Raw genomic sequence first — 54,120 nt, 5'->3', positions numbered from 1 at the left:
GGTGGTCACGCCCGTCAGGCCGGCCTTGTCGCCGGCGCTGGCGGCCACGCCGGCGTCGAACAGCATGCTGAGCTGGATCTGCGGCGTCTCGTGGCGCTCGGCCAGGATCACCTTGATCCCGTTCGACAGGGTGGCGCGCTCGAGCTTGACGAAGGCCGGGGCCTTGGTCGGGCCGACCTCGGGCATGGTCTTGCGGTCGACGCCGGCGGTGGTCGTGTAGGTCGGGAACGGCGTCACGGTCAGGGTGAAGTCGCCGTCGGTCAGCCAGGCCTTGCCGGCCGCCTGCAACTGGGCCGCGGTGGCCCCGCGGATGCGCTCCAGGCTCGTCTTGTAGGCGTCGGGCGAGCCCAGATAGACTTGGCTCTCGGCCAGGATGTCGGACTTGCCGCCGAAGCCGCCGATGCGCTCGACCCCGCGCACGAAGTTCGACAGGCTCAGCGTGCGGACCTTGGCCACTTCCTCGGGCGTGGGCCCGTCGCGCAGCAGGCGCTGGAATTCTTCGTCGAAGGCCTTTTCCACCGCCGCCGGGTCGCCGCCCGGCTTGACGGTGATGGTGACCATGAACTGGCTGCCGATCTCGCTCTCGTTGACGCCGGCCCCGACATTGACCGCGGTCTGGTCGGTATAGACCAGGCGCTGGTAGAGCCGCGAGGTCTTGTCCGAGACCAGCACGTCGCCCAGCAGGGCCAGGTAGTCGGACTCGGCCGTGCCGTAGCCCGGCACGTTCCAGATCTTGTAGATCCGGGTCTGCGGCACGCGGTCCTGCATCTCGGCGCGCTGGCTGCCGGTGCGCTTGGCCGTCCAGGCCTTCTGGCGGGCGATCGGCGGACCCGAGGGGATGTCGCCGAAGTACTTCTCGACCTTGGCCTTGGCTTCGGCGGGGGTGATGTCGCCGGCCAGGACCAGGGTGGCGTTGGCCGGGCCGTAATAGGTCTTGAACCAGGTCTTGACGTCGTCCAGCGAGGCCGCGTCCAGATCGGCCATCTCGCCGATCACCGTGTGGCCGTAGGGGTGGTCGGCGTCGTAGGTGCTGGCGGTGATCACGTCCCAGACCTTGCCGTAGGGCTGGTTCTCGCCCTGGCGCTTCTCGTTCTGGACGACGCCGCGCTGCTCGTCGAGCTTGGCCTTGTCGATGGCGCCGACGAGGTGGCCCATGCGGTCGCTCTCGAGCCACAGCACCTGGTCCAGCGCCGCGGTCGGCACGTTCTGGAAGTAGTTGGTGCGGTCTTCGCTGGTGGTGCCGTTCATGTCGGTGGCGCCCAGCTTCTCCAGCGCCTTGAACCAGTCGTCGTTGAAGTTCTCCGAGCCGTTGAACATCAGGTGTTCGAACAGGTGGGCAAAGCCCGTGCGGCCCTTGGGCTCGTTCTTCGAACCGACATGGTACCAGATGTTGACCGCCACGATCGGGGCCTTGTGGTCCTCGTGGACGATCACGGTCAGGCCGTTGGCCAGGGTGAACTTCGTATAGGGAATGTCGACGCTGGGCAGCTGGGCCAGCTGGCCGGTGACTTTCGCGGCAGGCTTGGGTGCGGCTTGCGCGAGCACCGGGTTGGCGAGGAGCAACGCCGCGACGGCGGCGGAGGCGAACAGCTTCATGAAGAGCCCCGAATAGGTTTTCGCGTAAAAGCGAAGATGCCCCGCACCATAGGTTGCGGGGCATCCGGGACAAGCGAGCGCCGGGCCCGCCTTCATTAAATTTCGTCCAGAAAGATGAGGGCTTGATCGCACATCCCGCCCAATCCCCGCGAAAGCGGGGACCCAGGCTTTTTCTGCAACCCACGGCGCTCGACGACAAAACACCTGGGTCCCCGATTTCGCGGGGATTTTACGGAAGAAGAGAGCCGCAGGCCTATTCCGCCGGCACCGCTTCGGGAGCCGCCACCTCGGCCTTCACCATGACCATCGGCTTGAGGTCGAGGTCGTGGAACAGGCGGCTGTCGTCGTCCATGTCGGGCAGCGGCGTGGTCAGCAGCTTGCCGCCGACGAAGATCGAGTTGGCGCCGGCCAGGAAGCACAGGGCCTGCAGCTCGCGGTTCATGCCCTCGCGGCCGGCCGACAGGCGGACCATGGCCTTGGGGCAGACGATGCGGGCGACCGCGATGGTGCGGACGAACTCGATGGAGTCGATCGCTTTTTCGCCCTCGGCCAGGATCTGGTCGCCCAGCGGGGTGCCGCTGATCGGCACCAGGCCGTTGATCGGCAGGCTGTCGGGGTGGGCCGGCAGGGTGGCCAGCTGGTGCAGCAGGCCGGCGCGGTCGCGACGGGTCTCGCCCATGCCGACGATGCCGCCGCAGCAGGTGCTCATGCCCGCGTCGCGCACATAGGCCAGGGTGTCGAGGCGCTCCTGGTAGGTGCGGGTCGTCACCACGTCCTTGTAGTAGTCGGGGCCGGTGTCGAGGTTGTGGTTGTAGTAGTCGAGGCCGGCGTCCTTCAGCTGCTTGGCCTGCTGCGCGGTCAGCATCCCCAGGGTCGCGCAGGTCTCCAGGCCCAGGGCCTTCACCCCGCCGATCATTTCGGCCAGCTTGGGCAGGTCGCGGTCCTTCAGCTCGCGCCAGGCCGCGCCCATGCAGAAGCGTTGGGCGCCGCCGTCGCGGGCGGCCTTGGCCTTGGCGATGACCACGGCCGGCTCCATCAGCTTCTCGGCCTTCAGGCCGGTCTTGAAGTGGGCGCTCTGGCTGCAATAGCCGCAGTTCTCGGCGCAGCCGCCGGTCTTGACCGACAGCAGCTGCGACAGCTGCATCTCGGAGGGGTCGAACCAGGCGCGGTGCACGCGCGCGGCCTCGAACACCAGCTCCATGAACGGCAGGGCGAACAGCGCCTCGACCTGCTCGAGGGTCCAGTCGTGGCGGGGCTGTGCGGAGATGTTGATCGGCGTCATGGCGCGCAGGTTTGAACTTGGGCGATCAGAATGGCAAGACGGCCCGCGCATCCGCACGATGTTGCGTTGCGGAAGCCAAACGCCTGCAGGGTGGTTATAGTCGGATCATGGACCGCGAAATCGAACTGAAGTTCCTGATCGCCCCGGAGGCTTCCGACGCGATCCTGGCCCGGCTGGGCGCTGACGGCGCGGTGCGCCGGCTCGACGCCACCTATTACGACACCGCCGACCACGCCCTGCGCCGGGCGGGCTTCGGCCTGCGGGTGCGCGACGGCGACGGCGGCCGCAAGCAGACCCTGAAATCGGCCTCGGCCGGCGGCGTCTTCGCTCGCGGCGAGTGGGAGGCGCCCGTTTCGGGTCCCGGTCCCGACCGCGACCTGCTGGACCAGACCCCGGCCGGCCGCATCGTCAACGGCGACGTCCTGGCCCCAGTCTTCGCCGCCAAGGTCGAGCGCACCCTGCGCCTGGTGGAGCACGCCGGCGCGGTGATCGAGGCGGCGCTGGATCGCGGCGAGCTGCAGGCCGGGACCGACCGCGCCGCCGTCAACGAACTCGAACTGGAACTCAAGACCGGCGAGCCCGCCGCCCTGTTCGACCTGGCCCGCGACCTGATGGCCCACGCGCCGCTGCGCCTGTCCCTGGTCAGCAAGGCCGAGCGCGGCTACGCCCTGGCCCTGGGCGAAGCGCCCGGCGCCCGCCGCGAAGCCGCCGTCCTGACCCGCGGCATGACCGCCGCCGAGGCCTTCCAGGCCCTGGGCAACACCGCGCTGGGCCGCCTGTGCGTCGCCGCCGAGGCCCTGGTCGACCTGCCCGGTCCCGAGGCGCTGCACGAACTGCGCGTCGCCGCCCGCCGTCTGCGGGCGCTCTTCAAGCTGTTCCGTCCCGTCACCGGCAGGCTGGCGGCGACGCCGGCATCGGACGCGCTGAAGGTCATGGCCGACGCGCTTGGGCCGGCCCGCGACCTCGACGTCTACATCGCCGGGACCTGGCGTCCGGCCGTCGAGGCCGACCCGCAGCCCGTCGAGGGTCTGGCCGCGCTGGGCAAGGCCCTGGTCGAGGCCCAGCAGGCGGCCTACGCCCGCGCCCTGGACGCCGCCGCGCCTGGCCGCTTCGGCCCGCTGGCGCTGGATATCGCCGCCTGGCTGGAGGCCGGCGACTGGCTGGCCGATCCCGAGCGGGCCGAGACGCGGGGAACCCCCGCCAAGGCCTTCGCGGCCGACCGGCTCAGGGCGCTGTCGAAGGACGTGCTCAAGCGCGGCGAACACCTGGAGACGCTCGACGCCGAGGACCGCCATCGCCTGCGCATCCGCGGCAAGGGTCTGCGCTACGCCATCGACGCCCTGGCCCCGCTGTTCCCCGACCATCCCAAGCGGCTGGAGCGGTGGTCGGCCGCCGCCCGCGACCTGCAGGATACGCTGGGCGGGCTCAACGACCAGACGCTGGGCGCGAGCCTGGCCCGCGACGCGGCCCTGGCCGACGGCGACCCCCAGGCCGCCTACGCCGCCGGGGCCCTGTCGACGGCGCCCGAAGCGACCCACAAGCTGATGCGCGAGGCCAAGGCCGCGCTGTCGGAGATGAAGGACCTCAAGCCGTTCTGGTGAGGCGCCGGGCTACTCGCCCTTCTTCGGCTTGGCCTGTGTCGTCTGGGTGGTGCGCACCGCCACGCCGTCGCCGCGGGCCTCGGCCACCAGGGACGCGCAGTCGGCGTCCTTTTCCAGGCCGGGGGTGACGAACGGCAGGATGGCCGCCAGGGGGCTGAGCAGCGAGCCCAGCGCCGCGGCCACGCCGCCCTGGGCGATGGCGCCGCCGGGCTGAAGATCGATATCGGGCTTGCCCAGCGGACCCTTGATCTCGATCGGGATGAACAGGCGCACCAGGCGCGGCTTCTTGCTGTCGCCCTCGATGCGCAGGTCCAGGCGCTCGGTCTTCAGGTTGATCGTGCCCTCGCCCTTGGCCACCACGACGCCGGTGTCGGCGATGATCTTGTCGGCCCGCATGACGCCGTCCCTGACGTCGAAGCTGGCCACGGCGCAGCGCAGGCTGGTCTCCTTGGTGTCCTTTGACAGCAGCATCAGCAGGCCCTTGGACGCGTTGACGCCCAGCAGCTCGGCGAAGGCCTGGCGCACCTGGCCCTTGGGCGCGACCAGGGTCACCGTTCCGTTCGACGAGGCCGCCGCCCGGTGCACCGAATTGCCGACCCCGCGCAGCTTGGCCCGCGCCACGATGCCGCCCTCGATGGCCGGCTTTCCGGCGGTCTTCAGTGGAATGAAGTCCTCCAGCTTGGCGTTGGTCAGGCGCAGATCAAGGTCGGTGACGGGCGTGTTGGGCCGCGCGTCCAGCCGCACCTTGCCGGCCAGGTCGCCGCGCGAGAAGGTGAAGGCGATGGGGTCCATGTTCAGCACGCCCTTGTCCAGCGTCAGGTCCAGCCGGACCTTCTGCAGCGGCAGGTTGGGGGCGTTCACCGCCAGGGCGCGGTAGGTGACCTTGGCGTCCATGGCCCGCACGCGGTCGGTCTGCAAGGTGGCGTCGGGCAGGATGCGGCCGGTGGCCTCGCGCTGGCCGGCCTCGACCTTCTGGCCGGCCGAGGCGGTCTCGCCGCGACCGGTGGCCGGGGCGGCGCCGACCAGGCTGCCCAGGTCGTCGAAGTCCAGGCGCTTGGAGCGGAGGTCGGCCTCCAAGTAGGGCCGCTCGCGGTCGACCAGCACGAAGAGGTCGCCGTTGACGTCGCTGTCGCCGATGCGGCCGGAGAACTTCTGGAAGTCGAACCGGCCGCCCTTGCGGGTCAGGTGGCCGCTGATCTTGTAGGGCGGGGTATTGGGCAGGGTCAGGCCCGTGAGGCCATAGAGGCGGTTGAGGTCGCTGCCCGCCACGGTCAGGTTGCTTTCGAACCGGCCCAGATCGAACGGCTTGGTGATCGAGCCCTCGGCCGACACCCGCGTCGCGCCGGCGCTGACCTCGGCGTCGAACGGGTAGGGCCGGTTGGGCGAGATGTTCAGCAGCGGCCCGCCCGTCACCCGCGCCAGGAACGGCGAGCGATTGTATGTGCCCTTGCCCTCCAGCACGAAGCGGCCCTTGCCGTCGCCGCTGGCGTGTTCGTTGGAGCTGACCGTGCCGGTGAACAGCACGTCGCGCTGGCGATCCTCGACCCGCAGGGCGCCCTCGTTGATCACGAAGTGCTGGATGGCCGGCAGCTTCAGCGGCTTGGCGCGCTTCTTGTTCGGATCGCCGAAGGTCCAGTTGGCGCGGCCCGAGGCCTCGCGCAGCAGCCGCACGTCGGGGCGGTCGACCGCCACCAGCGGCAGGATGACGTCGCCCTTCAGCAGCGGCAGCAGCTTGATCTGCACCGCCACCCGGTCGACGCGGGCCATGTGGCCGGCCTGGGGACCGGTCTTGGGCGCCCAGTCCGGCTGGCCCAGGAACAGGCCATAGGCCTCGGCCTTGGGCGAGAACGACCAGGGGTGGACGCGCAGGTCGCCGTCGATCCGCACCTCGCGCTTCAACTGGGCCGAGGCGAAGCGGCCGACCGGCCCGCGCAGCATGTTCCAGTCGAACCAGACGAAGAAGGCGACGACCGCCGCCAGGATCAGCAGGGCGCCGCCGATGCCCCAGCGGGCCGATCGCGGCAGGGCGCGCCAGCGGGCGCCGGGCTTGCGCCCGGGGCTGGTCGGCGGCGGCGGTGTCGAAACGGAACCTTCCGGCATCCGTCTACAACGCGCGGCGAACGGCGTTCCGTTCCCTGGACGGTCCGTCCGGCTGGTTTCAGTAGACCAGTTTCAGGCTGCCGACGACGGCGGCCACGATCACGAAGGCCACGATGGCCACGACTTCATAGGCCTTGAAGAAAGGCCGGCTCGGCGAGCGCATGATTGATAGTCCCCCACATCCCACATTGGCACTAGAGCCGCCCCGGTCCGCAAGGGTCACGCCAGTTCTCCCGTCACGCGTATTGCGTCTGCCCATTTCGCGAGCTCGCGGACATAAGGAAATCTTTATGTCAATTTGCCACTGTCCGCCGCCCGCGCTATACAGCGGTCAAGACATTCCCCCGATCCAGGAGCCGCCCGTGGCCGACTACATCGTCAAGGACATCTCGCTCGCCGATTTCGGCCGCAAGGAACTCGCCATCGCCGAGACCGAAATGCCGGGCCTGATGGCCACGCGCGCCGAATACGGCCCCGCGCAGGTCCTCAAGGGCGCCCGCATCGCCGGCAGCCTGCACATGACGATCCAGACCGGCGTGCTGATCGAGACCCTGACGGCCCTGGGCGCCGAGGTCCGCTGGGCTTCGTGCAACATCTTCTCGACCCAGGACCACGCCGCCGCCGCCATCGCCGCCGCCGGCATCCCGGTCTTCGCCTTCAAGGGCGAGAACCTGGTCGAGTACTGGGAATACGCCCACAAGATCTTCGAGTGGCACGACGGCGGCTACCCGAACCTGATCCTCGACGACGGCGGCGACGCCACCCTGCTGTGCGTGTTGGGCCCGAAGGCCGAGAAGGATCCGTCGATCCTCAACAACCCGCAGAACGAAGAAGAAGAAGCGCTCTTCACGGTCATGAAGCGCTACCTGGCCGAAAAGCCGGGCTTCTACACCGCCATCCGCGACGCCATCGGCGGCGTGTCGGAAGAGACCACCACGGGCGTGCACCGCCTGTACCAGATGGCTCAGAAGGGCGACCTGCCGTTCCCGGCCATCAACGTCAACGACAGTGTCACGAAGTCGAAGTTCGACAACCTGTACGGCTGCCGTGAATCGCTGGTCGACGCCATCCGTCGCGGCACCGACGTCATGCTGTCGGGCAAGGTCGCGGTGGTTTGCGGCTACGGCGACGTGGGCAAGGGCTCGGCCGCCAGCTTGCGTCAAGGCGGCGCCCGCGTGATCGTCACCGAGATCGACCCGATCTGCGCCCTGCAGGCGGCGATGGAAGGCTACGAAGTCCAGACCCTCGACGACGTCGCCGACAAGGCCGACATCTACGTGACGGCGACCGGCAACAAGGACGTCATCACCGTCGACCACATGCGCCGGATGAAGAACAACGCCATCGTCTGCAACATCGGCCACTTCGACTCGGAAATTCAGGTCGCCGGCCTGAAGAACTTCAAGTGGGACGAGATCAAGCCGCAGGTCCACCACGTGGAATTCCCGGACGGCAAGAAGATCATCCTGCTGTCGGAAGGCCGCCTGGTGAACCTGGGCAACGCCACGGGCCACCCCTCGTTCGTGATGTCGGCCAGCTTCACCAACCAGACCCTGGCCCAGATCGAACTGTGGACCAACAAGGCCGCGTACAAGAACGAGGTCTACACCCTGCCCAAGCACCTCGACGAGAAGGTCGCCTTCCTGCACCTCGAAAAGCTCGGCGCGAAGCTGTCGAAGCTGAACAAGGAACAGGCCGACTACATCGGCGTGCCGGAAGCCGGTCCGTTCAAGCCGGACCACTACCGCTACTAAGCGATCGGCCGACAGGCAGATCCAAGGAAAGCCCGCTCTTCGGAGCGGGCTTTTTCGTGCCGGTTTCGACCAGGGGACGAGCGGCCTCGGATTTGCCGTCGTGACGCCCTGTTCAAGTTCCGCGTGCTCGGCTAATCGCTTTGGCCATGCCGCTCGCGCTCCTCATTTCCAGCCATGTCGCCGGCAGCCAGGTGGGCGCCACCGCCCAGGCCGCGGCCCTGACCCAGTTCCGCATCGACACCATGGTCGTGCCGACCGTGCTGTTCGGCCGCCATCCCGGCTGGGGCGTTCCCGGCGGCGCGCCGGTGCCGATCGAGGTGGTCGAGGGCATGCTCGACGGGCTGGAGGCTAATGGCCTGTTCGGCCTGACGGACATCGTCATCACCGGCTATTTCGCCAGCGCCGCCCAGGTGCGCGCCGCGGCCCGGGCCATCGACGCCGTACGGGCCGCGCCGCGCGACGGGTCCTCGGGCCGCAAGCCGACCATCATCGTCGATCCGACCATGGGCGACGCCGGCAAGGGCCTCTACGTGCCGACCGAGGTCGCCGACGCCATCGCCGCCGACCTGATCCCGCGCGCCGACATCGTCGCCCCCAACGCCTGGGAGCTGCAACGCCTGACCGGCGCCGAGGTCCGCGATCCGGTCGGGGCCGTGCGCGCCGCCCGCCTGCTGAACAAGCCGGTGATCGTCTCGTCGGTGCAGCGCGGAAACGAGATCGGCGTCGTCTACGCCGACCGCAAGGAAGCGTGGCTCGCCGCCCACGCCAAGGCCGAGCGCTCGCCCAGCGGCACCGGCGACCTGCTGACCGCCCTGTTCGCCGCCTCGATCCTCGAAGGCCAGACCCTGTCCTACGGCCTGGCCCGCGCCGTCGGCGGCGTGGCCGAGACCGTCACCGCCGCCAACATCTGGAACGCCCCCGAACTGCCGATCGTGGCCATGGCCGCCCGCATCAAGCAGACCTCGCCGACCGTGCGGATCGAGCGGTTGGCGTAAGCCCCCAACCTCCCGTCATTCCCGCCCTTGTGGCGGGAACCTCTGGTTCCGCTGACACGCGAGACGCAAGCGGCGTGCCGAGCACGCCGCCCCTCCTGCCCTTGCGGCCGACAGAGGGGTTCCCGCCACAAGGGCGGGAATGACGGGAGTGAATGGGGGGGCGGGCGTTCACCTCCCGAAATGCCGACCCAAATTCTCCAGCACCAGCGCCGCCATCGCCGCGCGCGCCTCTTCCGTGGCGCTGCCGCGGTGGGGTTGCAGCACCACGTTGTCCATCGCCAGCAGCGCCTGTGGAACGTTCGGCTCGTCCTCGAACACGTCCAGGCCCGCGCCGGCGATCGTACCGTTCGTCAGCGCCGCCACGAGGGCGGCCTCGTCGACCACCGAGCCGCGCGCCACATTGATCAGCAGGCCATCCGGTCCCAGCGCCGCCAGCACGTCCGCATCGACCAGCGGGCCGGCGTCGCCCGGGGTGACCAGGAACAGCACGTCGACCGCCCTGGCCAGCTCCAGCGGGCTGGCGTGGTAGGCGTAGGGAACGCCCTGGACCGGCCGGCGGCTGTGATAGGCGATCCGCCCCGCGAACGGCGCGGCCATGTCGGCGATGGCCCGGCCGATCTGGCCCAGGCCCAGGATCCCCACCGTGCGCCCCGTCGCCCGCCGCGCCAGGGCCAAGCGCTCTGCCTTCGGCCAGCGGCCTTCGCGCACATAGCGGTCGGCGCTCACCATCCGGCGCGACAGCGACAGCCACAGGCCGATCGCCAGCTCGGCGACGTCCTGCGTCAGCACGCCGGGCGTGGTGGTCACGGTGATCCCCCGCGCGGCGGCGAGGTCGAGATCGACCTTGTCGAGGCCGACGCCGTGCACGGCGACGATCTCCAGGGCTGGGAGGCGATCCCACAGCTCGGCGGGCACGCCCAGGTCGCCGCCGGTGACCACGGCGCGCACCTTGCCCGCCACCTCGCCGATCAGGGCGTCCGGATCGGCGGCGCGATAGGGCCGGTGGACCGTGTAGGCCGCCTCCAGCCCGGCTTCGAGCTGCGGGGACAGGGCCTTGAGCTGCAGGACGTCGGGCTTCATCGGCGGGCTCCGGTTACGCATCGTACTGTCCTTCGGATGACAAACCCCGGCCCGGCGGGCTAGACGAAACTTCATGAGCCTCGACATCACCGGCGTCTGCCCCGCCCCGTTCGCCCAGGTCTATGACGCCTTCGAGGCCAATTTCGATCCGGCCTCGCCGGGCGGCGGCGAACTGGGCGCGCGCTTTACCCTGGCCGTCGACGGCGAGGTGGTGGTCGACCTGATGGCCGGCTATGCGGACCGCAAGCATCAGGTCGCCTTCGGACCCGACACCCTGACGCCGCTGTTCTCGACCACCAAGGCGATCGCCGCCCTGCTGGTCGCGCGCCTCGTCGACCAGGGCAAGCTGTCCTACGACCAGACCGTCGCGTCCGTGTGGCCGGAGTTCGCGCAGGCCGGCAAGGACGCCGTCACCGTCGGCCAGGTGATGTCGCACCAGGACGGCCTGTCGGGCTTCCTCGACGAGGTCGATCCGGCCATCTGGTTCGACTGGCAGGCGACGACCGCCAAGCTCGCCGCCATGGCCCCGCTGTGGCCGATCGGCTCGGCCAGCGGCTACCACCCGGTGACCTTCGGCTTCACGGCCGGCGAGATCTTCCGCCGCGTCGACGGCCGCACCATGGGGACGGCCCTGCGCGAGGACCTGGCCCAGCCGCTGGGCCTCGATATCTGGATCGGCCTGCCCGACAGCGAGCATCACCGCTGCGCCGACCTGATGCGGCCGACCGCGTTTCCGAAGTTCGGCGAGATCAACGACGCGGTGAAGGCCGCCTTCATGACCAAGTGGGCCGCGCCCGGCGGCCGTGGCACGGGCGAATGGCGCCGCGCCGAGATCCCCTCGGCCAACGGCCACGCCACCGCCCATTCCCTGGCCCGCCTGATGGGCGCCCTGGCCAGCGGCGGCACGCTGGACGGCGTGCAGATCCTGTCGCCGCAGACGATGGAGAAGGCCCGGGCCGAGCGCATCGCCGGCCAGGACCTCGTGCTGCCCTACCAGATCAGCTGGGGCGCGGGCTTCATGCGCAACACGCCCAATTTCTTCTACGGCCCCACGGCCGACGCCTTCGGTCATTCCGGCTGGGGCGGATCGTGCGCCTTCGCCGATCCGAAGACCGGGGTCTCGGGCTCGTACGTGATGAACCGCCAGGGCAACGAACTGATCGGCGACCCGCGCGCGGTCAGCCTGATCAAGGCGGCCTACGCGAGTTTGTGAGGCCGTGCGTCCTTCGAGGCCCGCTGCGCGGGCGCCTCAGGATGAGGATCTCATTGCACTGAATTCCTCATCCTGAGGTGCGAGCCGGCAGGCGAGCCTCGAAGGACGCAGGGCTGATCAGACCCCCAGCCGCCCCCGCAGCCGCTCGGCCACCGCCCCCAGGGTGATGGTCGACAGGGCCTCCTGCACCGGCAGCGGCACGCCGCCCGGAGCGGCCTGCACCAGCTTGGCGGTGAAGTCGGTGATGGCGGTGATGTGCTGGGCCAGGTGGTCGACCGTGTGCAGCTCCTGCATCACGGCCATGCGCGATTCCGGCGGGGTGTTCTCGAGGATCTTGCCCAGGGCGCTGTCGAGGTGGCCGCAGGCCTCGGCGGCCAGCGACATCTCGACCGACAGGGCCTCGAGCACGGCGGCCAGATCGGGCGTGGTGATGGTTTCCGTGGACATGGTTCCCCCAGCATTAAGTCTGTCGGCATACCTGACGCGGCGCGTCTTGCCGCCGGCTTAAGGGCCGGCGGCGGTGCGACAAATTGACCAACGTCTGTCGGCCGTGACGGTTCAGGCCGCGGCCGGCGCCGTGCGGGTGCGCTTCCAGGCGCCGTAGGCGAAGGCGGCCACGCCCAGCCAGATGAACACGAACGACAGCGCCCGCAGCGGCGTGAAGGCCTCGCCCAGGAACACGCCGAGCAGGAACTGCAAAGTCGGGGCGATGAACTGCAGGAAGCCCATGGCGCTCAGCGGCAGGCGGCGGGCCGACCAGGCGAACAGGGCCAGCGGCACGACCGTGGCCGGACCGGCGGCCAGCAGCAGGATCGCCGTGCGGGCGTCCTGGGTGAAGTGGCCCGCGCCCGAGGCCTGGAGGTGCCAGACATAGAGCAATCCCGGGATCGCCAGGTAGGCGCACTCGATGAACAGGCCCGTCTGGGCGTCGGCCTTCACCTGCTTCTTGAGGATCGCATAGATGCAGAAGCTGAGCGCCAGGCCCAGCGACACCAGCGGCAGGTGGCCAAGGGCGATGGTCTGGATGGCCACGCCGACGGCGGCCAGGCCGATGGCGACCTTGCCCTCGGTGCTCATCCGCTCGCGGAACAGCAGGGCGCCGGCCGCCATGTTCATCAGCGGGTTGATGTAGTAGCCGAGGCTGGCCTCGATCACCCGCCCGGCGTTCACCGCCAGCACGTAGATCGTCCAGTTGCCGAAGATGGCCAGCGTCGAGAGCAGCAGGATCCCCAGCGTCTTGGGCTGGCGCAGCACCTGCGCCACCTGGCCGCCCTGGCGGGCCAGCAGCACGAGGCCCCCGGCCCAGATCACCGACCACAGCGTCCGGTGCGCGATCATCTCGAACGAGCTGACGCCCATGACCGACAGGGTATGGAAATAGAGGGGCAGGAAGCCCCAGAGCAGATAGCAGCCGACGCCGGCGAGATAGGCCGAACGCGCGTCGTTGTTCGCACTGCCGATGGTACTGGGAGGCATGGACCGCACCTTTCGCGGAGGGATCTGACAGATAGGGATCCCGGCGTCCGCCCACATCTTGCGGGCCCGCGTCGCTGAAGGGTGCGAAGTATCGCCGAAAGAGGCGGTTCCCGTCGTCCCTCCGCTGGCGGAAGGACGACGGGGGGGTCGTTCTTTAGGCCGGCGTCTTCTGCTTGATCAGGCCCTTGTCGTGCAGCAGCTGGGCGATCTGCACGGCGTTCAGGGCCGCGCCTTTGCGCAGGTTGTCGGCGACGCACCAGAGGGCGATGCCGTGCTCGACGGTCGGGTCCTTGCGGATGCGCGACACGTAGACCGGGAATTCGCCCTGGGCTTCCTTCGGCGTGATGTAGCCGCCGTTCTCGCGCTTATCGACCACGACGATCCCTTCGGCGTCGCGCAGGATCTCGCGGGCGTCGTCCTCGTCCAGCGGGCCGGTGAACTCGATGTTGACCGACTCCGAGTGGCCCACCATCACCGGCACGCGCACGCAGGTGGCGACCAGCTGGATGGCCGGATCCAGGATCTTCTGGGTCTCGACGGTCATCTTCCACTCTTCCTTGGTGAAGCCGTCGTCCATGAAGACGTCGATGTGGGGGATGACGTTGAAGGCGATCTGCTTGGTGAACTTCTTGGGCTCGGGCGCGCCCAGGACGAAGACGCCCTTGGTCTGGTCCCACAGCTCGTCCATGCCTTCCTTGCCCGCGCCGGAAACCGACTGGTAGGTCGACACCACCACGCGCTTGATCGGCACCTCGTCGTGCAGCGGCTTCAGCGCCACCACCAGCTGGGCGGTCGAGCAGTTGGGGTTGGCGATGATGTTCTTGGGGATGCTGTTGACGGCGTCCGGGTTCACTTCCGGCACCACCAGCGGCACATCCGGGTCCATCCGGAAGTGGCTGGAATTGTCGATGACGATCGGACCGGCCGCGCCGATCTTCTCGCCCCAGGCGGCCGAGATCGAACCGCCGGCGCTCATCAGCACGATGTCGACCTTCGAGAAGTCGAACTGCTCGAGATCCTCGCACTTGATGATCTGGCTGCCGAACGAGACCTCGGTGCCGATGGATTTGCGCGAGGCGATGGCGTGCATCTTCTCCACGGGGAATTTCACTTCCTCGAGGATGTTGAACATCTCGCGGCCCACGTTGCCCGTGGCGCCGACCACGGCGACCCGGTAACCCATCGCAGTCTCCAATCTTTCAGCCCCGACAAGGGGAAATGCGCCGTCCCGTTACGCCTGGTAACGCGGGTAGGCAAGGGCATGGTTTTTCAAAGTCGGCGGCGAATGGCCGCGTTTCGTGGGAAAATCTTGCAAAGGTGGCGGCTGGACGGCGCGGCGTCCATTTTAACTCCCGTCATTCCCGCCCTTGTGGCGGGAACCCCTGGTTCAGCTGACGCGTGAGGCGCCAGCGGATCGCCGGCGATCCGCCCCACCCGCTCTTGCGGCCGACAGAGAGGTTCCCGCCACAAGGGCGGGAATGACGGGAGAAGATGGGGACCCCGGACGCTTCGTCCAACTGGACAGCGAGCCCGGCGCGGGCGCATACCCACGCCATGCGCAAGCACGACGCCGACGTCATCATCGCCGGGGCCGGCATGGCCGGAACCACCCTGGCGCTCGCCCTCGCTTCCGGCGGCGTCAGGCCGCTGCTGGTCGACCCGCAGCCCTTCGACGCCCAGCTGGCGCCGACCTTCGACGGGCGCTCTTCAGCCATTGCGTACTCGTCGTTCCGCCAGTGGCGGGCGATCGGCGCCGGCGAGGCCCTGGCGCCTCACGCCCAGCGCATCGAGCAGATCCTGGTCACCGACGGCAAGGCCCCGGGCGCGGCCTCGGGCAAGCCGTCGCCCTTCTTCCTGCGCTTCGACAGCGGCGAGATCGCCGACCGTTCGGAAGGCGAGCCCCTGGGCTACCTGATCGAGAACCGCCAGATCCGCGCGGCCCTGTCGAAGACGGCGCTGGACAAGGGTCTGGAGGTCATCGCCCCGGCCGGCGCGGCGGGGCTTGAGGTCGACGCCTCGGGCGCCCGGGTGATCCTGACCGACGGCCGGGTGCTGAGCGCGCCGCTGGCCGTCAGCGCCGAAGGGCGTAATTCGGCCCTGCGCAAGGCCGCGGGCATCGGCGACATCGGCTGGGGCTATGGCCAGAGCGGCGTCGTCGCCACGGTGCAGATGCAGCACCCGCACGAGGGCGTGGCGCACGAATATTTCCTGCCCAGCGGCCCATTCGCCATCCTGCCGCTGACCGACAACCGCGCCAGCCTGGTCTGGACCGAAAGCACCGCGCGCGGCGAGGCCCTGCGCCACGCCAGCCCGGAAGCGTTCCACGCCCACCTGATGCGCCGGTTCGGCGATTTCCTCGGTGAAGTCGAGATGGCCGGGCCGGTGTTCGTCTATCCGCTGTCGCTGTCGCTGGCCGAACGGCTGGTCGCCCCGCGCCTGGCCTTGATCGGCGACGCCGCCCACGGCGTGCACCCGATCGCGGGGCAGGGCCTGAACCTGGGCCTCAAGGACGCCGCGGCCCTGGCCGAGGTGGTGGTCGAGGCGATCCGCAACGGCGAGGACATCGGCGCGGAGGCGACGCTGGAGCGCTACGCCCGCTGGCGGCGGTTCGACAATGTCACCAACGCCCTGGCCTTCGACGGCTTCGTGCGGCTGTTCTCGAACGACAACCCGCTGCTGCGCGTGGCGCGCGGCGTCGGCATGGCGGCGGTGAACCGCATCGCCCCGGCGCGCCGGTTCTTCATGCACGAGGCCGGCGGCGGGGTGGGGGATCTGCCGAAATTGTTACGCGGGGCGTCTCTGTAAGGCCGTACGTGGTCCTCGTCCTTCGACAAGCTCAGGATGAGGACCAGTTCAGGCGCGGCGCCTGACCGAAAACCTCATCCTGAGCCTGTCGAAGGATAAGGTTTTCGCCACGCCGTGAGAGGCGGGCTACTCCCCGTCAGCCAGGCTGCGGGCTTCTTCCGGCAGCATGATCGGCACGCCGTCGCGGATCGGGTAGGCCAGCTTGGCCGTGTGGCTGACCAGCTCGCCGCGGGCGCGGTCGTAGAACAGCGGCGCGCGGGTCACCGGACAGACCAGCACCTCCAGCAGGCGCGGATCGACGTCGACGGGCGGGGGCGGAGGAGCAGCGGTCATGGCGCTGTTCTAGAGCCGGCCGGCCGATTGGGAAAGCCCCGCCGCCGGAACCTCTCGCGCCGCCTCGCGGTTGTCGCAGAAGCGATAACAACGATCCCGGATAGCGACATGACCGTCATCGAACGGACCTTCCTGGCCGCCGCCGTGGCCACCAGCACCCTGACCCTGGCCGCCTGCGGCTCCATGGGAGGCGGAATGGGTGGCGAAAACGCCTACAGCCCGCGCCTGTCGACCCAGGCCAGCGACGAGAAGGCCTTCGCCAGCACCTTCGTCTCGTGCCGCGACGAGGTGCGGGCGGGCAAGACCAGCGGCTTCAAGGTGCATCCGGCCAGCGCCACGGCCCGCGACCTGCAACCGGGCCCCACCGGCCTGGTGCTCAAGGTCCCGTACGACAAGGCCAAGGGCTCCAAGGGTGTGCGGGCCGCGCTGGACGAGCGGCACAAGGCCGCCATGGGGCAGTGCCTGTCCGAAAACGGCTACCAGGTGGCCGCCTGGGATGCAGTGAAGCCCTAAGCGACGGCGTTCGCCCCCGGGGGCTTTTCACCGCGCTCCGTTTCGCTACCATGGGTGGTGTTCAACGGAGAGCTCGCGATGTCGATGTTCAAGGCGCTGATCCGGTTCGCTGACTTCAAGGGCCGGTCGGACCGGTCGGAGTTCCTGCAGTTCCTGCTGCTGTCCCTGACCCTGGCGCTGCTGCCCAGCTATGTCTGGAGCATGGCCTGGGGGCTGGCCGACGGCCTGCGGGGCCTGCCGCCCCACAAGCCGGCCTCGCTGCTGTCCTATGTCGGCCTGTTCCTGGCGATCCCGGCGTTGTCGGTGACCATCCGCCGCCTGCACGACATCGACCGCAGCGGCTGGTGGCTGCTGCTCAATCTCGTGCCGGGCGGGACCGCCGTGCTGATCGTCTTCGTCCTGCAGGACGGTACGGCCGGCGACAACCGCTTCGGGCCGCCGCAGCCCAAGGCCGACGGCGCGGCCGCCGCGGCCTGACGCCCTACTGCACCGAGGGCGGCTCGTCGTCGTCCTGGGCGGCGTCGATCTCCAGCAGCGCCACCAGGGTGCTGCGGCGGTCGGCGATGGTGCGGGCCTCCAGCAGGGCCTGCTTCTCCAGCGGGTCGAACGGCAGGGCCATGGCCAGGCTGTTGATCAGGGCGTCGGACGGCGCGGCCTGGGCCTCGCTCCAGTCGATGGCCAGGCCGCGGTGGTCGAGATAGCGGCGCAGGGCGTTGAGCAGCGGGGCTGCGTCGCCGACCGCCTCCTGCTGGTCCTCGCGCAGGTCGAGGTCGAAGGGCGTGAAGTCGGCCCGCACCTGGCGATAGGGCGTGCGCGCCGGCAGCTCCTCGCCCAGCCGGAACCGCGCCACGCCGGTCAGGGTGATCAGGTAGCGGCCGTCGCTGGTCTCGGCGAAGCTGGTCACCCGGCCCGCGCAGCCGATCGGGGCCAGGGCCGGCCGGGTGATGTCGCCGCCCGGCCGGGTCTGGACCATGCCGATCATCCGCTCGCCCGACATGGCGTCGTCGAGCATGTTGAGATAGCGCGGCTCGAAGATGTTCAGCGGCAGCTGGCCGCCGGGAAGCAACAGGGCCCCGTCCAGTGGGAACACGGGGATCACCAGCGGCAGGTCGAGGGTCTTCCGGTATACGCCCGGCATGGCGGCCTCCTTGACTGGGTGTTCTGAACGCTTGTCCCGGCGGAACGGGTCCTTGAAGTCCTAGCTGAACAGGATCGACGACAGGCGCTTGCGGCCCTGCTTGGCCACTTCCGAGGTCGGGCCGGCGGCCTCGAACACGGTCAGCAGCTGCTTGCGGGCGGCGTCGTCGTTCCAGGTCCGGTCGCGCTGGATGATGGTCAGCAGATGGTCGCAGGCCGCGTCCAGCTGGCCGGCGCCGGCCAAGGCCTTGGCCAGTTCCAGCCGGGCTTCGTGGTCGTCGGCGTCGGCGGCCAGGCGTTGTTCGAAGGCGGCGGTCTCGGACGGAGCCGCTTCGGCCAGCTTCAAGGCGGCGCGCACGCTTTCCAGGTCCGGGTCCTTGGCGTTGGCCGGCGCCATGTCGGCGATCTCGGCCGCGCGCTCCAGGTCGCCGCCGGCCAGGTAGACGCGGGCGAGGCCGCCCAGCGCCTTGATGTTGTCGGGCTCCATCTGCAGCACCTGGGCGAAGGCCTGGGCCGCGCCGCCCAGGTCCTCGACGTCCAGGCTCTCCTTGGCCATGGCCAGCAGCTCGTCCACGGCCCCGGCCTCGGGCGGACCCGAGATGCGGTCGACGAACTGCTGGATCTGGCTTTCGGGCAGGGCGCCCTGGAAGCCGTCCACCGGCTGGCCGTCGACGAAGGCGTAGACGGTGGGGATCGACTGCACGCGCAGCTGGCCGGCGAAGCCCGGGTTCTTGTCGACGTCGATCTTGACCAGCTTGACCGCGCCCTTGGCGGCGGCGACCACCTTCTCCAGCGCCGGGGTCAGCTGGCGGCAGGGGCCGCACCAGGTGGCCCAGAAGTCGACGATGACCGGCTGGGTCTTCGAGGCCTCGATGACGTCGGCCATGAAGCTGGCGTCGGTCCCGTCCTTGATGTGTTCGCTCTTGCCGCCATTCTGGCCGCCGGCCGGGATGGGGGCGGGCTTTTCACCGATCAGGGACATGACTGCTTCTTCTCTCGTGCGCGGACGCTCAGCGCCGCAAGATGGTCCTTGGCGAGCCGGTTCGCAATCGGCGGCTGCGGCTTCTTGCCCAGAAGGCGTTTGGCGGCGATGGTGCGCGCCGCCCGTTCGGGGCGTTCCACCAGGATCCACATGGCCCGTCGTCTTCCACTCCGTCTGTCCTTGAGCCTGCTCGGGGCGGCGGCGTTCTGCCTGGCCGGGCAGGCGTCGGCGGCGGAGAAGCCGGTGGCGTGCGAGCCCCTCTACGCCTTCATCAGCTCCACCCCCGCGGCCGACAGCCACGAGGCGGTGTTCTTCTGGCCCGCCGACGAGGTCGATGGCCAGGCCTACATGTACGCGGTCCTGGCCGGCTCGCCCTCGACGCCCGACGAGGCGCGCACGCTCCTGTGGGAGGGCTACGCCCAGGCGACGCACACGGTGGAGCTGGAGAAGATGGCCAAGACCCTGACCGACTGCCTGGCGGCGCCGGCGGGCCGCAAGCTGACGGCGCTGCGTCCGGCGACCGTCGACGTCGACTGCACGGGCGAGCCGACTGTCCGGGCTCGCGGGGCGTGCCTGCGGTTCCGGGTCGGGCCGCAGCGCTAGAAAAGAGAGAGCGTTAGCCGACGACGGCCATCGCCTCGAAGTCGACGATCATCGGCTCGACGCCCAGGGCGGCCAGGAACCGGCGGAAGCCCGCCTGGCTGACGGCGGTGGTGGCGTCGTTCTTTAGAGGGTGGAAGTTCACCGGATCGGCCTCACTCAGGGCCTTGTCGAGCACGAAGCGGACCCTGCGCTCGCCGTCGTTGATCAGGCCGAAGGCGGTGACCGAGCCAGGGGTGACGCCCAGCGTCTCGACCATCATCGCCTCGGGGCCGAACGACAGTCGGCCCGAGCCGATCACGTGATGCAGCTTCGTCAGGTCGATGGCCGTTTCGCCCAGCGCCGAGATCAGCCACAGCTGGCCCTTGGCGTCCTTGAGGAACAGGTTCTTGGTGTGGCCGCCGGGCAGGGCCTTCTTGATCTCCAGCCCTTCCTCGACGCGGAACACCGGCGGGTGGTCGAGGGTGGCGTGGTCGACATCGTGGGCGTCGAAGAAGGCGATGAGGTCGGCGCGGGTCTTCATGGGCCCTGTAAAGCGAAGGGCGGGGCGGCTGGTCAAGCCGCCCCGCCCCTTTGAAGGCGATATCTCGCGCCGCCTACTGGGTCAGCGGGCGCAGGATGATCTCGACCCGGCGGTTCTGGGCGCGGCCCTCGGCGGTGTCGTTGGAGGCGATCGGCTGGCGCTCGCCCTGGCCGGCCACGAACACGCGGTCGGGCAGCACGCGGCCGGGGCCGGTCAGATAGCCCGCGACCGAGCCGGCGCGGCGCTCCGACAGGGCCTGATTGTAGTCGTCCGGACCGCTGCTGTCGGCGTGGCCGACCACGTCGATGGTGGTCTGCGGATAGGCGTTCAGGGTGCGGGCCACGTCGTCGAGCACGCGGGTGAACTGCGGCTGCACGTCCGACTTGTCGACGGCGAAGGTCACGTCGCTGGGCATGACCAGGACGATCTGGTCGCCGTTGCGGCGGATCATCACGCCCGAGCCTTCCAGGCTGCGGCGGAAGTCGGCCTGCTGGCGGTCCATGTAGTTGCCGACGGCGCCGCCGGCCAAGGCGCCGATGCCCGCGCCGATCAGGGCGTTCTTGCGGCCCTGCTCGCCCTTGTTGGTGTTGGTCAGGTAGCCCAGCAGGGCGCCCCCGGCCGCGCCGGCCAGGACGCCGGTGCCGGTGTTGTTGCGCACCGGCATGCCGGTATAGGGATCGGTGGTGGTGCAGGCGGTCATGGCGCCGGCGCCGATCAGGAGGGCCCCGAGCGCGGCGGCGCGGAAGGCGGTCTTGTTGGTCATCTGCCGTCTATCCCGTGAAGTGTCGGATCAGCGGGTGAAACGCACCCGTTATGGTCAAGTTCCGACAATCCGGATGAGCGGGGGATGAACGGCCTTCGTTCCGCCGCCTGTTGGGTGTAGTAAGGCCCGTCTTACTAATCCCGCCCATTTTTCTCACCTTCGAAGGCCAACCGTGTCCGCATCCGCCATCGAGCCCATCTCGTTCACCCTCTACAGCAAGGACTTCGCGCGCTTCGCCCAGGAGCTGGGCGCCTCGTTCGAGCGCTATGGCTTTGCTGTGCTGTCGGAGTACGACCTGCCGCAGGACCGTATCGATGCGGCCATCTCCGACACCAAGGCCTTCTTCGCCCTGCCGGTCGAGACCAAGAAGCAGTACGCCGGCGTCAAGGGCGGCGCGCGCGGCTACATCCCGTTCGGCGTCGAGACCGCCAAGGGCGCCACGCACTACGACCTGAAGGAATTCTGGCACATGGGCCGCGACCTGCCGCCCGGCCACCGCTTCCGCGCCACCATGGCCGACAACGTCTGGCCGGCCGAGATCCCGGCCTTCAAGCATGACGTCAGCTGGCTTTACAACGCGCTCGACAGCATGGGCGGCAAGGTGCTGGAGGCGATCGCCACCTACCTGAAGCTCGACCGCGAGTTCTTCAAGCCGACCGTCGAGAACGGCAACAGCGTGCTGCGCCTGCTGCACTATCCGCCGATCCCGCAGGACGCCACCGGCGTGCGCGCCGGCGCCCACGGCGACATCAACACCATCACGCTTCTGCTCGGCGCCGAGGAGGGTGGTCTCGAGCTGCTCGACCGCAACGGCGAGTGGCTGCCGATCAACCCGCCCCCGGGCTGCATCGTCATCAATATCGGCGACATGCTCGAGCGCCTGACCAACCACGTCCTGCCCTCGACCATCCACCGCGTGCAGAACCCGCCGCCCGAGCGCCGCCACCTGCCGCGCTACTCGACGCCGTTCTTCCTGCACTTCGCGTCGGACTACGAGATCAAGACCCTGGACAACTGCGTGACCGACGAAAACCCGGACCGCTATCCGGAGTCGATCACCGCCGACGAGTTCCTCCAGCAGCGTCTGCGCGAGATCAAGCTGGCCTGACCGGCGCGCGCTAGGCTCAGAAACGACGAAGGCCCCGTCCTCGCGGACGGGGCCTTTTTCATGTCGGTTCCGCAGCGTCGCTACTTGGCGATGCGCAGGGCCGAGATCTCCTGGGCGATCGACTTGAAGGCGGTCTTCAGCTCGCCGCCGGTGGCCGGGAAATAGGCCTGGCTGGTCTTGGTGGCGCAGGTCGTCAGCATCGACTTGGCGGTGGAGTCGACGTCGAAGCCGACCGTGAAGACGATCACGTTCTTGGCCTTGATCCTGGTGCACAGCTCCTTGGCCTGGCTCGTGGCGTCGCCGTTGGTGGCGTTGCAGTTGATGTGATCGGCGGCCGAGCCCGAGCCCGAGCCGGCGTTGGCGGCGATCACGCCCTTGCAATAGGGGGTGTTGAAGGCGCCGTCGGTCATCATCACGACGATCTTCATGGTCTCGGCCGTGCCGTAGGCGACCGGCTTCTGGCTGGCGCTGGGCCACAGGTAGGCGAAGTTCGGCGACACCATGTACCAGCCCCAGGCCAGGCCGATCTGGCCCGCGGTCGAGCCGCCGTCGTCCAGCGCCGAGATCTGGTTCTTGAGCACCGTGCGGTCGGAGGTCAGCGGGGTGATCTTCGGCGCCGGGCAAGGGTTGCTCGAGACCGGGTAGTTGCGGCCGACCAGGGCGGTGGTCGGGGCGTCGTCGGTATAGGCGTAGGTCCCGGTGCGTTCGGTGACGCAGGTGCTGATCGCCTGGGTCTTGGCGTTGCCGCTGGCGTTGGTGAAGTTCAGGTTGGCGCAGCTGATGTCGCTGCGCGAGGTGCTCTGGCAGGTCGCCGTGCCGTTGGCGCCGGCGGTGGTGGTGACGTAGTTCGTGCTGGCCGTGGGCGACAGGTTGGTGGTCATCGCCAGGCCCGAGACGGCGGTGATGGTCGGAACGGCGCTGTTCAGCGTCGTCACGCCGGTGATCCCGGTCAGCTTCAGCTGGTCGCCGGTCTGGAAGACATGGCTGGCCTTGCTGGTGAAGACGAAGGTGCAGCTGGAGTTCAGGCACTTGTAGACCGAGCCGCTGGAGCCGGCGGTGACCGAGGTCCCCGACTGGTTGGCGCCGGTGAACTTGGTGGTCGAGGCGACCGAGGTCACCCTCAGCACCTTGCCGTTCATGCTGCTCTGGTTGGAGCCGAACACCATGGCGTAGTCGTTGACCGCCAGGCCGTGGGCGCTCGAGGTGGTGACCACGGGCGAGGTCGTGTTGCCGGTGAAGCTCGACACCGTCTTGGTCACGCCGGTGTTCCAGGCCGCGGTGGCCAGGGGCGAGCTCGGGATCGCGCCGCGCACCGCGTCGGCATAGGTGTCGACATTGACGCCCATCGAGTAGGGCACGATGGCGACCTTGGAATAGTAGGGCTCCTGGATGTCCTGCACGACTATGTCCACCAGGTCGTTGGCGGCCGTCTTCAGGTCGCTGATGCGCGTGCCGGACATCGAGCCGGTGATGTCGAGCACCAGGGCGATCTCGAGGTTGTTGGCGGCGCGCACCACCACCGACTGGGCGCCGACCGTCAGCTTGTCCTTGCCGATCAGGCCCAGGATGATCGGGTCGAAGGTGTAGCTGGCGGCGCCGGTCACCTGCTTGCCGTTGGTCGAGCCGACGAAGCTAGCGGTGGTCGCGGCCTGGCCCAGTTCGGCGGTCAGGGCGGCCTTGCCCAGGGTGGTGAGGGTGGCGGTGTCGGTGGCGGTCGAGCGGGCCGCGATCAGGGTGGCCGCGTCCAGGGAGTCCTGCAGGCGCCGGCGCTCGACGCTCATGCGGCTGAGGTCGAAGACGCCGAACACCAGCAGGCAGAGCGGGATCAGGCCCATGGCCACCCAGACGGCGAGGGCGCCGCGCCGGTCGGACCGGAACCCGCGCAGGCGAGCAGCGGCGCGGACGAGCGCCCCGCCCAGGCGGGCGGCGGTGCGGCTGCTGACGATCATCGGCGGTGGCCCCTCGTTCTTTCGCGCCGAGCATGGCAGGCGACGGTGAACAGGCGGCAAACGCGCCAGAAATTCAGGTTTCCAGCCGCCGGGCGCGGATGAAGTCGATGAAGGCCCGCAGCGGCGCGGGCATGTGGCGGCGGCTGGGATAGTAGAGGAAGGGCCCCTCGAAGGGCGGGTTCCAGTCCTCGAGGATCGGCACGAGACGGCCCGCGGCCACCGACGCCGCAAGGAAGCCCTCGAAGCTGGCGATCACGCCCAGGCCCTCCTCGGCGGCCCGCAGTTCCAGCTCCATCGACGAGGAGATCAGCGGCCCGTCGGGCGCGATGCGCACGATCTCGCCGTCCTTCTCGAACTCCATGACGATGATCGCGCCGCTGGAGAACCGGTGGCGGATGCAGGGCAGCGACAACAGGTCGCGCGGATGGCGGGGCGTTCCGTATCGCGCCAGGAAGTCCGGCGAAGCGGCCGCCTGGTAGCGCTGCGGACCCGACAGCGGCACGGCGATCATGTCCTTCTCCAGCCGCTCGCCATAGCGCACGCCGGCGTCGGCCCCGGCCGCCAGCACGTCGACGAAGTTGTCCTCGGCGGTGATCTCCAGGGTGATGCCCGGATTGGCCTTCAGGAACGGGCCGACGATGTCGGGCAGGACCAGGCGCGCCACGACGATGGGCACGTTCAGCTTCAGGGTTCCGGTCGGGCTGTCGCGAAACTGGTTCACCGCGTCCAGCGCTCCGGCCACGTCGGCCAGGGCCGGCGCCAGCCGCTCGAGCAGGCGTTCGCCGGCCTCGGTGGGGGTGACGCTGCGGGTGGTGCGGTTGAGCAGCCGCACGCCCAGCGCCGTCTCCAGCCGTCGCACCGCCTCGCTCAGCGACGAGGGCGACACCCCGCGTCCCACCGCCGCGCCGCGAAAGCTGCGGGCCCGGGCCACGGCGGCGAAGGCGTCGAGATCGGCGAGGTCGGGGGTGGCCATTGTGCGAAATTCCGAACGGCTCGTGCGCCGCTGGCCGGATTATCGCACAGGTCGCGCAAGGTCATAGTCGGCCCGTCCAACACCCGCGGCCGCTCCCCCCACGCCGCGCATCCAAGGAGATCGCCCATGCGCACGCTCAAGCTCGGCAACACCGGTCCCGCTGTCTCGGCCCTCGGCCTCGGCTGCATGGGCATGTCCGACGACCTTTACGGCCCCGCCGACCGCGCCGAGGCCGTCGCCACGATCCACGCCGCCATGGAGGCCGGGATCACCCTGCTCGACACCGGCGACTTCTACGGCATGGGCCACAACGAGATGCTGATCGGCGAGGCCCTGCGGGGCCAGGATCGCGCCAAGGCCGTGATCAGCGTCAAGTTCGGCGCCCTGCGCGGCCCCGACGGCGCCTTCCTCGGGTTCGACAGCCGGCCCAAGGCGATCAGGAACTTCGTGACCTATTCGCTGCGCCGGCTGGGGGTCGACCACATCGACGTCTATCGCCCCTCGCGCCTGGATCCGGACGTACCGATCGAGGACACGATCGGCGCCCTGGCCGCGTTGCGTGACGCCGGCTACATCCGACATATCGGCCTGTCGGAAGTTGGCGCCGACACCATCCGCCGCGCCGCCGCCGTCGCCCCGATCTGCGATCTGCAGATCGAGTATTCGCTGCTCTCGCGCGGGATCGAGGACGCCATCCTGCCCACCCTGCGCGAGCTCGGCATTGGCCTGACGGCCTACGGCGTGCTGTCGCGCGGCCTGATCAGCGGGCATTGGAGCAGGGACGCCCAGCGCGGCGCCCGCGACTTCCGGGTCCATTCCCCGCGCTTCCAGGGCGAGAACCTCGACCGCAACCTGGCCCTGGTCGAGACCCTGCGGGCGGTGGCCGACGGCAAGGGCGTCAGCGTCGCCCAGATCGCCATCGCCTGGGTCGCCTCGCGCGGCGACGACATCGTCCCCCTGGTCGGCGCCCGCCGCCGCGATCGCCTGGCCGAGGCCCTGGGCGCCCTCGACGTCGTCCTGACGGCGGCGGATCTGGCCGCCATCGAGGCGGCCGTGCCCAAGGGCGCGGCGGCCGGCGAACGCTACGCCCCGGCGATGATGGCCCATCTCGACAGCGAGAAGTGAGGGGCTGGGGCTTTCTTCTTCACTCCCGTCATTCTCGCCCTTGTGGCGAGAAACCCTGGTTCCGCTGATACGGGAGGCGCCGGCGGCGTGCTCAGCACGCCGCCCCATCCGCCCTCGCGGCCGCCAGAGGGGTTCCCGCCACAAGGGCGGGAATGACGGGATGACTGGGAAAGGCGGCAATCTCGGCCTCAACGGTTTCCTCGAAGGCCGACAGCCTCTAGGCAGGGCCACGATACCCACGGAGGCTCGGCATGAACGGTTTCAATCGGCGCACGGTGCTGGGCGGCGCGGCCGCGGCCATGACCCTGTCGTTTGGCCCCAGCGCCGGCGCCGCCACGGGCCGGGCCAAGGTGCTGATGCTGTCGGACCTGCACTCGGCCTACGGGATCACGCCTGCCCTGCTGGAGGCCATGCGCCGCATCGTCCGCCGCGACGCCGTCCCCAGCCTGATCCTGCTGAACGGCGACCTGTTCGAGGCCGGCAACGTGGTGGCCAAGCGCACCGACGGCGCGCTGGACTGGGCGTTCCTCGAGGCGGCGGCCAGGCTGGCGCCGACGGTGATCAACATCGGCAACCACGACGCCGACCTCGTGGAGGACATCGCCGCCGCCGCCGACCGCGCCCGGGCCCTGGGCATCACCGTGATCAGCAATATCGTCGACAAGCGCACCGGCCGCCCGGTGGCCTCCTCGCGCGCCACGCTCGACCTGGGCTTCCCGGTCCACCTGATCGGCTGGGCGACGAACTCGATCGACACCTATCCCAAGGCCATCCGCCCCGACCTGGCCATTCCGGCCCCGACGCCGTGGGCCCAGGCCAACCTGCCGGCCGCGCCGCCCGAAGACGGCATGCTGGTGGTGATGAGCCACGCGGGCCTGCCCGCCGACCGGCCGCTGCTGGCGGGCCTGCCCGAGCGCACCCTGTTCCTGGGCGGCCACAACCACGTGACCGTCGAGCACGCGCAAGGGACCAGCCGTTATGTCCACACCGGCGCCTGGGGCCAGCCCCTGACGGTCGCCACGATCGACCGCGCCCGCAAGGCCGACCCGATCCGCATCTCCCGCGTCGTCGTCGATCCGCGCGGCCCGGCCGACCCGGCCCTGGCCCGCCAGGTGAAGGCGGCGCTGGCCGCCAACCTGACGCCGGAGGAGCGGGCGGTGGTCGCCAAGGTCCCGAAAGCCCTGTCGCTGGGCGACACCGGCCGCAAGGTGGCCGGCCTGATGGCCAGGGCGGCCGGCGCCGACATCGGCTTCATGGGCCACACCACCCTGGGCATGGGCCTGCCGGCCGGCGACCTGTCGCGCTACGCCTACGACTCCGTGGTGCGCTTCGACGGCAGGATCGTGAAGGCGCAGGTCGACGCGAGGACCCTGGCCGACATCCTCACCCGCACCGACCAGGATCGCGGTTTCCCGTTCGACAGGCTGACCGGAGACTTCGCCTACGCCAGCGGCCCGACCCGCCCCGACAAGACCCACCTCACCGTCGTCACCACCGACTGGTGCGCCGGCCGCCAGCACGAATATTTCGGCCGCGAGGACCTGGTGTTCAGCGAGACGGGCCTGAAGGTGAAGCCGTCGATCCTGGCGGGGCTGGCGGCGGGCTAGCGTTCCTCGACCACGGCGCGGAATGTGGTGGGCCAGTCGGCCTCGTCCATGCCGATGCAGTCGGCCGAGGCCTCGCGGATCAGGGCGAAGCGCGCGCCGTCCCAGACCCAGTCGCGTCGCTGGCCGCAGCCGCCATAGCGGTTGTCGCGGAACCGCGCGCTCAGCACCCGTGTCTGGTAGTCGTAGGTGACATTGGCCAGCTCGGGATCGACGCCGCCGGGGCCCTCGCCGAAGGCCGGCAGCGGCAGCAGGCGGCCGCTCGCGTCGGTCAGGTGCAGCTTGGCGTCCTCGTTGATCGCCGCGCCGCTGCAGTTGGACACCCACAGGATCTTGTCGGGCGCCAGGCGGACGGTGGCGAACTCCGACAGCGCTTCGCAGGCCTTGGCCACCTCGGGCGGCGTCGGTGGCCCGCCGCCCGGAGACAGGCCGGGCGGGCGACGGACGACCGGCGGCGAGGCCGTCACGCCAGGCTTGGCGCGTGACCAGTCCAGGGCTGGGGCGGCGTTCTTCAGCAGGATCGTCGCCGCCGGCCAGGGATCGGAGGTCAGGCCCAGCTTCAGGCTGGTCCCGGCCTTGAGGGCGTCGAGCACGCGCCCGATCTCGGCGTCGTCATAGATCACGGCCCGCGTGGAGGGACGGTCGGCGCGGCCGGGCAGGGTCGACGACCACAGGATCGCGCCCGCCTTGTCGGCGATCTCGATCCTGAGCTGGCCTTCGGACGGGCGCTGGGCGCGCACGTGGGCGCCGAACACCAGACGCCGCCCGCCCGCGGTTTCGGTGAGCAGCACATAGCCCGGCTTGGACAGGGTTTCTCCCGCGCCCCAGGTCGAGCAGCCGACGGCGTCGCACAGGCCGCGCCAGTTGCCGGCGTCGAAGGTTTCGGCCGCGCGGGCGCTTCCCGCGCCGAACAGGAGGACGGGCGCCAGCAGCGCCGCCAGTCGGGTCTTGCTCATCATTGGTCCACGATCCGGGCGCGGTACAGCACCGGCCAGTCCTTCTCGGTCACGCCCTGGCAGTAGTCGCCGCTCAGTTCCGCCCGCTCGACGAGGCGGAAGGCCGCGCCGTCCCAGGCCCAGCGCAGCGCCTCGCCGCAGTCCCGGCCGGCGCCGGCATAGGAGACCGCGCTGAGCAGCCGGGTCGCCGGATCGTAGGCCAGGTTGTGGACGGGCGCTTCGCCGTCGGGGTCGGTCGGCGGCGCCAGGGGCAGCGCGGCGCCGGCCTCGTCGGTCAGCGCCAGCACGGCGTCTCGATTGTATCCCGAGCCGCAGGTTCCGATCCAAAGCACCTTGCCGGGGGCCAGCCTGGCGGCTTGCACGCCGCCTTGGCCCGCTGCACAGCCCTCGTCGTAATTTGCGAAGGCGAGAGGCGGCGGGGCTCGAGGCAGGTCGGCCTGCGACACGGCCGGGGCGCGGCCGACGGCGGCGCGCTCCGCATCGCGCCGGTCGTGGCCGCGGGCCCAGGCCAGCGCCGCCGTCGCCCCCGCGAGGGGGATCTGGGCGGTGAAGTCCGGGCGTCCCTCGACCCTGACCCGAAGCCGATCCCCCGCCTCGATGGCGCGGACGGCGGCGTCGATCGTCGCGGGATCGGCGGTGCGGAAGTTCAGCCATTGCCGGTCGGGGTCGAAGCCGGTGGCGAGGCGAGCCCACAGCGGCCGGCCCTGTCGGCCGGCCACGTCGATCCGGAAGGCCAGCGGCCGGTTTCGGTTGGCGACCTCGCCGCGCGCGGCCCCGATGGTCAGGGCGCGCTCGCCGTTCGCCTTCTCGACCAGGATGACGTGGCCGGAACCGCCGCCGCCCATGGCCCAGGCGGTGCAGGTCGAAAGACCGTCGCAGGCGGCGAACCAGCGGTCCTTCTCGAACGCCCAGTCATCGGCTCGCGCGGGCGCGCTCGCCGAGGCGACGCCGACCGCCAGCGCCAAGGCTGGCCAGACTCTTGAAAACATCGACGCGCGCCCCGAACACTTCCCGAAGGTAGAGTGCTGGCGCGACGCGCGTCGTCAAGCGTGCGCGGCTATTCCACCGTCACCGATTTCGCCAGATTGCGCGGCTGGTCGACGTCGGCGCCCTTGAGCACGGCCACGTGGTAGGCCAGGAGCTGGATCGGGGCCGACATCACCAGGGTCGAGACCAGCGGGTCGCTGGCCGGGGCGGTGACCACCACCTTGGCGCCCTCGGGAGCGTGCTTCACGCCCAGGGTGTCGGTGATGAAGATCACCTGGCCGCCGCGCGCCATCACCTCGCTCATGTTCGAGGCCGACTTCTCGAACCAGCTGTCATAGGGCGCGAGGATGACGATCGGGGTCTGGTCGTCGACCAGGGCGATCGGGCCGTGCTTCAGCTCGCCGGCGGCATAGCCCTCGGCGTGGATGTAGCTGATCTCCTTCAGCTTCAGCGCGCCTTCCAGGGCCAGGGCCGACATCGGGCCGCGGCCCAGATAGAGCACGTCGCGGGCCTTGGCCACGTCGGCGGCGATCTCCTTGATCGCGCCTTCCAGGTGGATGGCCTCGGCGATCAGGCGCGGGGCCTCCAGCAGCACCTTCACCAGGCGCTGTTCCTCGGCCGCGTCGATGGTCCCGCGCGCCTTGGCGGCGGCCACGGCGATGGCGGTCAGCACGCTGACCTGGGCGGTGAAGGCCTTGGTCGACGCCACGCCGATCTCCGGTCCGCAGTGGATCGGCCAGACCACGTCGACCTCGCGGGCCATGGTCGACTCCGTGGCGTTGACCACCACGGCGCTCTTCATGCCCTTGGCCTTGCAGTAGCGCAGGGCCGCCAGGGTGTCGGCGGTCTCGCCCGACTGCGACATGGCCACCACCAGGGCGCCCGGACGCAAGGCCGGCTGGCGGTAGCGGAACTCCGAGGCGATCTCGACGTCCACCGGCAGGTCGGCCAGCTGCTCGATCAGGTACTTGCCGACGACGCCGGCGATGTAGGAGGTGCCGCAGGCGACGATCTGGATGCGTTCCAGCTTGGCGAAGTCGACGTCGCCGGGGATGGCCGTCTTGCTGGTCAGGGCGTCCACATAGGCCGCGATGGTGCGCTGGCACCCCTCGGGCTGGTCGTGGATCTCCTTTTCCATGAAGTGGCGGTAGTTGCCCTTCTCCATCATCACGGCGCTGGTCGGCACCACGCGCACCGGACGGGTCACGGCCGCGCCCGAGGCGTCGAAGATCCTGGCGCTGTCGTGGTCGAGGGCCACGTAGTCGCCCTCGTCGAGATAGATCACCCGGTTGGTGAACGGGCCGACCGCGAGCGCGTCCGAGCCCAGGAACATCTCGCCCTGGCCCTCGCCGACGACCAGCGGGCTGCCGCGGCGGGCGCCCAGCACCAGGTTCTCGGCGCCTTCGATCAGCACGGCCAGCGCATAGGCGCCGGTCAGGCGGTCGAGCGTGGCCTTGAAGGCGTCGATGGGCGCCAGGCCCGTGGCCAGTTCGGCGTCGATCAGGTGGGCGATGACCTCGGTGTCGGTGTCGCTCTCGAAGGTGCGGCCGGCGGCGGCCAGCTCGGCCTTCAGCTCGGCGAAGTTCTCGATTATGCCGTTGTGCACCAGGGTCACGCGGCCGGCGTGATGGGGGTGGGCGTTGGCGACGTTGGGCGCGCCGTGGGTGGCCCAGCGGGTGTGGCCGATGCCGGTGGTGGCGGTCAGCGGCTCGGCCGCCAGCACCTCTTCCAGCGCCTTGATCTTGCCCTTGGCCCGCCGGCGCTGAACGCCGCCGCCGACCACGCCCGCCACGCCGGCGGAGTCGTAGCCCCGGTACTCGAGCCGCTTGAGGCTCTCGACCAGACGCTCGGCGACGGGGGCCTTACCGACGATGCCGATGATGCCGCACATGGGACATGATCCTTTGTAGAACGCGCCTGGAGGACTATTGCTACCAGCACGGGATATTTCGAGCGCGGCCTTTAGCACTCGTGCAGGGACCGGCGACGTAAATCTGCATTTCGGATCGTTTCGCGGTCCGTACGAGACTTCGAAGACGCTCTATATGGGCGTTGCTCCGATTCACACAGCGACCCGACAGCGACGAAGACCATCATCATGAGCAAGCGCGCCTATTTCGGCACCGACGGCATCCGCGGCCAGGCCAACAAGCACCCGATGACCGCCGAAGTCGCCCTGCGCGTCGGCCTGGCGGCCGGCAAGCTGTTCCGCTCGCAGGACGACCGCCGCCACCTGGTGGTGATCGGCAAGGACACCCGCCTGTCGGGCTACATGATCGAGCCGGCCCTGGTGGCGGGCCTGACCAGCGTGGGCATGGACGTGCGCCTGTTCGGTCCGCTGCCGACCCCGGCCGTGGCGATGATGACCCGCTCGATGCGCGCCGATCTCGGCATCATGATCTCGGCCTCGCACAACAACTTCGCCGACAACGGCATCAAGCTGTTCGGCCCCGACGGCTACAAGCTGTCGGACGAGCAGGAGCTGAAGATCGAGGCCCTGATGGACGAGGGCCTGCAGGAAGGTCTGGCGGCCCCGCGCGATCTTGGCCGCGTCAAGCGCATCGACGACGCCCAGGCCCGCTATGTCGAGATCGTCAAGGCGACCTTCCCGCGTCACCTGTCCCTGTCTGGCCTGCGCATCGTCATCGATTGCGCCAACGGCGCGGCCTACAAGGTGGCTCCCACCGCGCTCTACGAACTGGGCGCCGAGGTCATCAGCCTGGGCGTCACGCCCGACGGCACCAACATCAACGAGGAATGCGGCTCTACCCATCCGGACCAGATGGCCAAGCTGGTGCGCGAGTATCGCGCCGACATCGGCATCGCCCTGGACGGCGACGCCGACCGCCTGGTGATCTGCGACGAGAAGGGCCTGGTGGTCGACGGCGACCAGATCATGGCCATCATCGCGGCCGCCTTCGCCAAGGCCGGCGCGCTGAAGGGCGGCGGCGTCGTGGCCACGGTGATGTCGAACCTCGGCCTCGAGCGCCAGCTCGGCGGGCTGGGCCTGACCCTGGAGCGCACCTCGGTGGGCGACCGCTATGTCATGCAGCGCATGCGCGAGGGCGGCTTCAATGTCGGCGGCGAGCAGTCGGGCCACCTGATCCTGTCGGACTTCTCGACCACGGGCGATGGCCTGATCGCCGCCTTGCAGGTGCTGGCGGTGATGGTCGAGAGCGGCAAGCCGATGAGCGCCCTGGCCCGCCAGTTCGAACCGGTGCCGCAACTGCTGGAAAACGTCCGCTTCGCCGGCGGCAAGCCGCTGGAGGCCAAGGCCGTGAAGGAGGCCATCGCCGACGGCGAGGCCCAGCTGAACGGGGCCGGGCGCATCGTCGTGCGGGCCTCGGGCACCGAGCCGCTGATCCGCATCATGGCCGAGGGCGACGACCCGGCCCTGGTGCGCAAGGTGGTCGGCGACATCGCCGCGGCGGTGAAGGCCGTCTGAGCACGAATATTCCGTGTGCATGCACGAACTTGGGCGAAAAAGCGGCTGAAACCCGCCTAAAAGGCGACGGCTCAGGTTGTGTTTCGTCAGTTTCGTGACATCGTCTTCCCGTGGTTAACGGCGCGAGCCCCCACGGCGCCGAGCCACGGAGGAAACACAAGGTGTTCCATACGCATGGTTCGCGGCCTTCGGCCGCGCCCGGCCTTTTGCATAGCCGCGAGTTCCGCCGGGCCATGCTGTTCGGCGGCGCGTTCAGCGCGCTTTTCTGGCTGGCGACGGCCTATGGGGCCAGTCGGCTGCTGCTGAACCTCTGAGGCGAGTTCCGCGGGGTCTTCCGCGCCCGCTTCAGGCAGAGGCGCGCTCCACCAGGTCATAGGCTTCCAGCACGTCGGCCGGCGGACCCTCGCCGGGCGGGCGGCGCAGCGCGTCCAGCAGAAGATCCAGGGCCCGGCCGGTCATGCGGTCGATCGGCTGGCGCACCGTGGTCAGTGGGGGCCAGACGCGCGTCGCCAGCAGGGTGTCGTCGAAGCCGGCCACGGCCAGGTCGCGCGGCAGGGCCAGGCCCCGGCGATGGGCCACCCACAGGGCGCCGGCGGCCATGTCGTCATTGGCCGCGACGATGGCGTCCGGCGGCTCCGCCAGCGTGAGCAGCCGCTCGGTCGCGGCGAGGCCGGACTCGAAGGTGAAGCGCCCCTCGACCACCAGCTCTTCCGGCAGCGACAGCCCGTGGGCCGCCAGCGCCGCCCGGCAGCCCTCCAGGCGCTCGACGCTGTCGGAATGGTCCCGCGGGCCGGCGATGACGGCGATGCGCCGCCGCCCCTTGGCGGCCAGCCGCTCGGTGACCGCGTAGGAGGCCGCGCGGTTGTCGATGCGCACGGTGATCATGTCGGGCAGGGGCGCGGCGGTGGCGATCGAGGCGGTGGCAAGCCCCAGGGCCGCGAACGCGGGCGAGCCGCTCAGCGCCGTGTCGAACGGCGGCAGCAACAGCAGGGCGTCGGCGCCCGAGCGCTGCAAGGCGCGCGCGACCTCCAGCGCCTCGGCCGGCGAGCCGGCCTTGCGGGTGATCAGTTGCAGGCCGCGCTCGGCGCTGGCCACGGCGGCGGCGGCCAGCACGGCGTGGATGAACATGCTGTCGACCCCGGCATAGAGCAGGCCCACCCTGGCCGGCGTCGCGCCGACCAGCCGCCGCGCGGCCGAGCTCGGCACGTAGCCCAGGGCGGTGATCGCGGCCATCACCCGCTCGCGGGTCTGCGCCGAAAACTTGCCCGTGCCGTTGAAGACGTTCGACACGGTCATGGCCGAGACCCCGGCCTTCTGCGCCACGTCCTTGATCGTCACCCTGGCCCGTTCGCGGGGGCGCCTGGAGCGCTGCATCGTCGTCAGGTCCTGCAAGATTGGAAGGCCCACGAAACGGCGTTCCTAAAGAGGGTTGTGGTTTAACGATAAACCCAACAACGCTTCGTCGCGACTCATCATCAGCGAAGCTTGCCCATGACATCTTCCGCCGCCGCGACCTCGACCAACGCCACAGCGCCCGCCAAGAGCCACTACGTGATCCTCGACGGCCTGCGGGGCGTGGCCGCCCTGATGGTGGTCGCCTTCCACCTGTTCGAGGCCTATTCCGGCGGCAGCCCGCACAAGCAGATCATCAACCACGGCTACCTGGCGGTGGACTTCTTCTTCCTGCTGTCGGGCTTCGTGGTCGCCTACGCCTATGACGACCGCTGGAGCGTCATGAGCCAGTGGGCCTTCTACAAGCGTCGGCTGGTGCGCCTGCAGCCGATGATCATCATCGGCGGCCTGATCGGGGCGGCCCTGCTGGCCTTCCAGCATTCGCCGATGTTCCCCAAGCTGGAGACCGTCACCGCCTGGCAGGTGATCGGCGTGCTGCTGCTGAGCTTCGTGATGATCCCGCTGCGTCCCTCGGCCGAGATCCGCGGCTGGGGCGAGATCTATCCGCTGAACGGCCCGCAATGGTCGCTGTTCTACGAGTACGTCGCCAACATCCTCTACGCCGTCGGCCTGCGGAAGCTTTCGAACCGCTGGCTCGGCGTCCTGGTCGGCGTCTCGGCCCTGGCGCTGATCGGTCTCCTGGTGCTGGGCCCGCGCGGCGACGTCATCGGCGGCTGGGCCCTGGACGCCAAGGGAATCCACATCGGCCTGACCCGGGTGATGTTCCCGTTCTTCGCCGGCGTGCTGCTGATGCGCCTGGGCAAGCGGATCAAGGTCCGCCACGGTTTCGCGGTGTGCAGCGTGCTGCTGATCGCGGCCCTGTCGCTGCCGCGCTTCGGCGGCCCTGAGCGCCTGTGGGTCAACGGCCTGTACGAGGCCGCCTGCGTGATCCTGCTGTTCCCGCTGATCGTCGCCATCGGCGCCGGCGAGAAGGACGTCGACGGCCCCAGCCTGCGCATCGCCCGCTTCTTCGGCGACCTCTCGTACCCGCTCTACATCACCCACTATCCGCTGATCTACGTCTACACCGCCTGGGTGGTGGACCATAAGATCCCGGCCGCCCAGGGCGCGCTGGTCGGCGTGGGAGTGTTCGTGGCGGCCGTGGCGATCGCCTGGGCCTGCCTCAAGCTCTATGACGAGCCCGTGCGTCGCTGGCTGGCGGGGAAGCTGCTGCGGCGCTGATCCCAATTCCCTCCCCCTTGATGGGGGAGGGGCAGGGGTGGGGGTGGTGCGGCGTCGGACGCTGCGCCGTCGCCAACTCGGCAGTCACCCCCATCCCCGACCCTTCCCCCATCGAGGGGGAAGGGAGAAATCAGAACCCGATCTTCGGGGCCTTCAGGCGGCGCTTGTTGACGTGGCTCTTGGGCGCGGGCGCCTCGATCTCCTCGGGCAGTTCGCCCTTGAAGTAGAAGCGCTGCCAGGCCTCCTTGGTGGCGGCCGGGTCGCGGGCGGCGATGCGGGCGTTGAACTCGCCGCGCTTCTCGGCCCAGACGTCGTACTGCTTGCGCATGTCGGGGTTGGAGTTGAAGTGCCGGATCACCGGCTGCACCGTCTCCAGCGGCTTGTCCTGGATCATGGTGATGAAGCAGAACGGCTCGCCCTTGGCGAACTTCACCGTGCCGGGACGGGTGAACACCCAGTTCATCGTGAAGGGGAAGGGCAGCCAGTCGGTCTCGACCAGGCCCGCCAGCGGCTGGATGCCGTCCTTGATGTGGTTGGGCGGGCCCATGGTCCAGATCAGCCAGTCCGGCGGCGTGCGGAACAGATAGCCGGTGTGGAAGGTGATCGTCCCGCGCGAGAAGTGCGACTTGACGAAGTCGTCGAAGCCCGGGTGCGGGTGGTCGCTCTTGAAGGTGATGTCGTTCTGGTGGATGCCGCCGTTCCAGGTGGCCTCGAAGCCGACCGGGCACAGGATCTCCCAGCCGGTGGTGTTGGCCATGGTCAGAGGCAGGCAGCGATAGGGGTGGCGGTCGGCGAAGTTGTCCATCCAGGCCCGCTGCGGGCGCCCCGGCACGATCTCGGGCGGCCGGCTCTCGGTGGGATAGCACTCCAGATACATGCCGCTTCTTTCCCGTGCTTATTGCGCCGAACCCGGCCCTTTTCCCTGCTCTAGCCCTGCGGAGGCGTTCCCGTCCAGCCGTCGGCGTCGGCCGGTTCGGTCTCGCCGCCCAAGTCGCCCTTGCGCTGGGCCAGCTTGCGCAGCTCCTCGTCGCGGGCGGCCGTGTCCCAGGCCCCGCCGGCTTCGCCCGGACGCATGCGCGCCAGGTCGGCGGCCAGCAGCCGGTCCATGGTCTGGGCCGCGTCGCGCGAGGCCAGGATGTAGGCCTCTTCCTGGCCCCACATCGGCTTCAGGTCCTCGAAGGTCTTGCGGTCGTGGCGGCGGAAGAACGAGGTGGCGCGGAAGGCCTTGTGGGCCCGGAAACCCAGCTTCTGAAGCGCGGTCGAGCCCAGGGCCAGGGCGGCCTCGAAGGTCTCGCGCTCCACCGCGTCGGCGCCGTTGGCCAGCAGGTCGTAGGCGTGGCGGCGGTCCCAGGCGCGCGCCAGGATGATCAGGTTGGGGAAGGCCCGGCGGGCCGTCTCCACCAGCTCGGCGGTCTTCTCCCGGTCGTCCAGGGCGACGATCAGCATGCGGGCGTGCTCGGCGCCGGCGGCGCGCAGCAGGTCAAGGCGCGTGGCGTCGCCATAATGCACCCGCCGGCCGAAGCGGCGCAGCAGCTCGATCTGCTCGATGTCGCTGTCCAGAACCGTCGACTTGAAGCCGTTGGCCTGCAACAGGCGGCCGGTGATCTGTCCGAAGCGGCCGAAGCCGGCGATGATGATGTCGGGCTCGCCCTCGTCGAACTGCGGGGCTTCCGGCTCGACATCGGGGATGGCCGCGTTCACCAGCTCGGCGATGCGCTCGTAGAGGATCATGGCCACCGGCGTCAGGGCCATCGAGACCGCGACCGTGGCGGTCAGCAGGGCGGCCAGGTCCGCGCCGATGACGCCGGCCCCGACCGTGAAGCTCAGCAGCACGAAGGCGAACTCGCCGCCCTGGGCCAGGGCCGTGGCCACGGCGGCGGCGCTGCGCCCTTGCGCGCCGGCGATGCGGGCGATGCCGAACATCACCGCGAACTTCAGGACCATCAGGCCCAGCACCAGGGCGATCAGGGTCAGCGGCTGGCGGGCGATCAGGGTCAGGTCGATGCCCGCGCCGACGGTGATGAAGAAGAGGCCCAGCAAGAGGCCGCGGAACGGCTCGATGTCGGTCTCCAGCTCGCGGCGGAACTCGCTCTCGGCCAGCACCACGCCGGCCAGGAACGCGCCCAGGGCCGGCGACAGGCCCACCGACTGCATCAGGCCCGCGACCCCGACCACGATCAGCAGGGCCGCGGCGGTGAAGATCTCGCGCAGGCGGGCCTCGGCGATGAAGCGGAAGATCGGCCGCACGACGAACCGGCCGCTGCCCACGACCACGCCCACCGCGCCCAGCACGGCCAGGCCCTGCGCCCAGGCCGGCAGGTGCGAGATCAGGCTGGCGCCATGGCCGCCGGCGTCGCTGGCATGGGCGTCGGGCGCCACCGTGGCCAGCAGCGGCAGCAGGGCGAACATCGGGATCACCGCCAGGTCCTGCAGCAGCAGGACGCCGAAGGCGGCGCGGCCGACCGGGCCCTGGCGCAGGCCCTTCTCGTCGAGGGTCTGCAGCACGATGGCGGTCGACGACATGGCCAGGACGAGGCCCACGGCCAGCGCCGTCTGCCAGGGCAGACCCAGGAGGTAGCCGACGACGGCCACGGCCAGGGCCGTGCCCACCACCTGGGCGCCCCCCAGGCCGAAGATGGTCTTGCGCATCTCCCACAGGGTGGAAGGGCGCACCTCCAGACCGATCAGGAACAGGAGGATGACGACGCCGAACTCGGCGAAGCGCATGACGTCGTGCTGCTCGCCCACCAGCGACAGCATGGCCGGGCCGATCAGCACGCCGGCGATCAGGTAGCCCAGCACCGAGCCCAGCCCCAGGCGCTTGGCGATCGGCACCGAGATGACCGCGGCGCCCAGATAGACCAGGGTCTGCTTGAGGAACGGTTCCATGCCCTACGCTCCTTCCGCCGCGTGATCCGCGGCCAGCAGGGCCGACATCCGCGCCTGGTAGCGCAGGGCCTCGGCCTTCAACTGCTCGTCGTCCTTCATCGCCGCCCCGTGCACCACGAACGGCGTCTCCCAGACCATGCCGCACAGATAGGCCGTCTGCTCCAGCGGGCGCAGGAATTCGTCCAGGGTGAAGCGGTTGTAGCCCTTGGCGTGATAGGCCTGGGCCGGGCCGCCGGTGGTGCAGGCCACGAACAGGCGCTTGCCGGCCAGGGCGTCGCCGCCCAGGCCGTAGGCGAAGCCGTGCAGCCAGACCAGATCCAGCCACTCCTTCATCAGGGCCGGCGGCGAGTACCAGAAGAGCGGGAACTGCAAGGCGATGATGTCGTGGTCGACCAGCTTCCGCTGCTCGGCCTCGATGTCGATCGAGAAGTCCGGATAGGTCTCGTACAGATCGTGGAAGGTGACGCCGGAAAGGGCCTTGGCCGCCTTGGCCAGGGCGCGATTGGCGCGCGAGCGTTCAAGCGCCGGGTGCGCCAGGGTCAGCAGGGCGCCGGCGGTGGCGGGCGTCACGATCGGGGTGTTAGGGTCGCTGGTCACGCGTAACCGCCTACCGTGGTCGCATGACGGGAAAATTTATTCATCAAGGCTTGAATTTCTCCGGCCGGCGGGCGAGAGCAGTCGGCGAACGTCGCTCCGGGAGGAAGCATGGTCGACAAGGTGAAATCCGACGCCGCGGAAGCGTTGGCGGGTCTGCTGTTCGACGGCATGACCATCATGGCCGGGGGCTTTGGTCTCTGCGGCATTCCCGAAAACCTGATCGCGGCGATCCGCGAGACGGGGGTCAAGGACCTCACGGTCATCTCCAACAACTGCGGGGTCGACGGATTCGGCTTGGGCATCCTGCTGGAGAACCGTCAGATCAAGAAGATGGTCTCGTCCTATGTGGGCGAGAACAAGCTGTTCGAACAGCTATACCTGAGTGGGGAGCTCGAACTGGAGTTCAATCCGCAGGGCACGCTGGCCGAACGCATCCGCGCCGGCGGCGCGGGCATCCCGGCCTTCTTCACGCGCACCGGCTACGGCACCCTGGTGGCCGAGGGCAAGGAAACGCGCGAATTCGACGGCGAGATGTACGTGATGGAGCGCGGCCTTGTCGCCGACCTCTCGATCGTCAAGGCCTGGAAGGCCGACGCCGAGGGCAACCTCGTCTACCGAAAGACCGCCCGCAACTTCAATCCGATGATGGCAACGGCCGGCAAGGCCACCGTCGTCGAGGTCGAGGAGCTGGTCGAGATCGGCGCGCTCGACAAGGACAACATCCACACCCCCGGCATCTTCGTCGACCGCCTGATCAAGGGCGCCAGGTTCGAGAAGCGCATCGAACGCGTCACCACGCGTCCTCGCGAAGCCAAGGAGACCGCGTAATGGCCTGGACCCGCGACGAGATGGCGGCCCGCGCCGCCAAGGAGCTGCGCGACGGCTTCTACGTCAACCTCGGCATCGGCATTCCGACCCTGGTGGCCAACTACATCCCCGAGGGCATGCACGTGACGCTGCAGAGCGAGAACGGCATGCTGGGCATGGGCCCCTTCCCCTATGAGGGCGAAGAGGACGCCGACCTGATCAACGCCGGCAAGCAGACGATCACCGAGCTCGACTCCAGCTCGTACTTCAGCTCGGCCGACAGCTTCGCCATGATCCGCGGCGGCCACATCGCCCTGTCGATCCTAGGCGGCATGCAGGTCTCCGAGACCGGCGACCTGGCCAACTGGATGGTGCCCGGCAAGATGGTCAAGGGCATGGGCGGGGCCATGGACCTGGTGGCCGGCGTCAAGCGCGTGGTGGTGGTCATGGACCACTGCGAGAAGTCGGGCGCGCCCAAGCTGCTCAAGGCCTGCTCGCTGCCGCTGACCGGCGCCGGCGTCGTGGATCTGCTGATCACCGAACTGGGCGTCTTCGAGATCAACCGCGGCAAGACCCCGGTGAAGCTGATCGAGCTGGCGCCGGGCGTGAGCGTGGATGAGGTCCAGGCCAAGACCGAGGCGGCGTTCGAGGTGGGCATTTAGTCCCTCTCTCTGGGAGAGAGGGAGGGGCCCACGCCGAAAGGCGTGGGAGGGTGAGAGGTTTCACCCTTTGCAGGAAGGTCTCGGGCCTTGTAGCTAGCGCGGGCGTTTGACGGCGCCTCGTCCTGGGAAGCCGTTACCCCTCACCCTCCCACCGCTTCGCGGCGGGCCCCTCCCTCTCTCAAAGAGAGAGGGTTCCCGTCGGGGGCCAAGAGCCGACCCATGCGCGACTACTTCACCCTGATGGCCGGCTACAACGCCTGGGCCAACGCCCGCCTGCTCGACGCTTGCGAGGCCCTGCCGGCCGGGGCCTTCACCGCCGATCGCGGCGGGTTCTTCGGCTCGATCGCCGGTACCCTGAACCACCTGCTGGTCACCGACCGCATCTGGACGGCGCGCCTGGCCGGAACGGCCCTGCCGCCCTATGGCCTGGACACCCTGCTGTTCGACGACCTCGCGCAGCTGCGCGCCGCCCGGACGGCCGAGGACGCGGCCCTGGTCGCCTATGTCGCCGGTCTTACCGATGAAGCCTGCGCCGGCCAGTTCCGCTGGACGCGCAAGGCCGACGGCGTCGAGGTGGTCGGGCCGCTGTGGAAGACCCTGGCCCACCTCTTCAACCACCAGACCCATCACCGCGGCCAGGCCCACGACCTGATCGGCCAGGCGGGGCTGCAAACCCCGTCGCTCGACCTGCCGGTCTACCAGCGCGAGGCGGGTGTCTGAGGCTTTCGCGTACCCCATAACTCCCGTCATTCCCGCCCTTGTGGCGGGAACCCCTTGTTCCGCTCGCATGTGAAGCGCCAGCGGACTGCCTGGCAGTCCGCCACTCCGGCCCTTGCGGCTGATGGAGGGCTTCCCGCCACAAGGGCGGGAATGACGGGAGAGGGGAGGGCGGATTAGGGCGCCAAGAGACTTCGCCTCTTCAATTCACGCCTGTAGCTCCACCCCCTGGATGTGCTAGATCGCGAGCATGAAACGCGCCGTCGAGCACCGTATCGGGGTCCAGGCCCCCGCCGAGATCGTCTGGGAAGTCGTGTCCGAGTTCGAGCGCTGGCACGAGTGGAACCCGCTCTACGTCAAGGCCGCCGGCCAGCTGAAGATCGGCACCGCCCTGACCCTGGAAGAGGCCATCGGCGATCGCCCGGTCAAGGTGATCCAGCCGGTCGTCCAGGACTGGGTGCCGTTCGAGCAGTTGCACTGGCGTTCGCAACGCCTGGGCGGCTTCGTCACGGCCATCCGCTATCTCGAGGTCGAGAACATGGGCCCCGAGAGCGCGACGTTCTCGAACGGCGAGCTGTTCATGGGCTTCCTGGTCAAGTGGATCTCCAAGGACGAGCGGCGCGCCCTGAAGGGCGCCTTCACGGCCATGGGCGAGGCGGTGCGCGACCGCGCCGAGGCCCTCTGGCAAGCGCGCGCGGCCGCCCCATCTGAAGTCGGATGATCGACGATCTCTACAGCGCCAGGATCCTCAACCTCGTGGCCAACATGCCGCGGGCCGGGCGCCTGGCCGCGCCCGACGCCAGCGCCGACCGCACGGCCAAGCTGTGCGGCAGCCGGATCATCGTCGATGTCGTGGTCGAGGACGGCAAGGTCGCCGACTTCGCCCAGGAGGTCAGCGCCTGCGCCCTGGGCCAGGCCAGCGCCGCGGTGCTGGGCGCCCACGTGATCGGGGCGGATCTTGCCGAACTTGAGTTGGCCCGTGACGCCCTGGCCGCTATGCTGAAAACGAACGGTCCGCACCCTGCGGGCCGCTTTGCGGAGCTCGCCGTGCTGGAGCCGGTCAAGGACTATCCCGCCCGTCACGCCTCGACGCTTCTGGCGTTCGAGGCCGCGGTCGAGGCTGTCCGGAAGGCCACAGGGGCGACCCAAACGCGAACTAGCCGCGCCGGCGCCGCTTGATCGGTTTCTCGCGGGTGCGATAAGTGCCCGACTCCGTTCGCGAAAGCGCCGGCATGAGCCTTTATCACCGCGTCGTCGACTTTGGCCTGCGCGCCTACAAGTTGACGCTCTCGCCTCTCATCGGGCGCCAGTGCCGCTATCTGCCGACCTGTTCGGAGTATGCGGCCCAGGCGCTCAAGGATCACGGACCCGCCAAGGGGTCCTGGCTCGCGCTGGGACGGATCTGCCGATGCAATCCGTTCGGGGGCTGGGGGTACGACCCGCCGCCTCCGCCGCGCGAGCCGCGCAAGTGGATGTGTGAAGAATGATCGATCTGGTTTTCCCCGACGGCTCCTCCCGTCAGTACCCCGACGGCTCGACGGGGCGGGACGTCGCCGCGGCCATCTCCAAGTCGCTCGAGAAGAAGGCCCTGCTGATCAAGCTGGACGGCCAGGTGCTCGACCTCGACCGCGCCCTGACGCCCGACCTGCTGACCGGCGAGCGCAAGTTCGAGATCCTGACGCGCGAGGCCCCCGAGGCGCTCGACACCATCCGCCACGACACCGCCCACGTGCTGGCCGAGGCCGTGCAGGAGCTGTTCCCCGGCACCCAGGTGACGATCGGCCCGAACGTCGAGGACGGCTTCTACTACGACTTCGCCCGCGACGAGCCGTTCAGCCTGGACGACCTGGCGACGATCGAAAAGCGCATGAAGGAGATCGTCGACCGCGACGAGAAGATCACGCGCGAGGTCTGGGACCGCGACGAGGCCATCAAGCACTTCGACGAGATCGGCGAGCAGTATAAGGCCCAGATCATCCGCGACCTGCCGGGCACGGACACGATCACGGTCTATCGCCAGGGGAACTGGAAGGACCTCTGCCGCGGCCCGCACCTGCCGTCGACCAAGCACGTCGGCAAGGCCTTCAAGCTGACCAAGCTGGCCGGCGCCTACTGGCGCGGCGACCAGAACAACGCCCAGCTGCAGCGCATCTACGGCACGAGCTGGGCCTCGGAAGCCGATCTCGAGGCCTATCTGAAGCGCATCGAGGAAGCCGAGAAGCGCGATCACCGCAAGCTGGGCAAGGCGCTGGGCCTCTTCCACATGCAGGAAGAGGGCCGGGGCATGGTCTTCTGGCATCCGAAGGGCTGGAAGCTCTGGCAGAACCTCGAAGCCTACATGCGCCGCAGCCTCGACAAGGCCGGCTATATCGAGGTCAAGACGCCCCAGGTGCTGGACAAGACCTTCTGGGAAAACTCGGGCCACTGGGACAAGTACCGCGCCAACATGTTCGTCTGCGAGACGGTCGAAGGCGAGATCCTGTCCCTCAAGCCGATGAACTGCCCGGGCCACGTGCAGATCTGGAACGTCGGCCAGCGCTCGTACCGCGAGCTGCCGATGCGCATGGCCGAGTTCGGCGCCTGCCACCGCTACGAGCCGTCGGGCGCCCTGCACGGCCTGATGCGGGTGCGCGCCTTCACCCAGGACGACGCCCACATCTTCTGCCGCGAGGACCAGATCGTCGAGGAGACCGAGCGCTTCATCCGTCTGACGCGGATGATCCACGCCGATCTCGGCATGACGACCAAGTACGTTGCCCTGGCCACGCGTCCGGAGCTGCGCGCCGGCACGGACGAGTTCTGGGACAAGGCCGAGGGCATGCTGGCCGAGGCCGCGCGTCTGGCCGGCGTCGAGCCGGTGATCGCCGAGGGCGACGGCGCCTTCTACGCGCCCAAGCTCGACTTCATCGTCCAGGACGCCATCGGCCGCGAGTGGACCTGCGGCACGCTGCAACTCGACTACGTTTTGCCGGAACGTTTGGACGCCGAGTACGTTGCCGAGGATGGATCCAAGAAGCGGCCGGTGATGCTGCATCGCGCGATCCTGGGGTCGTTCGAGCGGTTCATCGGTATTCTGTTGGAAAACTACGCGGGCCACCTGCCGCTTTGGCTGGCGCCGACGCAAATCGTTGTGGCGACGATTACGTCGGACGCTGACGATTACGCGCGCACTGTCGTCGAGCGGTTGACGGCTATGGGATTGCGCGCGGAAGTCGACCTGCGTAACGAGAAGATCAACTACAAGATTCGCGAGCATAGCCTCGCCAAGGTTCCAGTGATCGCGGTGGTCGGACGTAAGGAAGCGGAGACGGGGCAGCTCGCCCTGAGGCGCCTGGGCGGCGAGGGTCAGCAGATCCTTTCGCTCGATGAAGCGCTGTCCGTGCTCGTCCAGGAAGCCACGCCCCCCGACCTCGCTCGCGCCCGCGCGCCGCAATCCACGCGGGAGCCTGTCCAGGTCTGACATGAACAGCATTCTCCCGTCCTTCACGGTGCTCGCCGCAGGCGCGCGTCCCGCCAAGCCCTTGGTCTCGGTGGTGATGGTCGTCTATTGGACGGGAGAGGCGCTGGTCGAAAGCATCCGCCACGTGCTGGCCGAGCCGATGGTCGACGAGTTCGTCATCGTCGATAACGGCTCGCCGCCGGAAGACGTCGACATGCTGCGGGCGCTGGGCCTGACCGAGCCGCGGGTCCAGCTGGTGCAGGGCCACGGCAATGTCGGCTTCGCCAAGGGCGCCAATCTCGGCGCCTCGGTGGCCCAGGGTGAATACCTGATCTTCCTCAATCCCGACGCCAACCTGCAGCCCGACTGCGTGCCGTCCATGGTCTCGGCCTTCCGCGGCCAGCCGGTGCCGACGGTGATGGGCGCGCGGGTCATGAACATCGACGGCACCGAGCAGCGCGGCGGTCGTCGCGGCGAGGTGACGCCGGTCACCACCCTGCTCAGCCTCTCGCAGCTGAGCCAGAAGGTGGCGCGCTTCAAGCGCTTCGAGATCCACCGCGAGCACGAGCCGCTGCCGGCCGAGCCGACCCAGATGCCGACCATCTCCGGCGCCTGCTTCGCCCTGCGGCGCGCCGACTTCGACTTCCTGGCCGGCTTCGACGAGGGGTATTTCCTGCACGTCGAGGACGTCGACCTGTGCTGGCGCGCCCGCCAGGCCGGCGGCCAGGTGCTGTTCCACCCGAACGCGCGCGTCATCCACCTGGGCCACACCAGCCTGGAGCACCCGGTCAAGGTCGAGTTCCACAAGGGCGTGGGCCTGGCGCGCTACTTCATCAAGCGGGCCGACAACATCCAGCGCTACGTGCTGGCGGTGATGCTGGCCCCGCTGATCCTGGGCCTGTCGGTCTGCCGGCCCGCCATCAACGCGCGCCTGCGCAAGGGCTAGTCCCCGATCGGCCGGTCCAGCCGTCCGGCATAGCCGAAGATCACGCCCAGCCACGGATGGGCGACCAGAACGCGGAAGCGGTAGGTTCCGTCGCGCTCGAAGATCCGCGCCCGGCTGAGCGGCGCCCAGGCGGCGGGCAGGGGCAGGGGCCCCAGGCGCCAACCCTCGAAGATCCAGGAAAAGCCGGCCGGGCAGGGCGTGGCGTGGAAGCGGAAGGTCAGGAGGCCGACCGTCTCCTCGAAGGCGCGCGGGTCGCCGGTCGCCGGGGCGACGCGCGAGGCGAAGGTCCGGTCGCCGAACCGGCGCGTCCAGGCTTCGCCGCCGGCCAGGGGCGTGATCGCCACCGCCGTGTCGTGGACGCCGGGGCCCGGCAGGCCTTGCAGCCGCCGGAACAGGGCCGCCGCGCCGCCGTCGCCCCGCGCCCGGGCATGGCCGTGCAGGCTCACCGCCCGCCGCCCCTGGTGGACGGCGCGCACGGCGGCGGGCAGGTCGGCGAAGGCCGGGCCCATGACGCGCGGGAAGAGGCCTTGGCTCATGCCGCCGGCGGCTCCAGCACGAAGCGGGCCCGCTGGGCCGGCGTGGGGACCATGCAGGTCGCGCGCTTGCCCATCAGCCGGTAGCGGTTGGCGGCCAGCCAGTCGTAGCCGGCGTCCAGCCAGGCCTTGGGCGCCAGGCCGACCACGGCCGCCAGCCCCGACCACGGCGCGCCCAGCCGGCGCAGCAGGGCCAGGATCGCCGCGCTCCTCTCCAGCGCCCGGCCGCCGTCGAGATAGAGGAAGCTGGCCGGATGGTCCGGATCGATCCCGTGGGCGATCGCCAGGGCCCGGCCGTAGTCCGACTGGATCGGCGTAAAGCGCATGATCCCCTTGCGATCGATGGCCAGCACCGCCCGCACCGAGCCCGAGCACAGGTTGCACACCCCGTCGAACAGCCACAGCGGTTCTGGCGCGTTCACGTGGGCGGCGTTCATGGGCGGGGCTCCAGGCATTCGCGCTTCAGCGCCAGCAGGGCGGCCGGCACGTCGCGGCGCATGGCCGCCGCCGCCATGCCGGCCGGCAGGCCGAAGGGGGCGCTGACCTTGTTCTCATAGACCACCCGGGTTGCGGCCCCGTCGTCCAGCGGGGTCAGCAGCCACTGGCCCTCGCAGTCGTCGATGTCGCCGCCGATGCAGCGGAAGCCGATGCGCCGGCCGGGCTCCAGCTCCAGCCGCGACACCGAGCGCAGCATCGGCGAGAACAGGCCGCGCTTGATCCAGTGCTCGCGGGTCTCGGTCCGGCCGTCGGGCGAGCGTTCCAGCACCGTGCAGCGCTTGACGCTGGGGGTCATGCGCTCGGCCAGGCGGCAGTCGAGGATGGTGCGCCACACCCGCTCGGGCGGGGCGGGGATGTCGATGGCGGCCCGAACCTCGCCGCGTCCGTCGGCGCCGGCCCGGACCCTGGCCGCCACGCCGTCCCCCACGACCGCCGGGGGCGTCGCGGCCAGCCAGATCAGGGCGAGGGCCAGGCCATGCATGGACCCAGGCTAGAGGGTTTCCACCCTCGCGGGAAAGCCGCTTTCGCGCCTCAACGCTTCAGCGTGGTCGCGCCGTTGGCGTGCCAGGCCCAGGCGTGCTGGATGATGTCGTCGAGGCCGTAGCGCGGGGTCCAGCCCAGCAGGGCGCGGGCCTTGTCGCTGTCGGCCACCAGGATCGGGGCGTCGCCGTCGCGGCGGGTGACGGTCTCCAGCGGGAAATGACGGTTGGAGCGGCGCTCGATCGCCGCCACCAGCTCGCGCACCGAGGTGCCCTCGCCGGTGCCCAGGTTGAAGGCCGTGCTGTGCTTGCCGTCCAGCAGCCACTTCAGCGCCGAGACGTGCGCGTCGGCCAGGTCCAGCACGTGGACGTAGTCGCGGATGCAGGTGCCGTCGCGGGTGTCGTAGTCGCTGCCGTAGAGGGTGAACTTGTCGCGCTCGCCCCGGGCGGCGGCGATGGCCAGCGGGATGGCGTGGGTTTCCGGCTCGTGCTTCTCGCCGATGCGCCCCTCGGGGTCGGCCCCGGCGGCGTTGAAATAGCGCAGCACCACCGAGCGGAAGCCCTTGTAGCGGTCCATGTCGCGCAGGATCTGCTCGACCATCAGCTTGCTGCGGCCATAGGGGTTGAGCGGCGCCTGCGGGTGGGTCTCGTCCATCGGCAGGGTCACCGGCGGGCCATAGGTGGCGCAGGTCGACGAGAACACCAGCTTGTTGACCCCGGCCTTGCGGGCGGCCTCGATCAGGGTGATCGCCCCGCCGACATTGGTGCCGTAGAAGGCGCCCGGCTCGGCGATCGAGAAGGCCACCTCGACGAAGGCGGCGAAGTGGATCACGGCCACGGGCCTGTGCTTGGCGAACACTTCGGCCAGCCGTACCGGGTCGTTGACGTCGCCCACCTCCAGCGGACCCCACTGGACGAACGCTTCCCAGCCGTTGCTGAGATTGTCGTAGACCACGGGCGTGAAGCCGGCCTCGGCCAGGCGCAGGCAGGTATGCGAGCCGATATAGCCCGCGCCGCCGGCCACGAGGATGGCTTGGCTCAAGGTCGCGCTCCGATTTCCATTACGAGTCCGTGGGTTGCCCCGGCTCCCTTCTTGGCGCGGGACCGGCCGGGGTCAAGGGGGAAGGCTGGATCAGAAGGCTTCGGCCAGGATCGTCCCGTCGGGCATCAGGGCCGCGCGCTTGAGGCCGCTGGAGGCGAACGGCATGGCGACGTTGCCGTCGCGGTCCACCGACACCAGGCCGCCGTGGCCGCCCAGGTCGGCCACGCCCTGGATGGCGCCGGCCGCCGCCTCGTCCAGGTCCTGGCCGCCGAAGCGGATGCGGTGGGCGATCTGCGCGCCCACGGCCGTGCGGATGAAATATTCGCCCTGGCCGGTGCACGACACCGCCGCCCAGCCGTCGGCCCAGGCCCCGGCGCCGATGATCGGGCTGTCGCCCACCCGGCCGGGCAGCTTGCCGAACACGCCGGCGGTCGAGGTGGCGGCGGCCAGGCGGCCGTCCTGGTCCAGGGCCACGCAGCCGACGGTGCCGGTGGGAAGCCCTCCCGGAGGGGCGTTGTCCTCGAAGGCGCCGGCATGGGTGTAGTAGGTCTCGGGATCGGAGATCGTCTCCAGGCCCTGGGCGCGGGCGAAGGCCATGGCGCCCTCGCCGGCCAGCATCACGTGCGGGGTCTGGTCCATCACCGCCCGGGCGGCGCGGATCGGGCTGGCGAAGCCTTGCAGGGCGGCCACCGAGCCGGCGCGGCTGGTCGCGCCGTCCATCAGGCTGGCGTCCAGCTCGTACGCGCCGTCGGCGTTGGGCGAGGCGCCCTTGCCGGCGATATAGAGGCCCGAGGCTTCCAGCGCCGCCACGGTCTCGACCACCACGTCCAGGGCGCTGGCGCCCGCCGCCAGCCGCTCGCGGCCCGTCTCGATCAGGCCGCGCATGTGGGCGATCTCGACGCTGTAGTCATGGCCGCGCTTGGCGCCGGCGCCGCCGTGCAGGGCGAGGGTAAAACGTTTGTTTGACATTTGGCTTTCTCGGTCGTCGCGCCTGCGCTAGCGTCGGCCTTCTAAACAAAGAGGCAGGGAGAAGCGAGATGAAGGCGGTGCTCAGCAAGGCGGTCGGCGGACCCGAGACCCTGGTGCTGGAAGACCTGCCCGATCCGGTTCCCGCGCCCGGCCAGGTGCTGATCGACGTCAAGGCCTGCGGGGTCAACTATCCCGACCTGCTGATCATTCAGGACATGTACCAGTTCAAGCCGCAGCGCCCCTTCGCCCCCGGCGGCGAGGTCTCGGGCGTGGTCGCGGCCCTGGGCGAGGGCGTCACCGGCCTGTCGGTCGGCCAGCGGGTGCTGGCCTCCACGGGCTGGGGCGGCATGGCCGACAAGCTGGCCGTCGAGGCCGCGCGCTGCACGCCGATCCCCGACGCCATGCCCTTCGACGAGGCCTCGGCCTTCATCCTGACCTACGGCACTTCGTACTACGCCCTGAAGGACCGCGGCTTCCTCAAGCCCGGCCAGACCCTGCTGGTGCTCGGCGCGGCCGGCGGCGTGGGCCTGGCGGCGGTGGAGCTGGGCAAGGCCATGGGCGCGCGGGTCATCGCCGCCGCCTCCAGCCAGGAGAAGGTCGACCTGGCCATCTCGCGCGGCGCCGACGCCGGCGTCGTCTATGCCCGCGGGCCTTTCGACAAGGACGGCCAGAAGGCCCTGGCCGACCAGCTGAAGGCCGCCTGCGGCCCCAACGGCTGGGACGTGGCCTATGACGCGGTCGGCGGCGACTATTCCGAAGCCACGATCCGCGCCGCCGGCTGGGGCGGCCGCATGCTGGTGATCGGCTTCCCGTCGGGCATCCCGAAGATCCCGCTGAACCTCACCCTGCTGAAGTCGTGCGACATCGTCGGCGTGTTCTGGGGCGCGGCCGTGGCCCGGGACCCGGCCGGCCACGCCGCCAACGTGCGCGAGCTGATGGACCTCTACGCCGCCGGCAAGATCAAGCCTTACGTCTCCGAACGCTTCCCCCTGGAAAAGGCCGGCGACGCCATCGCGCACCTGGCCAGCCGCAAGGCCATGGGCAAGGTCGTGGTGACGGTGGAGTAGGGTCCCTACCGGCCTGTCGTTCGGCGGCGACTTCGCTCCACGGCCCCTTGCAGGCAGCCTCCCGCGTCGACTTGCCGCCTCCGGGCGACTGCGACATGCTGAGCCGATGGGGGCTCGATTTCTGTTCCAGGTGCACGACGATCGTTGGGCGACGTGTTCGCTCGAAATCGGCGGTTCCCGTGTCGAGTGGTTCGCCAGCCGTCTGTCCGATGACGTGCTCGGCGACCTGATGAGCGCGCTCGCAGCCCTCCTCAGGGACGGCGCGACGGATGCGACGGTCGTCTTCGTCGACGAGCCTGGTTGCCTGGCGCTCACGCTGACCACGCAGGCCGCCGGTGCGGTCCGGGTGAGCGTCTCCCGTTTTGCGGACTGGCCGCTCACTGGGCGGCCAGCAGGCGAGGTGATCTTTAACGAGGTCGCCCGGCTGCGAACCCTGGCGGGATCGGTCGTCTCGAGCGCGCAGGACCTCCTGGCGACGTTCGGGAGCGGGGGCTACCTGGCGCGGTGGGGCGCGCCCTTTCCCGAAGCCGCGCTCACAAGCCTTCAGGCGGCCTTGCACGAGCGGCGTGGTTAAGCTTTCGCAAATCACCCCTCTGCCGTCCCGTTCTGAAACAACAGTAAAATCATACGGTTAAACGGTCGGTAAGGACGTCCCTTAGCAAAGCGGTGAGATCAACTGGGCTATTGCTGCTCTTCGAATAGTCGGAGGCGGCGTTCAGATGTTCCTTCCTGCTCGCGACGCGTTTCCCGTGGAGGCGCGCCGCCCGTACCGTATGAACCGGCGTCCCGAGGAGCGCGTGAAGGTGCTCGGGGGCGAGATGGATCTCGTGCGCCCGGAAGAGGTCTTCCACTTCGTGGCCGGCCGGATCGCGGGCGGCAAGGGCGCGATCGTCGCCAACCACAACCTGCACAGCCTGTATCTGCTGCAGAAGGACCCGCAGGTCGTCGACTTTTTCGAGGCCGCCGAGCTGATCGAGGTGGACTCTGTCCCGCTGATCTTCTGGGCGCGCATCGTCGGCCGGGCCAGCCGCCGCTTCCACCGCTGCACCTATCTGGACTGGCGCAACGACTTCTGGGCGCGCGCCACCAAGGAGAACTGGAAGGTGTTCTTCGTCGGCGGCGCCCCGGGCGTGGCCGACAAGGCGCTGGAGAACATCCGTCGCGATTGGCCGAACGCCCGGGTCGAGAGCCATCAGGGCTATTTCGACGTCACCGACGGTTCGCCCGAGAACGAGGCGGTGGTCGCCAGGATCAAGGCCTATAAGCCCGACATCCTGTTCGTCGGCATGGGCATGCCGCGCCAGGAGAAGTGGCTGCTGGAGAACCACAAGAAGCTCGACCCCTGCGTCGGCTTCACGGTCGGCGGCGCCTTCGACTACGAGGCCGGCGTGCAGCTGGCCGCGCCGCGCTGGATGGGCCAGGTGGGCATGGAGTGGCTGTTCCGGCTGATGGCCGATCCCGAGCGGCTGTTCACCCGCTACTGCGTCGAGCCCTGGCACCTGTTCGGTCCGGCCATGGTCGACGCGCGCAGGGCTCTTGCGCGGCAGCTGAAGCCGGGCAAAAAGAAGAACGCCGTTCCGCCGGAGGCCGCCTATCGGCGCGCCACCGATCTCGCGCTCAAGCCTTAACCTGACGTCCGTGGGGGACCCATGGGTTTGAAGATCGACAAGAAGCCGCGTCGCCGCGCCGCCGAGCAGGCCAACGTCTGGCAGCGCGTCTGCGCCGTCTTCGGCCTGGCCGGCCTGGTGCTGGCCTGGGCGGTGATGCTGGTTCCGTGCGCCCTGTGGCTGCTGTTCAGCCTGGTCGCCCGCCGCCCCGCCCAGGGCCGTTCGCCGTTCGATCGCGCCTCGGCCGCTGACGCCGCGTAAGGCTGGCCGCTGGCGGCGGCCCGTCCCATGATCCTCCCGCGCCAAGCGGCCCGCCTCCAGAGGCCGCGCGCCAAAAGGGAGGACGCCGCATGGCCGGACGTCTGGACGGCAAGGTCGCCGTCGTCACCGGGGCCTGCTCGGGCATAGGCCTGGGAACCGTCGAACTGTTCGTGGCCCAGGGCGCGCGCGTGGTCGCCGCCGACCTGCAGGCCGAAAAGGGCGCGATCCTCGAGCAGCGCTTTCCTGACGCCGTGCGCTTCTCGCGCTGCGACGTCACCGTCGAGGACGACATCGCCGCCGCCATCGGCCTGGCGACGCAGGCCTTCGGCGGGCTCGACATCCTGTTCAACAACGCCGGCCACGGCGGCGCCCACAACGGCGTGGCCGACATGACCGGCGAGGCCTGGGACGCCACCTTCGCCGTGCTGCTGCGCGGTCCGGTGCTGGGCATGAAGCACGCCCTGCCGGCCATGCAGGCGAGGGGCGGCGGCTCGATCATCAACACCGCCTCGATCGCCGGCCTGCAGGCGGGCTTCGGGCCGCTGGCCTATTCCTCGGCCAAGGCGGCGGTGATCCACATGACCCGCTGCGCGGCCGCCGAACTGTCGCCGCTGGGCGTGCGGGTCAACGCCATCTGCCCGGGCCTGATCGCCACCTCGATCTTCGGCGCCTCGATCGGGCTTTCCCGGGACGTCGCCGACCAGATGGCCGCCCGCGTCGCCGAGGTCGGGCCCAAGATCCAGCCCATCGCCAAGGCCGGCCTGCCCGAGGACATCGCCGCCGCGGCCCTCTACCTGGCCAGCGACGACAGCGCCTTCGTCAGCGGAACCCACATCGTCGTCGACGGCGGCATCACCATCGGCCCGCGCAGCAGCTGGGACACGCGCACGCCCTCGCCGATCCTGGCGGCCATGGGCGTCTCGCCCGAGCAGGCCGAGGCCATGCGCGCGGCGATGATCGCGGGGCAGGCGGCGGAGTAGGGAACCTAGCGGCCGTAGAAGTCGGCGTACCAGGCCGCGAAGCGCTGGAGGCCTTCCTCGACGCCGACTTTCGGCTTGTAGCCGGTCAGGGCGTGCAGCTTGGAGACGTCGGCATAGGTGGCCGGCACGTCGCCCGGCTGCATCGGCAGGAAGACCTTTTCCGCCTGGCGGCCGATGGCGGCCTCCAGGGCGGCGATCATGTCCATCAGGCCGACCGGGTTGCTGTCGCCGATGTTGTAGACCTCGTGCCCGCCGCGCGGCGGCGGGTTGTCGAGCACGCCGACGATGCCGTCGACGATGTCGTCGATATAGGTGAAGTCGCGGGCCATCCTGCCCTCGCCATAGACCTCGATCGGCTCGCCGCGCAGGATCTTCTGGGTGAAGCTGAAATAGGCCATGTCGGGCCGGCCCCAGGGACCGTAGACCGTGAAGAACCGCAGGCCCGCCTGCGGAAAGCCGTAGAGGCTGGCGTAGCTCTGGCTCAGCAGCTCGCACGAGCGCTTGGTGGCCGCGTACAGCGACACTGGGGCCTCGGCCGGATCGGTCTCCTTGAAGCCTTCGCCGGCCAGCGGCCGCTCGCCATAGACGCTGCTCGACGAGGCGTAGACCAGGGCCTCGACGCCGCCGTGGCGGCAGGCCTCCAGCACCGACAGGTGGCCGGCCAGGTTCGAGCGCTCGTAGGCGAAGGGGTTGTCGATCGAGTAGCGCACCCCGGCCTGGGCGGCCAGGTGGACGATCCGCCGGGCGCCCGACGACTGGACCAGCGCCAGCAGGGCCTCGTGCTCGGCGATGTCCATACGGATCATCGTAAAGCCCGGGCGGCCCTCCAGGCGCGCGGCGCGGGCGTCTTTCAGGGCCGGGTCGTAATAGGCGTTGAAGACGTCGACGCCGATCACCGTCTCGCCGCGGTCGAGCAGGCGCTCGACCACGTGCATGCCGATGAAGCCGGCCGCGCCGGTGACGATGACGGGTCCGGCGCTCACGCCCCGCGCCCCACCGAGGCGTAGGTGAAGCCGTGGCGGACCATCTCATGCGGCTTGTAGACGTTGCGCAGGTCGACGATGACCGGGGCGGCCAGCAGGGTCTTGAGGCG

56 protein-coding genes and 1 pseudogene (1 of these 57 only partly in view) are annotated in these 54,120 nt (G+C 69.6%); 27 read left to right on the top strand and 30 right to left on the bottom strand.

Going from position 1 to position 54,120, the window contains the following annotated elements; all coding sequences use genetic code 11:
• Both DDF62_RS10445 and bioB read right to left on the bottom strand, forming a co-directional pair.
• Positions 1 to 1,596 carry the 5' portion of a M16 family metallopeptidase gene (locus tag DDF62_RS10445; RefSeq protein WP_116489061.1) on the bottom strand. 1,158 nt of this gene lie to the left of the window's left edge, so 1,596 of the gene's 2,754 nt are visible here — the first part of the coding sequence; its start codon is at positions 1,594 to 1,596; its stop codon lies beyond the left edge, outside the window.
• 253 nt (positions 1,597 to 1,849) lie between these two features.
• Positions 1,850 to 2,878, bottom strand: a complete 1,029-nt coding sequence (bioB, locus tag DDF62_RS10440; RefSeq protein WP_116489060.1) for a biotin synthase BioB — start codon at positions 2,876 to 2,878, stop codon at positions 1,850 to 1,852.
• 107 nt (positions 2,879 to 2,985) lie between these two features.
• On the opposite strand from bioB, the gene DDF62_RS10435 reads away from it, so the two are divergent.
• The gene (locus tag DDF62_RS10435; protein ID WP_116489059.1) at positions 2,986 to 4,479 is read left to right on the top strand and encodes a CYTH and CHAD domain-containing protein; all 1,494 of its coding nucleotides are present in this window, start codon (positions 2,986 to 2,988) and stop codon (positions 4,477 to 4,479) included.
• Positions 4,480 to 4,488: 9 nt separating this feature from the next.
• On the opposite strand, the gene DDF62_RS10430 is transcribed toward DDF62_RS10435, so the two are convergent.
• The gene (locus DDF62_RS10430) at positions 4,489 to 6,579 is read right to left on the bottom strand and encodes an AsmA family protein (RefSeq protein ID WP_116489058.1); all 2,091 of its coding nucleotides are present in this window, start codon (positions 6,577 to 6,579) and stop codon (positions 4,489 to 4,491) included.
• 362 nt (positions 6,580 to 6,941) lie between these two features.
• Between DDF62_RS10430 and ahcY the strand changes: the two genes are divergently transcribed.
• Together ahcY and DDF62_RS10420 are read left to right on the top strand one after the other, a co-directional pair.
• Positions 6,942 to 8,333, top strand: coding sequence for an adenosylhomocysteinase (gene ahcY, locus DDF62_RS10425; protein ID WP_116489057.1), 1,392 nt, complete (start codon positions 6,942 to 6,944; stop codon positions 8,331 to 8,333).
• 146 nt (positions 8,334 to 8,479) lie between these two features.
• The gene (locus tag DDF62_RS10420) at positions 8,480 to 9,328 is read left to right on the top strand and encodes a PfkB family carbohydrate kinase (RefSeq protein ID WP_116489097.1); all 849 of its coding nucleotides are present in this window, start codon (positions 8,480 to 8,482) and stop codon (positions 9,326 to 9,328) included.
• A gap of 168 nt (positions 9,329 to 9,496) precedes the next feature.
• On the opposite strand, the gene DDF62_RS10415 is transcribed toward DDF62_RS10420, so the two are convergent.
• Positions 9,497 to 10,408, bottom strand: coding sequence for a 2-hydroxyacid dehydrogenase (locus tag DDF62_RS10415; protein WP_116489056.1), 912 nt, complete (start codon positions 10,406 to 10,408; stop codon positions 9,497 to 9,499).
• A gap of 73 nt (positions 10,409 to 10,481) precedes the next feature.
• Here DDF62_RS10415 and DDF62_RS10410 point away from each other — a divergent pair, with 73 nt between their 5' ends.
• Positions 10,482 to 11,621 carry a serine hydrolase domain-containing protein gene (locus tag DDF62_RS10410; RefSeq protein ID WP_116489055.1) on the top strand — a complete coding sequence of 380 codons (1,140 nt, stop codon included), beginning with the start codon at positions 10,482 to 10,484 and terminating at the stop codon, positions 11,619 to 11,621.
• Here the strand turns inward: DDF62_RS10410 and DDF62_RS26640 are convergent.
• The 4 genes and pseudogenes from DDF62_RS26640 to DDF62_RS10395 form a co-directional block, all read right to left on the bottom strand.
• A pseudogene (locus DDF62_RS26640) lies at positions 11,606 to 11,742 on the bottom strand (hypothetical protein). The gene DDF62_RS10410 and the pseudogene DDF62_RS26640 overlap by 16 nt on opposite strands.
• Positions 11,739 to 12,068 (bottom strand): hypothetical protein, encoded by a 330-nt coding sequence (locus tag DDF62_RS10405; protein WP_116489054.1) that lies wholly within the window; start codon positions 12,066 to 12,068, stop codon positions 11,739 to 11,741. Before DDF62_RS10405 ends, DDF62_RS26640 begins: the two are co-directional and overlap by 4 nt.
• A 111-nt stretch (positions 12,069 to 12,179) precedes the next feature.
• Complete coding sequence (gene rarD, locus DDF62_RS10400) at positions 12,180 to 13,097, bottom strand: EamA family transporter RarD (protein WP_116489053.1); 918 nt, start codon at positions 13,095 to 13,097, stop codon at positions 12,180 to 12,182.
• Positions 13,098 to 13,251: 154 nt separating this feature from the next.
• On the bottom strand, positions 13,252 to 14,280 hold the full coding sequence (locus DDF62_RS10395; protein WP_116489052.1) for an aspartate-semialdehyde dehydrogenase: 1,029 nt from the start codon (positions 14,278 to 14,280) through the stop codon (positions 13,252 to 13,254).
• A 371-nt stretch (positions 14,281 to 14,651) separates the two neighbouring features.
• Between DDF62_RS10395 and DDF62_RS10385 the strand changes: the two genes are divergently transcribed.
• Positions 14,652 to 15,902 (top strand): UbiH/UbiF/VisC/COQ6 family ubiquinone biosynthesis hydroxylase, encoded by a 1,251-nt coding sequence (locus tag DDF62_RS10385; RefSeq protein WP_116489050.1) that lies wholly within the window; start codon positions 14,652 to 14,654, stop codon positions 15,900 to 15,902.
• A gap of 126 nt (positions 15,903 to 16,028) precedes the next feature.
• On the opposite strand, the gene DDF62_RS10380 is transcribed toward DDF62_RS10385, so the two are convergent.
• Positions 16,029 to 16,235, bottom strand: coding sequence for a Trm112 family protein (locus DDF62_RS10380; RefSeq protein ID WP_058348402.1), 207 nt, complete (start codon positions 16,233 to 16,235; stop codon positions 16,029 to 16,031).
• Positions 16,236 to 16,343: 108 nt separating this feature from the next.
• Here DDF62_RS10380 and DDF62_RS10375 point away from each other — a divergent pair, with 108 nt between their 5' ends.
• Complete coding sequence (locus tag DDF62_RS10375; protein WP_116489049.1) at positions 16,344 to 16,748, top strand: hypothetical protein; 405 nt, start codon at positions 16,344 to 16,346, stop codon at positions 16,746 to 16,748.
• Positions 16,749 to 16,826: 78 nt separating this feature from the next.
• Entirely contained in the window at positions 16,827 to 17,225 is a 399-nt protein-coding gene (locus DDF62_RS10370) for a DUF805 domain-containing protein (RefSeq protein ID WP_116489048.1), read from the top strand.
• A gap of 4 nt (positions 17,226 to 17,229) precedes the next feature.
• Here the strand turns inward: DDF62_RS10370 and DDF62_RS10365 are convergent, their stop codons facing one another.
• From DDF62_RS10365 to DDF62_RS25580, 3 genes are read right to left on the bottom strand one after another with little or no spacing between them, the layout of a single operon-like run.
• Positions 17,230 to 17,886, bottom strand: a complete 657-nt coding sequence (locus DDF62_RS10365) for an LON peptidase substrate-binding domain-containing protein (RefSeq protein ID WP_101716400.1) — start codon at positions 17,884 to 17,886, stop codon at positions 17,230 to 17,232.
• Between the two features lie 60 nt (positions 17,887 to 17,946).
• Positions 17,947 to 18,867 carry a thioredoxin gene (gene trxA / locus DDF62_RS10360; RefSeq protein ID WP_116489047.1) on the bottom strand — a complete coding sequence of 307 codons (921 nt, stop codon included), beginning with the start codon at positions 18,865 to 18,867 and terminating at the stop codon, positions 17,947 to 17,949.
• On the bottom strand, positions 18,858 to 19,019 hold the full coding sequence (locus DDF62_RS25580) for a hypothetical protein (RefSeq protein WP_165832226.1): 162 nt from the start codon (positions 19,017 to 19,019) through the stop codon (positions 18,858 to 18,860). The genes trxA and DDF62_RS25580 overlap by 10 nt, the downstream gene beginning before the upstream one ends.
• 91 nt (positions 19,020 to 19,110) lie before the next feature.
• On the opposite strand from DDF62_RS25580, the gene DDF62_RS10355 reads away from it, so the two are divergent.
• Positions 19,111 to 19,470: a hypothetical protein gene (locus tag DDF62_RS10355; RefSeq protein WP_208866849.1), complete on the top strand. Its 360-nt coding sequence runs from the start codon at positions 19,111 to 19,113 to the stop codon at positions 19,468 to 19,470.
• A 13-nt stretch (positions 19,471 to 19,483) separates the two neighbouring features.
• On the opposite strand, the gene DDF62_RS10350 is transcribed toward DDF62_RS10355, so the two are convergent.
• Both DDF62_RS10350 and DDF62_RS10345 read right to left on the bottom strand, forming a co-directional pair.
• On the bottom strand, positions 19,484 to 19,990 hold the full coding sequence (locus tag DDF62_RS10350) for a prolyl-tRNA synthetase associated domain-containing protein (protein WP_116489045.1): 507 nt from the start codon (positions 19,988 to 19,990) through the stop codon (positions 19,484 to 19,486).
• 73 nt (positions 19,991 to 20,063) lie between these two features.
• Complete coding sequence (locus tag DDF62_RS10345; RefSeq protein ID WP_116489044.1) at positions 20,064 to 20,753, bottom strand: YiaD family glycine zipper/OmpA-like lipoprotein; 690 nt, start codon at positions 20,751 to 20,753, stop codon at positions 20,064 to 20,066.
• 172 nt (positions 20,754 to 20,925) lie between these two features.
• Here DDF62_RS10345 and DDF62_RS10340 point away from each other — a divergent pair, with 172 nt between their 5' ends.
• Complete coding sequence (locus DDF62_RS10340) at positions 20,926 to 21,861, top strand: isopenicillin N synthase family dioxygenase (protein ID WP_116489043.1); 936 nt, start codon at positions 20,926 to 20,928, stop codon at positions 21,859 to 21,861.
• Between the two features lie 80 nt (positions 21,862 to 21,941).
• On the opposite strand, the gene DDF62_RS10335 is transcribed toward DDF62_RS10340, so the two are convergent.
• Together DDF62_RS10335 and DDF62_RS10330 are read right to left on the bottom strand one after the other, a co-directional pair.
• Positions 21,942 to 23,810: a pilus assembly protein TadG-related protein gene (locus DDF62_RS10335; protein ID WP_116489042.1), complete on the bottom strand. Its 1,869-nt coding sequence runs from the start codon at positions 23,808 to 23,810 to the stop codon at positions 21,942 to 21,944.
• Between the two features lie 73 nt (positions 23,811 to 23,883).
• Entirely contained in the window at positions 23,884 to 24,783 is a 900-nt protein-coding gene (locus DDF62_RS10330) for a LysR family transcriptional regulator (protein ID WP_116489041.1), read from the bottom strand.
• A gap of 126 nt (positions 24,784 to 24,909) precedes the next feature.
• Between DDF62_RS10330 and DDF62_RS10325 the strand changes: the two genes are divergently transcribed.
• Together DDF62_RS10325 and DDF62_RS10320 are read left to right on the top strand one after the other, a co-directional pair.
• The gene (locus tag DDF62_RS10325) at positions 24,910 to 25,908 is read left to right on the top strand and encodes an aldo/keto reductase (RefSeq protein WP_116489040.1); all 999 of its coding nucleotides are present in this window, start codon (positions 24,910 to 24,912) and stop codon (positions 25,906 to 25,908) included.
• A gap of 251 nt (positions 25,909 to 26,159) precedes the next feature.
• A complete protein-coding gene (locus tag DDF62_RS10320) occupies positions 26,160 to 27,515 on the top strand; it encodes a metallophosphoesterase (RefSeq protein WP_116489039.1) in 1,356 nt (451 codons plus the stop codon).
• On the opposite strand, the gene DDF62_RS10315 is transcribed toward DDF62_RS10320, so the two are convergent.
• From DDF62_RS10315 to glmS, 3 genes are all read right to left on the bottom strand, one after another.
• Positions 27,512 to 28,468, bottom strand: a complete 957-nt coding sequence (locus tag DDF62_RS10315) for a DUF1176 domain-containing protein (RefSeq protein ID WP_165832225.1) — start codon at positions 28,466 to 28,468, stop codon at positions 27,512 to 27,514. The genes DDF62_RS10320 and DDF62_RS10315 overlap by 4 nt on opposite strands.
• Positions 28,468 to 29,433, bottom strand: a complete 966-nt coding sequence (locus DDF62_RS10310) for a DUF1176 domain-containing protein (RefSeq protein WP_165832224.1) — start codon at positions 29,431 to 29,433, stop codon at positions 28,468 to 28,470. The genes DDF62_RS10315 and DDF62_RS10310 overlap by 1 nt, the downstream gene beginning before the upstream one ends.
• Before the next feature lie 92 nt (positions 29,434 to 29,525).
• Positions 29,526 to 31,346 carry a glutamine--fructose-6-phosphate transaminase (isomerizing) gene (glmS, locus tag DDF62_RS10305; protein ID WP_116489036.1) on the bottom strand — a complete coding sequence of 607 codons (1,821 nt, stop codon included), beginning with the start codon at positions 31,344 to 31,346 and terminating at the stop codon, positions 29,526 to 29,528.
• A 207-nt stretch (positions 31,347 to 31,553) separates the two neighbouring features.
• Between glmS and glmM the strand changes: the two genes are divergently transcribed.
• Both glmM and DDF62_RS25575 read left to right on the top strand, forming a co-directional pair.
• On the top strand, positions 31,554 to 32,900 hold the full coding sequence (gene glmM, locus DDF62_RS10300) for a phosphoglucosamine mutase (RefSeq protein ID WP_116489035.1): 1,347 nt from the start codon (positions 31,554 to 31,556) through the stop codon (positions 32,898 to 32,900).
• Positions 32,901 to 33,061: 161 nt separating this feature from the next.
• Positions 33,062 to 33,214, top strand: a complete 153-nt coding sequence (locus DDF62_RS25575; RefSeq protein ID WP_165832223.1) for a hypothetical protein — start codon at positions 33,062 to 33,064, stop codon at positions 33,212 to 33,214.
• Positions 33,215 to 33,245: 31 nt separating this feature from the next.
• Here the strand turns inward: DDF62_RS25575 and DDF62_RS10295 are convergent, their stop codons facing one another.
• A complete protein-coding gene (locus DDF62_RS10295; protein WP_208866848.1) occupies positions 33,246 to 34,307 on the bottom strand; it encodes a LacI family DNA-binding transcriptional regulator in 1,062 nt (353 codons plus the stop codon).
• A gap of 84 nt (positions 34,308 to 34,391) precedes the next feature.
• Here DDF62_RS10295 and DDF62_RS10290 point away from each other — a divergent pair, with 84 nt between their 5' ends.
• Positions 34,392 to 35,534 carry an acyltransferase family protein gene (locus DDF62_RS10290; protein ID WP_116489033.1) on the top strand — a complete coding sequence of 381 codons (1,143 nt, stop codon included), beginning with the start codon at positions 34,392 to 34,394 and terminating at the stop codon, positions 35,532 to 35,534.
• 130 nt (positions 35,535 to 35,664) lie between these two features.
• On the opposite strand, the gene DDF62_RS10280 is transcribed toward DDF62_RS10290, so the two are convergent.
• The 3 genes from DDF62_RS10280 to kefF are packed head-to-tail and all read right to left on the bottom strand — an operon-like array spanning position 35,665 to position 39,020.
• Positions 35,665 to 36,411 (bottom strand): DUF6065 family protein, encoded by a 747-nt coding sequence (locus DDF62_RS10280; protein WP_058348387.1) that lies wholly within the window; start codon positions 36,409 to 36,411, stop codon positions 35,665 to 35,667.
• A gap of 50 nt (positions 36,412 to 36,461) precedes the next feature.
• The gene (locus tag DDF62_RS10275) at positions 36,462 to 38,423 is read right to left on the bottom strand and encodes a monovalent cation:proton antiporter-2 (CPA2) family protein (RefSeq protein WP_116489031.1); all 1,962 of its coding nucleotides are present in this window, start codon (positions 38,421 to 38,423) and stop codon (positions 36,462 to 36,464) included.
• Between the two features lie 3 nt (positions 38,424 to 38,426).
• Entirely contained in the window at positions 38,427 to 39,020 is a 594-nt protein-coding gene (gene kefF, locus DDF62_RS10270) for a glutathione-regulated potassium-efflux system oxidoreductase KefF (RefSeq protein WP_165832222.1), read from the bottom strand.
• Positions 39,021 to 39,128: 108 nt separating this feature from the next.
• Here kefF and DDF62_RS10265 point away from each other — a divergent pair, with 108 nt between their 5' ends.
• The 8 genes from DDF62_RS10265 to DDF62_RS10230 all read left to right on the top strand — a co-directional run bounded on the left by DDF62_RS10265 (position 39,129) and on the right by DDF62_RS10230 (position 45,591).
• Positions 39,129 to 39,848: a CoA transferase subunit A gene (locus DDF62_RS10265; RefSeq protein ID WP_116489030.1), complete on the top strand. Its 720-nt coding sequence runs from the start codon at positions 39,129 to 39,131 to the stop codon at positions 39,846 to 39,848.
• Positions 39,848 to 40,489 carry a 3-oxoacid CoA-transferase subunit B gene (locus DDF62_RS10260; protein WP_116489029.1) on the top strand — a complete coding sequence of 214 codons (642 nt, stop codon included), beginning with the start codon at positions 39,848 to 39,850 and terminating at the stop codon, positions 40,487 to 40,489. The genes DDF62_RS10265 and DDF62_RS10260 overlap by 1 nt, the downstream gene beginning before the upstream one ends.
• Positions 40,490 to 40,708: 219 nt before the next feature.
• A complete protein-coding gene (locus DDF62_RS10255) occupies positions 40,709 to 41,209 on the top strand; it encodes a DinB family protein (RefSeq protein WP_116489028.1) in 501 nt (166 codons plus the stop codon).
• Positions 41,210 to 41,456: 247 nt separating this feature from the next.
• The gene (locus DDF62_RS10250) at positions 41,457 to 41,927 is read left to right on the top strand and encodes an SRPBCC domain-containing protein (RefSeq protein WP_116489027.1); all 471 of its coding nucleotides are present in this window, start codon (positions 41,457 to 41,459) and stop codon (positions 41,925 to 41,927) included.
• Positions 41,924 to 42,385, top strand: coding sequence for an iron-sulfur cluster assembly scaffold protein (locus tag DDF62_RS10245; protein WP_116489026.1), 462 nt, complete (start codon positions 41,924 to 41,926; stop codon positions 42,383 to 42,385). Before DDF62_RS10250 ends, DDF62_RS10245 begins: the two co-directional genes overlap by 4 nt.
• 53 nt (positions 42,386 to 42,438) lie before the next feature.
• Positions 42,439 to 42,693, top strand: a complete 255-nt coding sequence (gene yidD, locus DDF62_RS10240; RefSeq protein ID WP_101713535.1) for a membrane protein insertion efficiency factor YidD — start codon at positions 42,439 to 42,441, stop codon at positions 42,691 to 42,693.
• A complete protein-coding gene (gene thrS / locus DDF62_RS10235) occupies positions 42,690 to 44,666 on the top strand; it encodes a threonine--tRNA ligase (RefSeq protein WP_116489025.1) in 1,977 nt (658 codons plus the stop codon). The genes yidD and thrS overlap by 4 nt, the downstream gene beginning before the upstream one ends.
• A gap of 1 nt (position 44,667) precedes the next feature.
• Complete coding sequence (locus DDF62_RS10230; protein ID WP_116489024.1) at positions 44,668 to 45,591, top strand: glycosyltransferase family 2 protein; 924 nt, start codon at positions 44,668 to 44,670, stop codon at positions 45,589 to 45,591.
• On the opposite strand, the gene DDF62_RS10225 is transcribed toward DDF62_RS10230, so the two are convergent.
• From DDF62_RS10225 to DDF62_RS10205, 5 genes are all read right to left on the bottom strand, one after another.
• Complete coding sequence (locus DDF62_RS10225) at positions 45,588 to 46,127, bottom strand: DUF4166 domain-containing protein (protein ID WP_116489023.1); 540 nt, start codon at positions 46,125 to 46,127, stop codon at positions 45,588 to 45,590. The two genes, DDF62_RS10230 and DDF62_RS10225, sit on opposite strands and share 4 nt — an antisense overlap.
• Positions 46,124 to 46,561 (bottom strand): thiol-disulfide oxidoreductase DCC family protein, encoded by a 438-nt coding sequence (locus DDF62_RS10220; RefSeq protein ID WP_116489022.1) that lies wholly within the window; start codon positions 46,559 to 46,561, stop codon positions 46,124 to 46,126. The genes DDF62_RS10225 and DDF62_RS10220 overlap by 4 nt, the downstream gene beginning before the upstream one ends.
• Positions 46,558 to 47,103: an SRPBCC family protein gene (locus DDF62_RS10215; RefSeq protein ID WP_116489021.1), complete on the bottom strand. Its 546-nt coding sequence runs from the start codon at positions 47,101 to 47,103 to the stop codon at positions 46,558 to 46,560. The genes DDF62_RS10220 and DDF62_RS10215 overlap by 4 nt, the downstream gene beginning before the upstream one ends.
• Positions 47,104 to 47,153: 50 nt before the next feature.
• Complete coding sequence (galE, locus tag DDF62_RS10210) at positions 47,154 to 48,143, bottom strand: UDP-glucose 4-epimerase GalE (protein ID WP_116489020.1); 990 nt, start codon at positions 48,141 to 48,143, stop codon at positions 47,154 to 47,156.
• Between the two features lie 90 nt (positions 48,144 to 48,233).
• A complete protein-coding gene (locus DDF62_RS10205) occupies positions 48,234 to 49,112 on the bottom strand; it encodes an isoaspartyl peptidase/L-asparaginase family protein (RefSeq protein WP_116489019.1) in 879 nt (292 codons plus the stop codon).
• 68 nt (positions 49,113 to 49,180) lie between these two features.
• Between DDF62_RS10205 and DDF62_RS10200 the strand changes: the two genes are divergently transcribed.
• The 5 genes from DDF62_RS10200 to DDF62_RS10180 all read left to right on the top strand — a co-directional run bounded on the left by DDF62_RS10200 (position 49,181) and on the right by DDF62_RS10180 (position 53,027).
• Positions 49,181 to 50,179, top strand: coding sequence for an NADPH:quinone oxidoreductase family protein (locus DDF62_RS10200; protein WP_116489018.1), 999 nt, complete (start codon positions 49,181 to 49,183; stop codon positions 50,177 to 50,179).
• Positions 50,180 to 50,309: 130 nt separating this feature from the next.
• Positions 50,310 to 50,753, top strand: coding sequence for a hypothetical protein (locus DDF62_RS10195; protein WP_133244910.1), 444 nt, complete (start codon positions 50,310 to 50,312; stop codon positions 50,751 to 50,753).
• 145 nt (positions 50,754 to 50,898) lie between these two features.
• Positions 50,899 to 51,807, top strand: a complete 909-nt coding sequence (locus DDF62_RS10190) for a WecB/TagA/CpsF family glycosyltransferase (RefSeq protein WP_116489016.1) — start codon at positions 50,899 to 50,901, stop codon at positions 51,805 to 51,807.
• Positions 51,808 to 51,828: 21 nt separating this feature from the next.
• Complete coding sequence (locus DDF62_RS10185; RefSeq protein WP_116489015.1) at positions 51,829 to 52,047, top strand: hypothetical protein; 219 nt, start codon at positions 51,829 to 51,831, stop codon at positions 52,045 to 52,047.
• A gap of 89 nt (positions 52,048 to 52,136) precedes the next feature.
• Complete coding sequence (locus DDF62_RS10180) at positions 52,137 to 53,027, top strand: SDR family NAD(P)-dependent oxidoreductase (protein ID WP_116489014.1); 891 nt, start codon at positions 52,137 to 52,139, stop codon at positions 53,025 to 53,027.
• Between the two features lie 5 nt (positions 53,028 to 53,032).
• Here DDF62_RS10180 and DDF62_RS10175 read toward each other — a convergent pair whose 3' ends face one another.
• Together DDF62_RS10175 and DDF62_RS26155 are read right to left on the bottom strand one after the other, a co-directional pair.
• The gene (locus tag DDF62_RS10175) at positions 53,033 to 54,010 is read right to left on the bottom strand and encodes an NAD-dependent epimerase/dehydratase family protein (RefSeq protein ID WP_116489013.1); all 978 of its coding nucleotides are present in this window, start codon (positions 54,008 to 54,010) and stop codon (positions 53,033 to 53,035) included.
• A partial coding sequence (locus DDF62_RS26155) for a hypothetical protein (RefSeq protein WP_244286789.1) occupies positions 54,007 to 54,120 on the bottom strand: 114 nt, incomplete at its 5' end. The genes DDF62_RS10175 and DDF62_RS26155, both read right to left, overlap by 4 nt.

This window comes from Caulobacter radicis (assembly GCF_003094615.1).
GTDB lineage: Bacteria > Pseudomonadota > Alphaproteobacteria > Caulobacterales > Caulobacteraceae > Caulobacter > Caulobacter radicis.
Note: the sequence above shows the minus strand (reverse complement) of the source record. Positions and strands in the feature narration are given on the sequence as shown.

Coding starts and splice junctions, on each gene's coding strand:
- thrS (WP_116489025.1), top strand. CDS start 42,690: ATGATCGATCTGGTTTTCCCCGACGGCTCCTCCCGTCAGTACCCCGAC.
- DDF62_RS10230 (WP_116489024.1), top strand. CDS start 44,668: ATGAACAGCATTCTCCCGTCCTTCACGGTGCTCGCCGCAGGCGCGCGT.
- DDF62_RS25580 (WP_165832226.1), bottom strand. CDS start 19,019: ATGTGGATCCTGGTGGAACGCCCCGAACGGGCGGCGCGCACCATCGCC.
- DDF62_RS10200 (WP_116489018.1), top strand. CDS start 49,181: ATGAAGGCGGTGCTCAGCAAGGCGGTCGGCGGACCCGAGACCCTGGTG.
- DDF62_RS10190 (WP_116489016.1), top strand. CDS start 50,899: ATGTTCCTTCCTGCTCGCGACGCGTTTCCCGTGGAGGCGCGCCGCCCG.
- DDF62_RS10330 (WP_116489041.1), bottom strand. CDS start 24,783: ATGGCCACCCCCGACCTCGCCGATCTCGACGCCTTCGCCGCCGTGGCC.
- DDF62_RS10275 (WP_116489031.1), bottom strand. CDS start 38,423: ATGGAACCGTTCCTCAAGCAGACCCTGGTCTATCTGGGCGCCGCGGTC.
- DDF62_RS10205 (WP_116489019.1), bottom strand. CDS start 49,112: ATGTCAAACAAACGTTTTACCCTCGCCCTGCACGGCGGCGCCGGCGCC.
- DDF62_RS10315 (WP_165832225.1), bottom strand. CDS start 28,468: ATGAGCAAGACCCGACTGGCGGCGCTGCTGGCGCCCGTCCTCCTGTTC.
- DDF62_RS10335 (WP_116489042.1), bottom strand. CDS start 23,810: ATGATCGTCAGCAGCCGCACCGCCGCCCGCCTGGGCGGGGCGCTCGTC.
- glmS (WP_116489036.1), bottom strand. CDS start 31,346: ATGTGCGGCATCATCGGCATCGTCGGTAAGGCCCCCGTCGCCGAGCGT.
- DDF62_RS10220 (WP_116489022.1), bottom strand. CDS start 46,561: ATGAACGCCGCCCACGTGAACGCGCCAGAACCGCTGTGGCTGTTCGAC.
- DDF62_RS10245 (WP_116489026.1), top strand. CDS start 41,924: ATGATCGACGATCTCTACAGCGCCAGGATCCTCAACCTCGTGGCCAAC.
- DDF62_RS10345 (WP_116489044.1), bottom strand. CDS start 20,753: ATGACCAACAAGACCGCCTTCCGCGCCGCCGCGCTCGGGGCCCTCCTG.
- DDF62_RS10370 (WP_116489048.1), top strand. CDS start 16,827: ATGTCGATGTTCAAGGCGCTGATCCGGTTCGCTGACTTCAAGGGCCGG.
- DDF62_RS10260 (WP_116489029.1), top strand. CDS start 39,848: ATGGCCTGGACCCGCGACGAGATGGCGGCCCGCGCCGCCAAGGAGCTG.
- DDF62_RS10380 (WP_058348402.1), bottom strand. CDS start 16,235: ATGACCGCTGCTCCTCCGCCCCCGCCCGTCGACGTCGATCCGCGCCTG.
- trxA (WP_116489047.1), bottom strand. CDS start 18,867: ATGTCCCTGATCGGTGAAAAGCCCGCCCCCATCCCGGCCGGCGGCCAG.
- DDF62_RS10410 (WP_116489055.1), top strand. CDS start 10,482: ATGAGCCTCGACATCACCGGCGTCTGCCCCGCCCCGTTCGCCCAGGTC.
- DDF62_RS10265 (WP_116489030.1), top strand. CDS start 39,129: ATGGTCGACAAGGTGAAATCCGACGCCGCGGAAGCGTTGGCGGGTCTG.
- DDF62_RS10435 (WP_116489059.1), top strand. CDS start 2,986: ATGGACCGCGAAATCGAACTGAAGTTCCTGATCGCCCCGGAGGCTTCC.
- DDF62_RS10290 (WP_116489033.1), top strand. CDS start 34,392: ATGACATCTTCCGCCGCCGCGACCTCGACCAACGCCACAGCGCCCGCC.
- glmM (WP_116489035.1), top strand. CDS start 31,554: ATGAGCAAGCGCGCCTATTTCGGCACCGACGGCATCCGCGGCCAGGCC.
- DDF62_RS10350 (WP_116489045.1), bottom strand. CDS start 19,990: ATGAAGACCCGCGCCGACCTCATCGCCTTCTTCGACGCCCACGATGTC.
- DDF62_RS10180 (WP_116489014.1), top strand. CDS start 52,137: ATGGCCGGACGTCTGGACGGCAAGGTCGCCGTCGTCACCGGGGCCTGC.
- DDF62_RS10185 (WP_116489015.1), top strand. CDS start 51,829: ATGGGTTTGAAGATCGACAAGAAGCCGCGTCGCCGCGCCGCCGAGCAG.
- DDF62_RS10405 (WP_116489054.1), bottom strand. CDS start 12,068: ATGTCCACGGAAACCATCACCACGCCCGATCTGGCCGCCGTGCTCGAG.
- DDF62_RS10325 (WP_116489040.1), top strand. CDS start 24,910: ATGCGCACGCTCAAGCTCGGCAACACCGGTCCCGCTGTCTCGGCCCTC.
- DDF62_RS10280 (WP_058348387.1), bottom strand. CDS start 36,411: ATGTATCTGGAGTGCTATCCCACCGAGAGCCGGCCGCCCGAGATCGTG.
- DDF62_RS10215 (WP_116489021.1), bottom strand. CDS start 47,103: ATGCATGGCCTGGCCCTCGCCCTGATCTGGCTGGCCGCGACGCCCCCG.
- DDF62_RS10250 (WP_116489027.1), top strand. CDS start 41,457: ATGAAACGCGCCGTCGAGCACCGTATCGGGGTCCAGGCCCCCGCCGAG.
- DDF62_RS10420 (WP_116489097.1), top strand. CDS start 8,480: ATGCCGCTCGCGCTCCTCATTTCCAGCCATGTCGCCGGCAGCCAGGTG.
- DDF62_RS10395 (WP_116489052.1), bottom strand. CDS start 14,280: ATGGGTTACCGGGTCGCCGTGGTCGGCGCCACGGGCAACGTGGGCCGC.
- DDF62_RS10225 (WP_116489023.1), bottom strand. CDS start 46,127: ATGAGCCAAGGCCTCTTCCCGCGCGTCATGGGCCCGGCCTTCGCCGAC.
- DDF62_RS10375 (WP_116489049.1), top strand. CDS start 16,344: ATGACCGTCATCGAACGGACCTTCCTGGCCGCCGCCGTGGCCACCAGC.
- bioB (WP_116489060.1), bottom strand. CDS start 2,878: ATGACGCCGATCAACATCTCCGCACAGCCCCGCCACGACTGGACCCTC.
- DDF62_RS10385 (WP_116489050.1), top strand. CDS start 14,652: ATGCGCAAGCACGACGCCGACGTCATCATCGCCGGGGCCGGCATGGCC.
- yidD (WP_101713535.1), top strand. CDS start 42,439: ATGAGCCTTTATCACCGCGTCGTCGACTTTGGCCTGCGCGCCTACAAG.
- DDF62_RS10320 (WP_116489039.1), top strand. CDS start 26,160: ATGAACGGTTTCAATCGGCGCACGGTGCTGGGCGGCGCGGCCGCGGCC.
- DDF62_RS10415 (WP_116489056.1), bottom strand. CDS start 10,408: ATGAAGCCCGACGTCCTGCAGCTCAAGGCCCTGTCCCCGCAGCTCGAA.
- DDF62_RS10365 (WP_101716400.1), bottom strand. CDS start 17,886: ATGCCGGGCGTATACCGGAAGACCCTCGACCTGCCGCTGGTGATCCCC.
- rarD (WP_116489053.1), bottom strand. CDS start 13,097: ATGCCTCCCAGTACCATCGGCAGTGCGAACAACGACGCGCGTTCGGCC.
- DDF62_RS10255 (WP_116489028.1), top strand. CDS start 40,709: ATGCGCGACTACTTCACCCTGATGGCCGGCTACAACGCCTGGGCCAAC.
- DDF62_RS10430 (WP_116489058.1), bottom strand. CDS start 6,579: ATGCCGGAAGGTTCCGTTTCGACACCGCCGCCGCCGACCAGCCCCGGG.